The sequence below is a fragment of the Sphingomonas sp. DC5200-1 genome (genome assembly GCF_049897245.1).
GTDB classification, from domain to species: Bacteria; Pseudomonadota; Alphaproteobacteria; order Sphingomonadales; family Sphingomonadaceae; genus Sphingomonas; species Sphingomonas aquatilis.
Map to the genome: position 1 here is coordinate 110,622 of NZ_JAFCVW010000003.1, position 56,824 is coordinate 167,445.

52 protein-coding genes (1 of these 52 running past the window's edge) are annotated in these 56,824 nt (G+C 67.1%); 25 read left to right on the forward strand and 27 right to left on the reverse strand.

The features are described from left to right. A protein-coding gene (locus ACP7A3_RS06760) for a hypothetical protein (protein WP_426256526.1) crosses the window boundary here: on the reverse strand, positions 1-87 show its 5' end (the start). Its footprint begins 180 nt before the window's first position; 87 of the gene's 267 nt are visible here — the first part of the coding sequence; the start codon lies at positions 85-87; its stop codon lies off the left edge, out of view. A 230-nt stretch (positions 88-317) separates the two neighbouring features. Here ACP7A3_RS06760 and ACP7A3_RS06765 point away from each other — a divergent pair, with 230 nt between their 5' ends. Beyond that, on the forward strand, positions 318-983 hold the full coding sequence (locus ACP7A3_RS06765) for a phosphatase PAP2 family protein (protein WP_426256527.1): 666 nt from the start codon (positions 318-320) through the stop codon (positions 981-983). A gap of 266 nt (positions 984-1,249) precedes the next feature. Here the strand turns inward: ACP7A3_RS06765 and galE are convergent, their stop codons facing one another. Further along, complete coding sequence (galE, locus tag ACP7A3_RS06770; protein WP_426256528.1) at positions 1,250-2,248, reverse strand: UDP-glucose 4-epimerase GalE; 999 nt, start codon at positions 2,246-2,248, stop codon at positions 1,250-1,252. Between the two features lie 67 nt (positions 2,249-2,315). Between galE and msrA the strand changes: the two genes are divergently transcribed. Continuing rightward, complete coding sequence (msrA, locus tag ACP7A3_RS06775) at positions 2,316-2,852, forward strand: peptide-methionine (S)-S-oxide reductase MsrA (RefSeq protein WP_426256529.1); 537 nt, start codon at positions 2,316-2,318, stop codon at positions 2,850-2,852. Between the two features lie 155 nt (positions 2,853-3,007). On the opposite strand, the gene ACP7A3_RS06780 is transcribed toward msrA, so the two are convergent. The 8 genes from ACP7A3_RS06780 to ACP7A3_RS06815 form a co-directional block, all read right to left on the reverse strand. Continuing rightward, the gene (locus ACP7A3_RS06780) at positions 3,008-3,787 is read right to left on the reverse strand and encodes a sigma-70 family RNA polymerase sigma factor (RefSeq protein WP_147036398.1); all 780 of its coding nucleotides are present in this window, start codon (positions 3,785-3,787) and stop codon (positions 3,008-3,010) included. Further along, the gene (gene flhA / locus ACP7A3_RS06785; RefSeq protein WP_017977363.1) at positions 3,784-5,856 is read right to left on the reverse strand and encodes a flagellar biosynthesis protein FlhA; all 2,073 of its coding nucleotides are present in this window, start codon (positions 5,854-5,856) and stop codon (positions 3,784-3,786) included. Before flhA ends, ACP7A3_RS06780 begins: the two co-directional genes overlap by 4 nt. A gap of 1 nt (position 5,857) precedes the next feature. Then, the gene (locus tag ACP7A3_RS06790) at positions 5,858-6,721 is read right to left on the reverse strand and encodes a lytic transglycosylase domain-containing protein (RefSeq protein ID WP_426256530.1); all 864 of its coding nucleotides are present in this window, start codon (positions 6,719-6,721) and stop codon (positions 5,858-5,860) included. 229 nt (positions 6,722-6,950) lie between these two features. Further along, a complete protein-coding gene (locus ACP7A3_RS06795) occupies positions 6,951-7,265 on the reverse strand; it encodes a hypothetical protein (protein WP_018250541.1) in 315 nt (104 codons plus the stop codon). Then, complete coding sequence (gene flgM / locus ACP7A3_RS06800) at positions 7,252-7,563, reverse strand: flagellar biosynthesis anti-sigma factor FlgM (RefSeq protein ID WP_017977366.1); 312 nt, start codon at positions 7,561-7,563, stop codon at positions 7,252-7,254. The genes ACP7A3_RS06795 and flgM overlap by 14 nt, the downstream gene beginning before the upstream one ends. Positions 7,564-7,658: 95 nt before the next feature. Then, positions 7,659-8,177: a flagella basal body P-ring formation protein FlgA gene (locus tag ACP7A3_RS06805; protein ID WP_426256531.1), complete on the reverse strand. Its 519-nt coding sequence runs from the start codon at positions 8,175-8,177 to the stop codon at positions 7,659-7,661. Further along, the gene (locus ACP7A3_RS06810) at positions 8,174-8,740 is read right to left on the reverse strand and encodes a hypothetical protein (protein ID WP_426256532.1); all 567 of its coding nucleotides are present in this window, start codon (positions 8,738-8,740) and stop codon (positions 8,174-8,176) included. The genes ACP7A3_RS06805 and ACP7A3_RS06810 overlap by 4 nt, the downstream gene beginning before the upstream one ends. Next, positions 8,737-9,381, reverse strand: a complete 645-nt coding sequence (locus tag ACP7A3_RS06815) for a motility protein A (RefSeq protein WP_426256533.1) — start codon at positions 9,379-9,381, stop codon at positions 8,737-8,739. Before ACP7A3_RS06815 ends, ACP7A3_RS06810 begins: the two co-directional genes overlap by 4 nt. A 449-nt stretch (positions 9,382-9,830) precedes the next feature. Here ACP7A3_RS06815 and flgB point away from each other — a divergent pair, with 449 nt between their 5' ends. From flgB to ACP7A3_RS06880, 13 genes are all read left to right on the forward strand, one after another. Continuing rightward, complete coding sequence (gene flgB / locus ACP7A3_RS06820) at positions 9,831-10,178, forward strand: flagellar basal body rod protein FlgB (protein ID WP_024310425.1); 348 nt, start codon at positions 9,831-9,833, stop codon at positions 10,176-10,178. Between the two features lie 4 nt (positions 10,179-10,182). Further along, entirely contained in the window at positions 10,183-10,590 is a 408-nt protein-coding gene (gene flgC, locus ACP7A3_RS06825; RefSeq protein WP_017977371.1) for a flagellar basal body rod protein FlgC, read from the forward strand. Positions 10,591-10,593: 3 nt separating this feature from the next. Beyond that, positions 10,594-11,322 carry a flagellar hook assembly protein FlgD gene (locus ACP7A3_RS06830; RefSeq protein WP_017977372.1) on the forward strand — a complete coding sequence of 243 codons (729 nt, stop codon included), beginning with the start codon at positions 10,594-10,596 and terminating at the stop codon, positions 11,320-11,322. A gap of 36 nt (positions 11,323-11,358) precedes the next feature. Next, positions 11,359-12,627, forward strand: a complete 1,269-nt coding sequence (locus tag ACP7A3_RS06835) for a flagellar hook protein FlgE (protein ID WP_017977373.1) — start codon at positions 11,359-11,361, stop codon at positions 12,625-12,627. A gap of 29 nt (positions 12,628-12,656) precedes the next feature. Beyond that, entirely contained in the window at positions 12,657-13,409 is a 753-nt protein-coding gene (locus ACP7A3_RS06840) for a flagellar basal body rod protein FlgF (protein ID WP_017977374.1), read from the forward strand. Between the two features lie 12 nt (positions 13,410-13,421). Then, complete coding sequence (flgG, locus tag ACP7A3_RS06845; RefSeq protein ID WP_024310426.1) at positions 13,422-14,210, forward strand: flagellar basal-body rod protein FlgG; 789 nt, start codon at positions 13,422-13,424, stop codon at positions 14,208-14,210. 1 nt (position 14,211) lies between these two features. Further along, positions 14,212-14,949 (forward strand): flagellar basal body L-ring protein FlgH, encoded by a 738-nt coding sequence (locus ACP7A3_RS06850; protein WP_063687287.1) that lies wholly within the window; start codon positions 14,212-14,214, stop codon positions 14,947-14,949. Between the two features lie 48 nt (positions 14,950-14,997). Further along, entirely contained in the window at positions 14,998-16,098 is a 1,101-nt protein-coding gene (locus ACP7A3_RS06855; RefSeq protein ID WP_017977377.1) for a flagellar basal body P-ring protein FlgI, read from the forward strand. Further along, entirely contained in the window at positions 16,095-16,427 is a 333-nt protein-coding gene (locus ACP7A3_RS06860; protein ID WP_147035819.1) for a rod-binding protein, read from the forward strand. Before ACP7A3_RS06855 ends, ACP7A3_RS06860 begins: the two co-directional genes overlap by 4 nt. Next, positions 16,424-17,767, forward strand: a complete 1,344-nt coding sequence (flgK, locus tag ACP7A3_RS06865; RefSeq protein ID WP_017977379.1) for a flagellar hook-associated protein FlgK — start codon at positions 16,424-16,426, stop codon at positions 17,765-17,767. The genes ACP7A3_RS06860 and flgK overlap by 4 nt, the downstream gene beginning before the upstream one ends. An 8-nt stretch (positions 17,768-17,775) precedes the next feature. Next, a complete protein-coding gene (gene flgL, locus ACP7A3_RS06870) occupies positions 17,776-18,678 on the forward strand; it encodes a flagellar hook-associated protein FlgL (protein WP_017977380.1) in 903 nt (300 codons plus the stop codon). 203 nt (positions 18,679-18,881) lie between these two features. Further along, a complete protein-coding gene (gene motA / locus ACP7A3_RS06875) occupies positions 18,882-19,745 on the forward strand; it encodes a flagellar motor stator protein MotA (protein ID WP_020486342.1) in 864 nt (287 codons plus the stop codon). 6 nt (positions 19,746-19,751) lie between these two features. Then, positions 19,752-20,654, forward strand: a complete 903-nt coding sequence (locus tag ACP7A3_RS06880; RefSeq protein ID WP_017977382.1) for a flagellar motor protein MotB — start codon at positions 19,752-19,754, stop codon at positions 20,652-20,654. 128 nt (positions 20,655-20,782) lie between these two features. Here ACP7A3_RS06880 and ACP7A3_RS06885 read toward each other — a convergent pair whose 3' ends face one another. The 3 genes from ACP7A3_RS06885 to ACP7A3_RS06895 all read right to left on the reverse strand — a co-directional run bounded on the left by ACP7A3_RS06885 (position 20,783) and on the right by ACP7A3_RS06895 (position 23,475). Beyond that, on the reverse strand, positions 20,783-21,274 hold the full coding sequence (locus ACP7A3_RS06885) for a MucR family transcriptional regulator (protein WP_017977383.1): 492 nt from the start codon (positions 21,272-21,274) through the stop codon (positions 20,783-20,785). Positions 21,275-21,403: 129 nt separating this feature from the next. Beyond that, the gene (locus ACP7A3_RS06890; protein WP_426256534.1) at positions 21,404-22,567 is read right to left on the reverse strand and encodes an alpha-hydroxy-acid oxidizing protein; all 1,164 of its coding nucleotides are present in this window, start codon (positions 22,565-22,567) and stop codon (positions 21,404-21,406) included. A 119-nt stretch (positions 22,568-22,686) separates the two neighbouring features. Beyond that, on the reverse strand, positions 22,687-23,475 hold the full coding sequence (locus ACP7A3_RS06895; RefSeq protein ID WP_426256535.1) for a class II aldolase/adducin family protein: 789 nt from the start codon (positions 23,473-23,475) through the stop codon (positions 22,687-22,689). Positions 23,476-23,788: 313 nt separating this feature from the next. Between ACP7A3_RS06895 and ACP7A3_RS06900 the strand changes: the two genes are divergently transcribed. Beyond that, on the forward strand, positions 23,789-24,016 hold the full coding sequence (locus ACP7A3_RS06900) for a BrnT family toxin (protein WP_426256568.1): 228 nt from the start codon (positions 23,789-23,791) through the stop codon (positions 24,014-24,016). Continuing rightward, positions 24,000-24,272 carry a BrnA antitoxin family protein gene (locus tag ACP7A3_RS06905; protein ID WP_116462815.1) on the forward strand — a complete coding sequence of 91 codons (273 nt, stop codon included), beginning with the start codon at positions 24,000-24,002 and terminating at the stop codon, positions 24,270-24,272. Before ACP7A3_RS06900 ends, ACP7A3_RS06905 begins: the two co-directional genes overlap by 17 nt. Positions 24,273-24,488: 216 nt before the next feature. Here the strand turns inward: ACP7A3_RS06905 and ACP7A3_RS06910 are convergent, their stop codons facing one another. Further along, complete coding sequence (locus tag ACP7A3_RS06910) at positions 24,489-24,794, reverse strand: hypothetical protein (protein ID WP_426256569.1); 306 nt, start codon at positions 24,792-24,794, stop codon at positions 24,489-24,491. A 614-nt stretch (positions 24,795-25,408) separates the two neighbouring features. On the opposite strand from ACP7A3_RS06910, the gene ACP7A3_RS06915 reads away from it, so the two are divergent. Continuing rightward, the gene (locus ACP7A3_RS06915) at positions 25,409-25,969 is read left to right on the forward strand and encodes a hypothetical protein (protein WP_426256536.1); all 561 of its coding nucleotides are present in this window, start codon (positions 25,409-25,411) and stop codon (positions 25,967-25,969) included. 14 nt (positions 25,970-25,983) lie between these two features. On the opposite strand, the gene uvrA is transcribed toward ACP7A3_RS06915, so the two are convergent. Continuing rightward, positions 25,984-28,860 (reverse strand): excinuclease ABC subunit UvrA, encoded by a 2,877-nt coding sequence (uvrA, locus tag ACP7A3_RS06920; RefSeq protein ID WP_426256537.1) that lies wholly within the window; start codon positions 28,858-28,860, stop codon positions 25,984-25,986. A 130-nt stretch (positions 28,861-28,990) separates the two neighbouring features. Between uvrA and ACP7A3_RS06925 the strand changes: the two genes are divergently transcribed. The 3 genes from ACP7A3_RS06925 to ACP7A3_RS06935 all read left to right on the forward strand — a co-directional run bounded on the left by ACP7A3_RS06925 (position 28,991) and on the right by ACP7A3_RS06935 (position 34,858). Then, positions 28,991-29,377 (forward strand): hypothetical protein, encoded by a 387-nt coding sequence (locus ACP7A3_RS06925; protein WP_426256538.1) that lies wholly within the window; start codon positions 28,991-28,993, stop codon positions 29,375-29,377. Positions 29,378-29,791: 414 nt separating this feature from the next. Continuing rightward, positions 29,792-32,839, forward strand: coding sequence for a TonB-dependent receptor domain-containing protein (locus ACP7A3_RS06930; RefSeq protein ID WP_426256539.1), 3,048 nt, complete (start codon positions 29,792-29,794; stop codon positions 32,837-32,839). Positions 32,840-32,950: 111 nt separating this feature from the next. After that, positions 32,951-34,858, forward strand: coding sequence for a M61 family metallopeptidase (locus tag ACP7A3_RS06935; RefSeq protein ID WP_426256540.1), 1,908 nt, complete (start codon positions 32,951-32,953; stop codon positions 34,856-34,858). A 135-nt stretch (positions 34,859-34,993) separates the two neighbouring features. Here the strand turns inward: ACP7A3_RS06935 and ACP7A3_RS06940 are convergent, their stop codons facing one another. Continuing rightward, positions 34,994-36,700: a cation acetate symporter gene (locus tag ACP7A3_RS06940; protein ID WP_426256541.1), complete on the reverse strand. Its 1,707-nt coding sequence runs from the start codon at positions 36,698-36,700 to the stop codon at positions 34,994-34,996. Beyond that, complete coding sequence (locus ACP7A3_RS06945) at positions 36,697-37,008, reverse strand: DUF485 domain-containing protein (protein ID WP_426256542.1); 312 nt, start codon at positions 37,006-37,008, stop codon at positions 36,697-36,699. Before ACP7A3_RS06945 ends, ACP7A3_RS06940 begins: the two co-directional genes overlap by 4 nt. 657 nt (positions 37,009-37,665) lie before the next feature. On the opposite strand from ACP7A3_RS06945, the gene ACP7A3_RS06950 reads away from it, so the two are divergent. The 3 genes from ACP7A3_RS06950 to ACP7A3_RS06960 all read left to right on the forward strand — a co-directional run bounded on the left by ACP7A3_RS06950 (position 37,666) and on the right by ACP7A3_RS06960 (position 42,050). Beyond that, entirely contained in the window at positions 37,666-38,412 is a 747-nt protein-coding gene (locus ACP7A3_RS06950; protein WP_426256543.1) for an AcvB/VirJ family lysyl-phosphatidylglycerol hydrolase, read from the forward strand. Further along, the gene (gene mprF / locus ACP7A3_RS06955; RefSeq protein ID WP_426256544.1) at positions 38,409-41,015 is read left to right on the forward strand and encodes a bifunctional lysylphosphatidylglycerol flippase/synthetase MprF; all 2,607 of its coding nucleotides are present in this window, start codon (positions 38,409-38,411) and stop codon (positions 41,013-41,015) included. Before ACP7A3_RS06950 ends, mprF begins: the two co-directional genes overlap by 4 nt. Positions 41,016-41,177: 162 nt before the next feature. Beyond that, positions 41,178-42,050 (forward strand): HpcH/HpaI aldolase/citrate lyase family protein, encoded by an 873-nt coding sequence (locus ACP7A3_RS06960; protein ID WP_426256545.1) that lies wholly within the window; start codon positions 41,178-41,180, stop codon positions 42,048-42,050. 109 nt (positions 42,051-42,159) lie between these two features. On the opposite strand, the gene ACP7A3_RS06965 is transcribed toward ACP7A3_RS06960, so the two are convergent. Then, positions 42,160-44,253: an ATP-binding protein gene (locus ACP7A3_RS06965; protein ID WP_426256546.1), complete on the reverse strand. Its 2,094-nt coding sequence runs from the start codon at positions 44,251-44,253 to the stop codon at positions 42,160-42,162. 84 nt (positions 44,254-44,337) lie between these two features. Further along, positions 44,338-45,780, reverse strand: a complete 1,443-nt coding sequence (locus ACP7A3_RS06970) for an efflux transporter outer membrane subunit (RefSeq protein WP_426256547.1) — start codon at positions 45,778-45,780, stop codon at positions 44,338-44,340. Between the two features lie 189 nt (positions 45,781-45,969). Here ACP7A3_RS06970 and ACP7A3_RS06975 point away from each other — a divergent pair, with 189 nt between their 5' ends. Next, the gene (locus ACP7A3_RS06975; RefSeq protein WP_331360928.1) at positions 45,970-46,278 is read left to right on the forward strand and encodes a GIY-YIG nuclease family protein; all 309 of its coding nucleotides are present in this window, start codon (positions 45,970-45,972) and stop codon (positions 46,276-46,278) included. 74 nt (positions 46,279-46,352) lie between these two features. Here the strand turns inward: ACP7A3_RS06975 and ACP7A3_RS06980 are convergent, their stop codons facing one another. From ACP7A3_RS06980 to ACP7A3_RS07015, 8 genes are all read right to left on the reverse strand, one after another. Further along, entirely contained in the window at positions 46,353-47,504 is a 1,152-nt protein-coding gene (locus ACP7A3_RS06980; protein ID WP_017977402.1) for an HlyD family secretion protein, read from the reverse strand. After that, positions 47,504-49,159, reverse strand: coding sequence for an MFS transporter (locus ACP7A3_RS06985; protein WP_063687325.1), 1,656 nt, complete (start codon positions 49,157-49,159; stop codon positions 47,504-47,506). Before ACP7A3_RS06985 ends, ACP7A3_RS06980 begins: the two co-directional genes overlap by 1 nt. Positions 49,160-49,204: 45 nt before the next feature. Continuing rightward, a complete protein-coding gene (locus ACP7A3_RS06990; protein WP_426256548.1) occupies positions 49,205-50,212 on the reverse strand; it encodes a glycosyltransferase family 4 protein in 1,008 nt (335 codons plus the stop codon). A gap of 230 nt (positions 50,213-50,442) precedes the next feature. After that, on the reverse strand, positions 50,443-52,002 hold the full coding sequence (locus ACP7A3_RS06995; protein ID WP_426256549.1) for an alpha-amylase family glycosyl hydrolase: 1,560 nt from the start codon (positions 52,000-52,002) through the stop codon (positions 50,443-50,445). A 199-nt stretch (positions 52,003-52,201) separates the two neighbouring features. Further along, positions 52,202-53,314, reverse strand: coding sequence for a glycosidase (locus tag ACP7A3_RS07000; protein WP_426256570.1), 1,113 nt, complete (start codon positions 53,312-53,314; stop codon positions 52,202-52,204). A gap of 210 nt (positions 53,315-53,524) precedes the next feature. After that, positions 53,525-54,370 (reverse strand): TorF family putative porin, encoded by an 846-nt coding sequence (locus tag ACP7A3_RS07005; RefSeq protein ID WP_017977407.1) that lies wholly within the window; start codon positions 54,368-54,370, stop codon positions 53,525-53,527. 160 nt (positions 54,371-54,530) lie between these two features. Beyond that, a complete protein-coding gene (locus ACP7A3_RS07010) occupies positions 54,531-56,045 on the reverse strand; it encodes a SulP family inorganic anion transporter (protein WP_426256550.1) in 1,515 nt (504 codons plus the stop codon). A gap of 6 nt (positions 56,046-56,051) precedes the next feature. After that, positions 56,052-56,750: a carbonic anhydrase gene (locus ACP7A3_RS07015; protein WP_017977409.1), complete on the reverse strand. Its 699-nt coding sequence runs from the start codon at positions 56,748-56,750 to the stop codon at positions 56,052-56,054. Between the last annotated feature and the right edge of the window lie 74 nt (positions 56,751-56,824).

Genomic DNA, 56,824 nt, shown 5'->3' on the forward strand with positions numbered 1-56,824 from the left:
GCGCGGCGCGGCCTTCGGCTGTTCGACGCCCGCGTCGGGCGTCGCAGCCAGAGCGGCGAGGGCGAGCAAAGACGGTATCATGGACATGATGTGGCTCCCGATCGTCCGCACGGCAGGATGTCGTGCGAGTCGATAGGCCCCATGCGATAAGTGTGCCAGTTGTATAATACACCGGACTTGCGTGGGTTTCCTATAGACCCGGTGTCGTACACCGGGTGTGACGCGCCAGAAGTTGGCGGATCGGGCGGTGCGCCGTCGCGATCCGGGTGCGGCGCGCGTCCTTTTCGTCCCGAAGGCGTTGGCGCGGGATGATATGGATGTCTGATCGAGCCGGCGGGCGCCGGCTGCCGCCCTTATTGGTGGGACTCGCGCTGATCGCGGCGGGGCTGGCGGTGCTGCTGATCGGCGCGGTGGCGACCAGTCGCTATCCGTTCGCCTTCGACAAAGCGATCATTGTCGGTCTGCGCCACTGGAGCGGCCCCGCGTGGCTGCCGAAGGTGGCGGCGGACATCACCGATCTGGGCGGTGGCGTGGTGCTGACGCTGATCGTGACGCTCGTCGTCGGGTTCCTGCTGGTGCAGCGCCTGTGGTTGACCGCGCTCGCCACCGTGCTGGCGACGCTGACCGGTGGATGGGTGATCGAGCTGGTGAAGGGCATGGTGCTGCGCGCGCGGCCGGAGCTGGTCCCGCACCTCGTCTCCGCCAACGGCTACAGCTTTCCGAGTGGGCACGCGACCGCGAGCGCCGTCTGCTATCTGACGCTGGCCGCGCTTGCCGGGCAGGTGACGCCCGACCGCGCGGCCCGATTGTACCTGTTGGTGGCCGCGGTGCTACTGGTCGGCGCGATCGGGTGCAGTCGCGTGTATCTGGGTGTGCATTGGCCGAGCGACGTGCTGGCCGGCTGGAGCTTCGGGACGCTCTGGGCACTGGGCTGGTGGACCGCCACGGCGCGGGCGCGTGTGGCGATCGGCGGGGAACGGTAGGCTTCGTCAAGGTTCGAGTGGTCGTCATTCCTCCCCGCCAATGGGAGGAATGAATCGATTTCGTCGAATGTCGAACGGCCTATGGTTGCGTGGCGAACGTAGACAAGATGAACACCTTGGCGAAACCGATCGAGGTCTACCGTTTCCGTTTCTTCACCACTTCAAGGAGCGCAATCCACTGGCCCGGAGAATGGCAGGCCACGGGCGTGTAAGACCGGGCTCGCGCAATTTCGCCGTGATCACAGCAGCTTGCCGGCAGCCCGATCCTATTGGCGTTCGCTGAGCTTGCGTTCCCAGGCGAGCGCATCCTTGACGATCGTGTCGAGGTCGTCGCGCTGCGGGCGCCAGGGGAGCGCGGCGAGGATCGCGCGATTGTCGGCGACGAGCGCGGCGGGATCGCCCGCGCGGCGCCCTTCGTAGCGGCGCTCGATCGTCATATTGGTGACGCGATCGACTGCGTCGAGCACTTCGTTGACCGAGAAGCCGCGGTTGTAACCGGCGTTGAGCGTGTGGCTCTGCGTCGGCTCGGCGACCAGCAGTTCGAGCGTGGCGACGTGCGCGGCGGCCAAATCACTGACGTGGATATAGTCGCGCACGCCCGTGCCGTCGGGCGTGTCGAAGTCGGTGCCGAAGACCGAGACGGCGGCGCGCTTGCCGGTCGCCGCCTCGACCGCGATCTTGATGAGGTGCGTCGCGCCCACCGTCGACTGGCCCGAGCGGCCCTGCGGATCGGCGCCGGCGACGTTGAAATAGCGCAGCGCGCAATAGTTGATCGGATGCGCCGCTGCGACGTCGCGCAGCATCGCCTCGGTCATCAGCTTCGACATGCCGTACGGGTTGATCGGCACGGTCGGGTCGGTTTCCTCGACCGGCACCTTGACGGGCGTACCATAGGTCGCGGCGGTGGACGAGAAGATGAAGTGCGGCACGCCTTCGGTGACGGCGCTTTCGATCAGCGATCGCGTCGCGGCGGTGTTATTGCGGTAATATTTGAGCGGGTCGCTGACCGATTCCGGCACGACCACCGATCCGGCGAAGTGCATGATCGCGCGCACATTGTGGTCGCGGATCGCGGCGCGCACGGCGATATCGTCGGCGACGTTCGCCTCGACTAGCGTTGCGCGGGGATCGACCGCCCAGGCGAAGCCGGTGACGAGATTGTCGACGACGACGACGTCATAGCCGGCATCGCACAAAGCCAGCACCGCATGGCTGCCGATATAGCCGGCGCCGCCGGTCACCATCACCTTGCCGTTCAATGCCATGCGTCGCGTCCTTCGTCTTTTGCGCGGCCTAGCGCCTTCCTACATGGGCTGCAAAGGAGACTTCAGCATGACGGATTATGTAACGCTGGCGGGCGGCTGCTTCTGGTGTACCGAGGCGGTGTTCAAGGACGTGATCGGCGTGGAAAGCGTCGAGAGCGGCTATATCGGCGGCAACGTGCCCAACCCGACGTACAAGCAGGTGTGCGGCGGCGACACTGGCCACGCCGAGGCGATCCGCATCGGCTACGACCCCGAGCAGCTGCAGCTGGGCGACCTGCTCGACATCTTCTTCGCGACGCATGACCCGACGCAGTTGAACCGGCAGGGCAATGACGTCGGCACGCAATATCGTTCGGCGGTGTTCCCGGCGGACGAGGCCCAGGAAGCGGAGATGCGTGCGGCGATCGAGCGGGCGCAGGCGGGGCTGGACAAGCCGATCGTGACGACGGTGGAGCCGATGGCGGATTGGTATCCGGCGGAGGATTACCATCAGGATTATTGGGAAACCTCGGGCCGGTCTAACCCCTATTGCATGGCGGTGATCCCGCCGAAGCTGCAGAAGCTGCGCAAGAGCTTTGCCGCGCGGTCGAAGGCGGTGGCGTAAGCCTTAGGTCCTCCCCCGCCAGGGGGAGGGGGACCGTTCGGCGTTAGCCGAATGGTGGAGGGGGAGGTAAAGCAAGACCTTTGTAGCAGAAGGCGTCGCTTACCTCCCCCTCCGTCACCGCTTCGCGGCGCCACCTCCCCCTGGCGGGGGAGGATTTATACCTTCCTCGCCAGCGCCTTTTTCAATTTAGCGTGGGCGGCGGCCTTGATCTGGCAGACTCTTGCCGAGCCGACGCCGAGTACCTGGCCGATTTCCTCGAGGTTCAATTCCTCGACATAATAGAGCTGGATCACCAGCGCCTCCCGTTCGGGCAAAGCGCCGATCGCGGCGATCAGCGTGTCGCGCAGGTCGCTTTCGGCGAGTTGTTCGAAGGCGTCGGGCGTGTCGTCGGCGAACCAGGGCAGGTCGTCGGCATAGACTTCGTCCATCGATTCGAACCGCACCGTGTCGGCGGTCTCATAGTCTGCGCGCAGCCGTTCGATCGTGACGCCGAGTTCGGCGGCGAGCGTCGCTTCGTCGGGGGCGCGGCCGGTTCGTGCCGTGACGGCGGCAATGGCGGCCTGATATTGCCGCCGCCGCCGCATCGCGCCGCGTGTCGTCGTCGCCTGTCGCCGGAGTTCGTCGATCATCGCGCCGCGCAGGCGGGTTTGCAGATAGGCCTTGAACTGCGCGCCCTGTTCCGCGGCTTGTCCGACCGCCTCGACCAAAGCGACGAGGCCGATCTGCACGAGGTCCTCGACATCGACGATCGTACTCATCGATCCGTGGACGTGCCAGGCGATGCGGCGGACCATGGGGAGATGCTGGCGGATCAGCGCCTCGCTGTCGCCACCGGGACGCTGGCGCGGCGAATAGGTGAGAGGGCCCTGCGGCACCATGGCTTGCGGCGCGGGTTGGGCGCCGGCGAAGGCGTTGCTCATCGGCTCGGCGCTCATGCCGCCAGCGCCTGCTGCTGCGGTGCGCCGATGACCGCGACGACCTCGACCGCCTTTTCTTCGGGCACTTCGAAGAAGGAGAGGACGGGCGTGTCGGGCAGCACGGTCTTCACCAGCTTGCGGATCGCGATGCGGATCGCGGGCTGGACGACGAGCGCGAAGGGCTTGGCCTCGGCGATCAGCGGCTGGGCGGCCTGTTGCAGCGCCTCGACGATGCGGCGGCCGAGATCGGGCTCGATGACGTGGCGGCGCGAGGCGTCGGCGCGCGCGGCCTGGCCGAGCAGCCCTTCGAGCTGACCCTCGAGCGTCATCACGCGCAGCGGCTCGCGCACGCCGCACAGCTTCTGGATGATCAGCGGGCCAAGCTCCGGACGGATCAGTTCGATGATCTCCTCGGCATCGGCGCTGCGCGTGGCGGCGACCGCAATCGCCTGCGCGATACGACGGAACTCCTTCAAGGGGATGTTCTCCGCGAGCAGGCCCTTCAGGACCTGGGTGAGGGTGGTGAGCGGCAACGGGTTGGGGGTGAGGCTGGCGACGAGCTGCGCGGCGCGTTCCTTCAGCCCGTCGAGCAGCGACTGGACCTCGTCGGGGCCGAGCAGGTCGGTCGCATTGGCGCCGAGCAGGTGGTTGAGGTGCGTCGCCATGACGGTGCCGGCATCGACGACGAGGAAGCCCGCGCCGGTCGCGGCATCGGCATCGCCCGCGGGGATCCAGGTGGCGTCGAGCCCGAAGGTCGGGTCCTTCGCCTTCTTGCCGTGGAGCTCGCCGAACGCCTGGCCGGTGTCGAGCGCGAGCATCTCGTCGGGGCTGACCTGATCTTCGCCGACGCAGACGCCGTTGATCATGATGCGATAGGTGTAGGGCGCGAGGTTGATGTCGTCGCGCACGCGGCATTGCGGCACGACGAAGCCGAGGTCGCGCGAGAGCTGGCGGCGGACGCCGGTGATGCGGCCCATCAGCGGCGCGCCGCGGCGCTGGTCGACCAGCGGCACCAGGCCATAGCCGATGTCGAGGTTGACCTGCATGCCTTCGGTCACTTCGTCCCAACCGATCTTCGACGGATCGACGGGTTCCTCGGCGGCCTTGGGCGCTTCGACGACGGGGCGCTTTTCGATCTGGCGCAGTTTCCAAGCGGTGAAGCCGGCGATGCCGGCGGCCGGCAGCATGATGAGGTGCGGCATGCCCGGGAAGGCGCCGAGCAGGCCGAGGATGACCGCGACCGGGGTCCAGGTGCGCGGGGAGCCGAACTGGCTGCCGATCTGGCCAGCGAGGTCCTTGTCCGAATTGACGCGGGTGACGATCGCGGCGGCGGCGATCGAGAGCATCAGCGCCGGCAGCTGCGCGACGAGCGCGTCGCCGATCGCGAGCAGGATGTAGCTTTTCGCCGCGGCGGCGATCGTCATGCCGTGGCTGACGGGGCCGAGGATCAGGCCGCCGATGACGTTGGCGGCGAGGATCAGCATCGCGGCGACCGCGTCGCCCTTCACGAACTTCGACGAACCGTCCATCGAACCATAAAAATCGGCTTCGGTGGCGACTTCGACGCGGCGCTTCTTGGCGTCGTCGGGCGTGATGAGGCCGGCGTTCAGGTCGGCGTCGATCGCCATCTGCTTGCCGGGCAACGCGTCCAGGGTGAAGCGCGCCGAGACTTCCGACACGCGACCCGCGCCCTTGGTGACGACGATCAGGTTGATGATCATCAGGATCGCGAAGACGAAGATGCCGACGACATAGTCGCCGCCGATCAGGAAGCTGCCGAACGCCTCAATGACATGGCCCGCGGCGCTTTCACCCTCATGCCCATGGACCAGCACGATGCGGGTGGACGCGACGTTGAGGCCCAGGCGGAAGAGGGTCGCGAACAGGAGCACGGTCGGGAAGGCGCTGAAATCCAGCGGCTTCTGCGCGTTCAGCGACACCATCAGCACGGCGAGGCTGATCGCGATATTGGCGACGAAAAAGACGTCGAGCAGGAAGGCCGGGATCGGCACGACCATGACGACGACGAGCAGCAGGATGGCGAGCGGCAGCGCGGCGCCGCGGCCTTGGCTGAGCAGCTTGTTCACGTCAGCGGCCCCCCATGCTGGCGAGCATCATATAGGCGAGCTGCGCATTCTGCGGCGACGGGCGCAGCAGGCTGTTCGCGGCATCGGCGGCGCGGCTGCCGAAGCGGCCGCCGGCCTGGGTCAGCGCCTGCGTCGCCCAGCTCAAGGCATCCTCCGGCGTCTGGTTGTTGCCGGTGACGACGGTGGAATCGCCCATCGCCAGGGCCTGTGCGGCAAAGGCGAGATTGGCGTTGCGGGTTTCGCTGACGCTGTCCGACGCGGCGTTCAGCTTGTCGCTGAAGCGCTGATAGATCGCCGAGAGCGACCGCGGCTGGCCGTTCGAGGCGTAGAAGATCGAGTGGTTGGCGCCGGCCGCCTGCGGGAACAGCGAGGCGGCGGAGGCACCGGGATTGTTCGCCATCGCCGACAGGAATTTCTTGGCGCCGCCGATGCCGAGGAAGTGCGCCATGTAAAGGTCGGTGCCGTTGGCGTCGCGGCCCAGCGAACCCTCGAGCGCGCTCTTATTGTCGGAGGCGTGTTCGGCGGCCATCAGCGAGGCGACGTCGGGGTCGTTGCGCAGCGCGAGGATGGCGGAGCGGGTCGCGCCGTCGCTGACCGAGAAACGGCCGCCGGCGGTCTGGCCGATGCTGTCGGCGGCCCAGCCCAGGCCGTGTTCGGCGCCGTGCTTCTTGACGACCGCGAGCCAGCTCTGCTCGACGAACTGGTACAGGCCCGTCGCCGACGACGTGCCCGACCGCGCGCGTGCGTTCAGCCCGCTTTCGATCTTCGCCTGGCCGAGCAGATAGTCGAAATCCACACCCGTCTTGCTGCTCGCAAGCTGGATGGCGGATTGGACGCGCCCGGCAGAAATCGGATTGACGGTCATTGCGACGAAAACACACCCCTGTTGCCGGGTGGCTTTCAGCAAGAGCCGTGCCAGTTGTGGTTAAGGGAGGGTGTCAGCGGCGATTTCCGTCACCCCTGACGTGTTCCGGGGTCCACTCTGCGGCGAAGGGGATGGCTCCAGCCTCTTGCCGTCCCCGTGCGGCCCGGTGGACCCCGGAACACGTCCGGGGTGACGATCGATCTGGGGAAAGGGCGTCAGCCCCAAAGCCTCAGGCGTAGGCCTGGATCAGCGAGGGGCGGTAGCCGTGGCCGGCATCGCCGGTCAGAATTTGCAGGCGGCGGCGGACATTTGCCGCCATCAGGTTGACGTAGATGCGGCAGGTTTCGTTGAGGCGGTTCGCCTCGTCGGCCAGTTCGCGGATCTCGTCGCCGGCGGGGCCGGTGCCCATCGCGGCAATCTCTTCGATGCCGGCAAGCTTGTCCTGCGTCGCACGTTCCAGCGCGGCGCAGTCGTTGGTCTTCAGCGCTTCAATTTCGGCGTGGAGCGCGTCGATGACGCGGATGAGGGCATCACGCCGATTCATGGCCATCCCAATTCAGCTTGAGGGCGAGCAGTCGGTCGGCGATGGTCGCCGGCAGAATGGGGAAGGTGCCGGTGGCGATCGCCTTCTTGATCTCGCCGACGCGGTCGCTGTCGACCGGGGCCGACGCGGCCATCGATTTGGCAAGGCCGCTCAGCTGCGTCGCTGGCGCTGCCGCGACGGGCTGGCGCGTCGTCGCCTGCTGTACCACTGGCTGCACCGTCGGCGCGGCCGCGGGTGCGGCGACGCGCGATACGCTTCCACTTGCCTGCTGCGGCTTTGCGCCGATTGAGTCCACCATGTCCGCACCTGTGTATGTTGCCTGACAGGCGACTAAACGGCCGTCTGCGAGCGCGCTTTAGCAAAAAAGATTCGCCCGCGAAAAAAGATGCCGCCTCAGTCGGTCCAGCCGGGCAGCGTGGCGCGGCCCGCTTCGACCGCGACTGCCTGTACGGGCGTGTTGCTGCCATCGACCTTGATCATCACGCGGCCGCCCGGCGGTGCGTCACCGACGGCGACGCCTTCGCGGCTGATCGAAAAGCCGGGCGAGCCCGCCTCGATCAGCACGGGATCGCCGCGACGGATCACCGGCTCCGCCTTGGTAGGCGCGAGCATGGCGGGCACCGCGCCCGCGGCGGGCGCGTCGGCGGGGCGGATCACGGGGACGAAGATGCGCCAGTCCGGCCCCGTGCAGGACACGACGACCGCGTCATGCGCGTCGCTGCGCCAGGCGAGCGAGACGGTGGGGCATTGCGCGAGACGCAGCCGCGCATCGATCGCGGTGCGCGCGCCGCCCTCCGCCCCGATCGGGCGGCTGGTGAAGGCGGCGACCGCGCGGTCGAGTCCGCCGGTGTCCTGGAACACAGGCAGCGTGCCCATCGGCGCGGCGGCAAGGAGCAGGGGCAGGAGGATCATGGCTGATGTCCGTGTTGAGGGTCGGTGCGGGGGCCGCTCGTGGTCGGAGCGTCTCCGGCAAAGGCGAGCGTGACGATGGCGGCGCGGCGTCCGGGCCGCGGCGCGGTGGTAACGGTGATGCGGCGGCTGACCGGCGCCAGCAACGCCGCGAGCGCGCGGGCACGATCGGCGGCGAGGATCGCGGGACTGCCGGTCGCGGCATCGACGTCGGCGGGGCTGCCGTCGGTCGACCCGGTGACGGTGAGCGCGACGCGCGGGTCGCGCGCCGCCTCTTCGGCCCAGGCGATGACGGCCGCGGAACCGCCGGGCAGCGCCGCCGATCCGGGAGCGAAATCGAAGAGCCCCGCGACCATGACCGGCATCGGCGGGGGCGGGGGGGCGTGCAGTGCCGCCTCACCCCCGAAACTGCGCCGGAGCGCATCGGTGACGGCGCGTGGGCGTTCGCTCGCCTGCAACAGGACGAAGAAGCCGACGAGCAGCAGCGCGAGATCGGCGAGCGTCACCAGCCACACGGGCCGGGCGGGCGCCGGTTCCGGCCAGCGGGGAAGCGCGGGGGCGGTCATGCGACGCTGTGCAACTGGTGGCGCGGCGTTTCGCGCAGCGCGAGCGCGACGAGCGGGGCTTCGATCCGGGCGCGTTCGAACGCCTCGATCTTGCCCGCAGCGCGCAGGCGATGGCAGACCGGCATGAAGAGGAGGTTGGCGAACAGTGCGCCGTACAGCGTCGCGAGCAGCGCCACCGCCATCGCGCCGCCGATCGCCTGCGGGTCGGTCATCTGCGCGAACATGCCGGCAAGGCCGATCAGCGTACCGACCATGCCCATCGCGGGCGCGGCCTCTGCGGCGCCGGACCAGACGTCGGCGGCGGCGGCTTGGCGGTCGATCCGCTTTTGCCGGTGGAAGCGCAGCAGCGCCTCGACCTCGCGGGCGACCGCTCCGTCGACGATCGCGGCGATCGCGGCGGCGACATCGGGATCGGCGATCACCGATTTGTCGAGCGCGACGACACCGTGGCGCTTGGCGATCCGGTCCTGCGCGGCGATCTGTTCGAGCAGCGGATCGGCGGAGAAGGCGCGGCGCGGCAGGACGTGGAGCGCCACCACCGCGCGGCCGACGTCGCGGAGCGGCGCACGCAGCACCGTGGCGACGAGCGTGCCGCCGCCGACGATGGCGAATGCGATCGGATCGAAGAGCTGGGCGATCATGCGCGGATATAATGCAAGGGGTGGGCCAGTTGGGTTTGGAGGGGCGTCTGTTCGGCTGGACGCCCCCTTCGTCATCCCGGCGAAGGCCGGGATCCATGGATACGATGCGGCGACCGTTGACGTGCGCCATTGGCCTCACCGCCTCCATGGATCCCGGCGTGCGCCGGGATGACGAAAGTAGCGGACAAGCTTTATCTGCGACGAACGCGACAAGCCGTCCCCATGCGGCCCGGTGGACCCCGGACCAAGTCCGGGGTGACGAAGAAGGGCGGCAAGGCTTGCCGTCCGCCCGGCAAATCCCGGCAAGCTGTTGCCGGTCGGGTTGCCGCCCGCCCGGCAACGGGGTGAAATCGCGAAAAAACCGGACCCCCGCCCTCCTGCCGCAAAAAACTGGCACGGCGGTTGCTTAGCGTCTCGGCAGCGCAATGGTGCGCCGGAGATTTGGCCCGATGGCCGCTGACAGTCTGTTCGGAATTCACGGATCCGCCCTGGAAGTGCGTTCGCAGCGCATGGGCGTGCTCGCGTCGAATATCGCCAACGCCTCGACCCCCGGGTTCAAGGCGAAGGATATCGATTTCAAGTCGGCGCTCGCGTCGATGGAGAGCGATATCGGCGAAAAGGGGATCGCCGCCGCGACCAAATATCGCGTGCCGGTGCAGACCTCGATGGATGGCAACACCGTCGAGCTGAACCAGGAACAGACCGCCTTCGCCGAAAATGCCGTCCAGTATCAGACGACGCTGTCGTTCCTGAACGGACGCATCGGCCAGATCACCCGCGCGCTGAAGGGGGAGTAAGGCCATGGCCGATCCGATGAGCGTCTTTCAGGTGGCAGGCCGCGCGATGAGCGCGCAGCTCGTCCGCCTGAACACGACCGCATCCAACCTTGCCAATGCCGGCGGTACGACCGGGTCGGCGGACACCGCCTACAAGACGATGAAGCCGGTGTTCCGCACCAGCTTCGACGCCGCGAGCGGCCTTGCCACCGTCGACGTCGAAAAGATCGTCACCGCGGGCGAAGCGCCGACCAAGATCTACGACCCCAACAACCCGGTCGCGGACAAGGACGGCAATATCTACCAGGCCGCCGTCGATGAAAGCCGCGAGTTCGTCGACATGATGGAGACGGCGCGCTCGTACCAGAACAATGTCGAGGTGCTGAACACTGCCAAGCAGCTCACCATCGATACCCTCAAGCTGGGCCGCTAACCCATGACCACCACGACCTCCACATCGGGTTCGTCGTTCGACACGACGCTCGCCAACCTCGGCATCAAGCGCGCCGCGAGCAACACCGGCACGACGACCGCCAGCGGTGCATCGACCGTTACCGGCGTCACCAAGACGACGCTGGACCAGTCCGACTTCCTGACGCTGCTGACCACGCAGCTGAAGAACCAGGACCCGTTCGCGCCGATGGACAACACGCAGATGGTCGCCCAGATGGCGCAATTCTCGTCCGTCGCCGGCATCAGCGAGATGAACAAATCGCTGACCGGCATCTCGAACAAGCTCGGCTCGACCAGCGCGAGCGATGCGATGAGCTACGTCGGCAAGACCGTGCTGACCGAAGGATCGACCGCCTATCCGCGCTCGTCCGGCGGGATCGACGGCGCGGTCGAGCTGGACGACGACGCGACGCAGGTCACCGTGTCGATCAGCGACGCCAACGGCGGCATGCTGCGCCAGCTCGATCTTGGCGCGCAGAAGAAGGGTTCGATCGCCTTCGACTGGGACGGCAAGGACGGCTCGGGTCAGGACGCGGGCAAGGGTCCCTTCACCATCAGTGCCTTCGCCACCGGTGGCGACAAGACGATCACCAGCCGCACGCTCGTCTGGGCGCCGGTCGAATCCGTGTCCCTGCCATCCAGCGGCAAGCCCGTTCTGAAGGTCGTCGGCGTCGGTGACGTCGATCCGTCCAACGTTCGTTCCGCCGCCTGATCTTCCCCCCGTTTTCCGAATTCCAGGAGAAACCCAATGTCCTTCTTCACCTCGCTGTCCGGTCTTCAGGCTTCGCAGACCGACATGGACACCATCTCGCACAACCTCGCCAACGTCTCGACCACGGGCTTCAAGAAGAGCCGCGTCGAGTTTTCGGACGTCATCGCATCGAGCGTGTCGACCGATCCGCGCAAGATGGTGGGGTCGGGCGTCATCGTGAAGGCGACACAGCAGCAGTTCAAGAACGGCAATTTGCAGGGCACGACCAACGCGCTCGACCTCGCGGTCATGGGCGAAGGCTTCTTCACCGTGAAGACGACCGGCGCCAGCGACGCGATCGCCTATACCCGCAACGGTTCGTTCTCGGTCGACGCCAGCCGCAACGTCGTCGACAGCCAGGGCAGCTTCCTGATGGTCTATCCGGTCGACGGCGACGGCAACGTCACCGCCACCGGTGAAGATGGCCTGACCAACCTGCAGCTGCAGCAGACCAGCGGTACGCCGAAGGCGACGCAGTCCGTATCGACCGCGATCAACCTGTCGGGCACGACGACCGTCAACAAGAAGACGTTCGATCGCACCGACACGACCACCTACAACAACTCGGTCGCGACGCGCGTCTACGACGCGAACGGCAATCCGATGACGATGACCAGCTATTACGTGCGCACCGCGGTGCCCGATGCCACCAAGGGCACGGACAGCACGTGGGCGGTCTATACGTTCGTCGGCGACAAGCAGCTGGAAGTCGGCGGCAAGAAGGATCCCGTCCAAATCACCTTTGCCAACACTGGCGCGATCAAGACGCCGGCGACGCCGATCCAGTACGACACGTTCATCCCGCTGTCGGGCGCTGCCGCGCAGAACCTGACGCTGAACCTCGGCAACTCGACGCAGCTGGCGTCGGCCTTCGCGGTCAACAGCAAGAGCCAGGACGGCGTGCCCGTCGGTCAGCTGGCCGGCGTGACGGTGACGTCGGAAGGCCTGATCCAGGCGAGCTTCTCGAACGGCGACATCGTGCCGCTGGGCAAGGTGGCGCTGGCGAAGTTCTCCACGCCGACCGGCCTGCGCCAGATCGGCAACAGCTATTGGTCGGCGACGGGTCTGTCGGGCACCGCGACGATGGGGTCGGCGGCCGCCGACGGCTTCGGCTCGCTGATGTCGGGTCAGATCGAAGGATCGAACGTCGACATCACCGAAGAACTGGTCAACCTGATCGCCGCGCAGCGCAACTTCCAGGCGAACTCGAAGGCGCTCGATACCGCGAACCAGGTCTCGCAGACCATCATCCAGATCCGCGGCTAAACGAGTCGGTGGGGACGCGGGAGCGCTAGATGGACAAATTGGTCTACACGGCGGCGACGGGTCTGCGCGCGCACATGCAGGCGCAGGCCGCGATCGCCAACAACATGGCGAACGCGTCCACCACGGGCTTTCGCGCCGATCGCGTCATCTTCGACCGGATCGAGCTGAAGGGCGGTGGTGCCCAGCTGGAAGCGCGTGCGCCGACCAGCGAGGAAGTCACCGACGCCGATCGCGCGCCGGGTGCCATCCAGCATACCGGCCGCGCGCTCGACGTCGCCGTCACCGGCGTCAACGACTGGCTGGCGGTGCAGGCGAGCGACGGCAGCGAGGCCTATACCCGTCGCGGCGACCTAGAGGTCGCGCCGTCGGGCGTGTTGCAGACCGGCGACGGCTTCATCGTGCAGGGTCAGAACGGCCCGATCACGCTGCCGCCGTACACCAGCCTGACGATCGCCGGCGACGGGACGATCAGCATCATCCCGCAAGGGGGCGATGCCGCCAATCCCCAGGTGGTCGACCGGCTGAAGATCGTCGACACCAAGGGGTCGCAGACGGTCAAGGGCCTCGACAACCTGCTGCGCGTGAAGGGCGGCGGCACGCTGCCCGCGAACCTCGACGCCAAGGTGCAGGGCGGCGCGCTGGAGGGCTCCAACGTCAATATGACGCAGGTGCTCGTCGATATGCTGGAAAACCAGCGCAGCTACGAAATTCAGGCCAATCTGATGAAATCGGCCAAGGAACTGGACGAAGGCGGCTCATCCGTGATGCGCCTGCCGAGCTAAGGGACGAAGAGCATGTCATCCTCCGCCATGCATATCGCGCGCACCGGGCTCGACGCCCAGGATACGCGCATGCGAGTCATTTCGAACAACCTCGCGAACGTCAACACGACGGCGTTCAAGAAGGATCGCGCCGCGTTCGAGACGCTGGCCTATCAGACGGTCACGGCGCCGGGGTCCCAGTCGACCGCGGAAACCAAATATGCGACCGGCCTCAACCTCGGCACCGGTGTGCGCGTGCAGGGCACGGCGCGGATCGACACGCAGGGGTCGCTGACGCAGACGGGCAACAGCTTCGACCTGGCGCTGGATGGCGACGGCTATTTCCAGATCCAGATGCCGGGTGGCCAGCTGGGCTATACGCGCGCGGGCAACTTCAACCGCAGCCCGGAAGGCCTGCTGGTGACGTCGGAGGGCTATCAGGTCCAGCCGGGCATCACCGTGCCGGCGAACGCGACCTCGGTGTCGATCGGCACCGACGGCACCGTCACCGCGCAGATCCCGGGGCAGACGACGGGCAGCACGCTGGGCCAGATCCAGATCGCGAGCTTCCCCAACCCCACCGGCCTGCAATCGACCGGCGACAATTACCTGCGCGAGACCGCCTCGTCGGGTGCCGCCAACCTCGGCATTGCCGGGCAGGATGGTCGCGGCAATGTGCGCCAGGGCAGCCTGGAAGCGTCGAACGTCAACGTCGTCGAGGAACTCGTCGACATGATCGAGACGCAGCGCGCCTATGAGGTCAATTCGAAGATGATCTCGTCCTCCGACGAAATGCTCAAATACGTGAACCAGAACCTGTAACATGGCCTCCGCACCCAACCCCTTCCGCCCCGGCGCCTTCGTCGTCAGCCATTGGGCCGAGATCGCGCTCGCCGCGGCGTCCAGCCTGCTCGTGCTCGCCGCGCTTACGCCCGGCGAGGCGAACGCCAGCATCTTCGGCAAGAAGAAGCCGGCGGAGGACTTCACCGTCGTGCGCGCGCCGATGACGCCGCCGCCGGCCCCGGCCAATGGCGCGATCTTCCAAGCGAGCGACGGCTATGCGCCGCTGTACGAAGGCTGGCGCGCCCGCCGCGTCGGCGATCCGCTGACGATCGTGCTGGTCGAGAACACCGCCGCCTCCAAATCGTCGAGCTCGAAGCTCGATTCGAGCGGGCAGGGCGGCATCACGCCGCCGACCACCGGACCGCTGAGCCTGTTCGGCGCGACCGATGCGTCGATGAGCGGCACGCGCGGCTTCAACGGACAGGGGCAGGCGAACCAGGCCAATTCGCTATCGGGCGAAGTCTCCGTGACGGTCGCGGCGGTCTATCCGAACGGGACGATGCTGGTGCAGGGGCAGAAGCGCGTGACGCTGAACCGCGGCGACGAATTCGTGCGGATCAAGGGGCTGGTGCGCAGCGCCGATATCAGCGCCGACAATCGCGTGCTGTCGACCCGCGTGGCCGATGCGCAGATCTCCTACACCGGCAAGGGCGACGTCGCGCGCGCCGGGCGGCAGGGCTGGCTCAGCCGCTTCTTCTCCGTCGTGTCGCCGTTCTGACGGCCGTCTTGACGCGTTGTTAACCATAGGAAGTGCAGGCTGCTGCCCATGTTCCGCCGTCTGATCCTCTCGCTCGCCGCCGCTCTGGCCTTCGTCGCTGCGCCTGCGCAGGCCGACCGGATCAAGGACCTCGGCGGTTTCCAGGGCATCCGCTCGAACCAGCTGACCGGCTATGGTGTGGTCGTCGGCCTGCCCGGCACGGGTGACGACAATCTCGAATATACCGTCCAGTCGCTCAAAGCCGTCGCGTCGCGCTTCGGCCTGCAGCTACCGCCGGGGGCCAATCCGGGGATGAAGAACGCGGCGGTCGTGATGATCACCGCCGATCTGCCGCCCTTCGCTAAGCCGGGACAGAAGCTGGACATCACCGTCGCTTCGATGGGCAAGGCCAAGTCCCTGCGCGGCGGCAGCCTGGTGCTGACGCCGCTGCTGGGTGCGGATAACCAGATTTATGCGATGGCGCAGGGCAACCTTGCCGTTGGCGGCTTGGGGGCCGAGGGCGCGGACGGATCGAAGATCGTCGTCAACGTGCCGTCCGCCGGGCGCATTCCCGATGGCGCCACCGTCGAACGTGCGGTCGCGACCGGCTTCGATTCGACGCCCAACCTCACCTTCAACCTCGCGCGGGCCGATTTCACCACGGCGCAGAATGTCGCGCAGGCGATCAATGCGAAGCTCGGCTTCGGCACCGCCGAGGCGATCGACGGCGTGTCGATCGCGGTGCGCGCGCCGCCGGGGGCCGACGTGCGCGCGACGCTGATGTCGACGATCGAGAACCTCGACGTCGTGTCGGCCGAGCCGCCGGCAAAAGTAATTGTAAATGCACGCACCGGAACGGTCGTTATCAATTCTGCGGTCAGGGTGGGTCCGGCCGCGGTGACGCACGGCAAGCTGACCGTGCGCATCGACGAGAACCAGCGGATCAGCCAGCCTGCTCCGTTCAGCCAGGGGCAGACCGCGCTGGAGCGCAAGTCCAACGTGTCGGTCGAGGAGGAGAAGAAGCCGATGTTCCTGCTCACGCCCGGGCCGAAGCTCGCCGATGTGGTGAAGGCGGTGAACGCGATCGGTGCGTCGCCCGCCGATCTCGTCGCGATCCTGGAGGCGCTGAAGGAAGCCGGCAGCCTCAAGGCGGAGTTGATCGTCCTGTGACCGGGCCGTCGATCTCGACTGGCGTCGCCGGTGCCGGAGGAATCTCGACCGATACGTCGCGCCTCAAGACTGCGGACAATCTGAAGAAGGCGGGTCAGCAGTTCGAAGCGGTGTTCACCGGCATGATGCTGAAGAGCATGCGGCAGGCGAAGCTGGCCGATCCGTTGTTCGATTCGAAGGCGATCGATACCTTCACCGAGATGCAGGATGCCCGCGTCGCGCAGACGATGTCGGAGACGACGCCGCTGGGCATCGGCAAGGCGATGACCGCCTTCCTCGCCAAGAAGCAATCGGATCTTAACGACTCCACGGCAGATCCGCCCAAATGAGCGATATGCTGTCGATCGGCGCGTCCGGCGTCCGCGCGTATCAAACCGCGCTTGCGACCGTTGGCGAGAACATCGCCAACGTGAATTCGGCCGGCTACACGCGTCGACAGGTCGCGCTGAACGAAGTGGCCGGCGTCGGCACGACCTTCGCTTATGCCGCGGGCAACGGCGTCACGCTGACCGGCGTAACCCGATCGACCGACATCTATTCCAGCCGCGCGCTGCGCGCCGCGAACAGCGACCTGTCGCGCACCACCAGCGGTGCGGCATGGCTAGACCGTATCCAGGGCGCGCTGACCGGCAATGCGCTGACGTCGCGCGTCACCAATTTCTTCGGCGCAGCGCAGGCGCTCGCCGCCGAACCCGATTCGACCGCGTTGCGCACCGGCATGGTCAGCGCCGCGACCTCCGCCGCGATCGCCTTCACTGCGACGGGAAAGGCGTTCGACCAGATCGATGCCGATATCGATACCGCCGGCAACCAGGCCGCGCAGGATTTGACGTCGCTCGGCGTGTCGCTGTCCAAGATCAACGAAGGCATCAGTCGCTCGCAGCCGGGCAGCACCGCGGCGGCGCAGCTGATGGACCAGCGCGACGACGTCCTGTCGCAGATGAGCAACCTCAGCGACATCACCACCACGTTCGATTCGATCGGGCGGGCGACGGTCAACCTGGGCGGATCGAGCGGCGCGCCGTTCGTGCGCGGCACCGGTGCCGGCACCGTCACCTATGCGCGCGACGACACCGGCAAGATCGCCTTCAGCATTACGGTGGGGATCGAGAAGACGCAGATCACCCCCGGCGGCGGCACGCTGGGCGGTCTGGTGGATGGCGCGCAGCGCGCCTCGTCGATCCGCGACGTGCTCAATTCGGTCGCGGGGCAGTTCGTCAAGACGGTCAACGACAACCAGGCGGCGGGCAAGGACCAGAACAACCAGACCGGCGCCGCGATGTTCGTCATCGACCAGACGCGGCCGGCGACCGAAATGAGCGTCGCTACCGGTTTCGTCGGCAGCCAGATCGCGGCCGGCACCGGTGGCGGATCGCGCGATGCGTCGAACCTCGCCGCGCTGGAAGCGACGCGTAACAGCAAGGGCTATGAGGCGCAGCTGACGACGCTCGTCACCGACAATGCCACCGCCTACAAGCAGAAGAACACGATCGCGGACGCGCAGACGTCGATCCGCGATGGCGCGGCGACGGCACTGTCGTCCTCGACCGGCGTCAATCTCGATTCGGAGGCGGTCGATCTCATTCGCTTCCAACAGGCCTATGCCGCCTCGAGCCGCGTGATCCAGGTCGCGCGCGAGACGATGCAGACGCTTCTGGATATGCGGTAGGATTGCCCATGCAGATTTCGACCAGCCTGTTCTACAGCAACGCCTCCAGCCGCTTAACCAAGATGAGCGACAAGGCGCAGGAACTGCAGACGCAGATCGCGACCGGCAAGAAGCTGATCAAACCGTCCGACGACCCCGCCGGCGCGCAGCAGCTTGCCGAACTCGATCGTCGCGACGCCGATGCGGCGGTGTATGGCACCAACCTGACGCTGGCGAGCTCGCTGCTCGATCAGGCGGATGGTGTGCTCAAGCAGATCACCGCACAGCTGACCCGCGCGACCGAACTCGCGACGCAGGCGGCGACCGGCACGCAGACCGACGCCGCGCGCAAGAGCATCGCGACCGAAATCACCTCGGTCGTCCAGTCGCTGGTCACGCTTGCCAATTCGCGCAACGTGCGCGGCCAGCCGCTGTTTGGCACCGTCGACGGCACCAAGGCGGTGACCGACAATGGCAACGGCACCTTTACCTTCCCGGCGAACAACACGCTCGTGTCCGAAGTGCCGATCGCCGATGGCCAGACGATCCAGGCGACCGAGAGCGCCAAGACGATCTTCGACCTGGGCAATGGCGACAATACGCTGGCGATGCTGAGCCGCATGGCGGCGACGCTGAACGGCGGCGGCGACGTGTCATCGTCGATGAGCACGGCGCTCGATTCGCTGAGCCAGGCCGTCGACCAGGTCGCCAACGTGCAGGCTTCGGTCGGGTCGCGGTCGGCGCGCGTCGATCTGCAACAGCAATTGCTGACCACGGCGAATACCGATCGCGCCGATCTGCGCGGCAAGCTGGAGCAGGTCGACGTCACCGACGCGATCGTCCAGTTGCAGCAGATGATGACCGCGCTGTCGGCGTCGCAGGCGAGCTTCACCAAGCTCTCGCAGCTCTCGCTGTTCGATTACCTGAAATAACCTAGGCCAAGGCCGACACGCGTAACGTCCCGTCGCCGCGCGAGCGGCGGTCGTGGTTGCGTGCCGTTCGTGCGGCGAGGCGTTGCCACAGGTTTTTGTCCGGAACGGCCAAATCCGGGGCATGGTAACCACTTGTCTAGGAAATGCGGTTAACCCGGTAAGCCACAAGAGTCGGCATCGCCGGCTAAACGGGGGTTCCCACAGTGTTTCCTGCGATCGGTCTCGTCGTTCTACTTGGCATGGTGTTCGGCGGTTTCGCCATCACCGGCGGTGCCCTTGGCCCCGTGTTCGAGGCGATCCCGCACGAGATGCTCATCATCGGCGGCGCCGCAGCGGGCGCGCTGATCATCGGTAACTCCGGCGCCGAGTTGAAGGCGATGGGCGGCGGCCTCGCCAAGGTGTTCAAGGGGCCCAAATACAAGAAGCAGGACTATCTCGACGTCATCTTCCTCGTCAGCAAACTGATGAAGATGCTGCGCATGGACGGTCCGATCGCGCTCGAACCGCATGTCGAGGACCCCAAGTCGTCGTCGGTGTTCAGCGAATATCCGCGCCTGCTCGCCGATCATACGCTGGTCAATCTGATCGCCGATACGCTGCGTCTGGTCGTCGTGTCGTCGGGCACGCTCGACGTGCATGCGGTGGAAGAGGTGATGGACCATGCGATCAAGTCGCACCATCACGAGGTCGAGGGTCCGGAGCATACGCTGACCAGCCTCGCCGATTCGCTACCAGCGCTCGGCATCGTCGCCGCGGTGCTCGGCATCGTGAAGACGATGGGGTCGATCGACAAGCCACCTTCGGTGCTCGGCGGCATGATCGGCTCGGCGCTGGTGGGCACATTCATGGGCGTGCTTCTGGCCTATGGCATCGTCAATCCGCTCGCCGGGCGCCTCAAGCAGATCATCCATGCCGACGCCGCCATCTATCACGTCGTCAAGCAGATCATCATCGCCTCGCTGCACGGCCACCCGCAGCCGCTGGTGATCGAGGCCGCCCGCTCCGGCATCGCGCACAAGAACCAGCCCGGCTTTGCCGAAGTGTTCGACGGCTTGCGCGGCAAGTAAGATCCGATGGCGCGCGCAGCACCGCACGGCAACAACCAGCCGCCCAAGATCGTCATCGTCAAGAAGATCACCATCGCCGGTGGTGGTCACCATGGCGGTGCGTGGAAGGTGGCCTATGCCGACTTCGTGACCGCGATGATGGCGTTCTTCCTGCTCCTGTGGCTGCTCGGCGCGACCACGGAGAAGCAGCGCAAGGGCATCGCCGACTATTTCGCGCCGACGCTGATCGACAAGAAGTCGCTGGGCCTGGGCGGCAATGGCGTGCTGGGCGGCGAATCGATCCTCAGCAACAACAAGCTGGGTCCGAAGGCGGCGGCGGCACCGATCGCGTCGATCGGTGTGCCGATCATGCAGACCGGCGGCGACCGCAGCGGCACGGGCGACAAGGGATCGCTGCGCAATCCGACCGCGACCGCGCTCGACCAGAAGGCGTTCGAGGCGATCAAGCAGGAGATCGAGAAGCAGATCATGAGTTCGAAGAGCCTGTCGAAGCTCGCGAGCCATATCCGCTTCGTGCCGACGCAGGACGGGCTGCGCATCGATCTGGTCGACGATGCCGACTATTCGATGTTCGCGCTGGGTACGACGGCGCTGGATTCGCGGGCGTCGGACCTGATCGGGATGATCGCCGGCACGATCGCGGGGACGCCCAACACGATCATGATCCGCGGCCACACCGACAGCGTGCCCTATGGCGACCCCAGGGCGATGAACAACTGGATGCTGTCGTCCGGCCGCGCGGAATCGACGCGGCGGCGGCTGGCGCTGGGCGGCATCCCGGAATCGCGCTTCGAACGGATCGAGGGCGTGGCGGATCGCGAGCCGATCGTCGTCAACGACCCCGGCGATCCGCGCAATCGCCGCGTGGCGATCACCCTGCTGTATCGCAAGGGCGCGTTCGGCCAATAGCGGCCCCCAATAGCGGCCCCTCGTCATCGCCGGATACGAAAGACCCGCGCGGAGGGCATCCCTTCCGCGCGGGTCTTGCGTTCGTTCCCTCCAACGCCGTGGGGGCGGCGGCGGAGGGGCGTGGCCGATCAGGCCTCGACGGCGTCCGCCGGCTTGCGACCGCGCTTGGCAGCGGCGGCGCCATCGCCCTTGCGCGCGCCCGGCTTGCGGCCGAGACCGATCTTCTTGGCCATCGCGCGGCGGCTTTCCGAATAGGTTTCGGCGACCATCGGGTAATCCGGCTTCAGGCCATAACGTTCGCGATATTCGGCCGGCGTCATGCCATGGGTGGCGAGGTGACGACGCAAGGTCTTGTACGGCTTGCCGTCGATCATCGAGATGATGTGATCCTTCGACGCCAGCGACTTACGCACCGAAACCGCGGGCGTATATTCAGTCGCCGGTGCGCTTTCCGTTTCCGTGGTGCCGGTGCCAAGCAGCGCCGAGACGGTGTCGTGCATCTTGCCGAGGAAGGCCGGAACCTCATCAGCGGAAATACGGGTGTTGGGGTTGCCGAGCCAAGCAATCGTCAGTTCGGTTGCCAGTTCGACGGCATTCAGGTCGGACGTTTCATCAGTCATAGTTTGCTCCTTTGACTGACAATAGCCCTAGACATGAGACAAGGCGCGTCAACCCTGCGGCGACCCGAATTGATAGGTAGATCAAGTCAAATGTAGAAAAGGGAATGAAAATACTGTCATCAAGACAGATCAGGCCGTTCGTGACGCGCCTGCGGCCCGCACGGCGGCGAGATCGGGATAGCCGTTGACCGCCATCAGCAGATCCGCCTCCGCCAGGATACAGCGCAGGACATGCGCCGCGCCGGCAGCACCGTCGAGCGCCAGTCCGTAGCTATAGGGGCGGCCGACACCGACCGCGGCGGCGCCCAGCGCCAGCGCCTTCACCACGTCGCTGCCAGAGCGGACGCCGGAATCGAACAGGACGGGCGTGCGGCCCGCCGCGGCGACGACGTCCGGCAGCATGTCGATCGCGGCGATGCCGCCGTTCGCCTGCCGGCCGCCGTGGTTCGAGCAATAGATGGCGTCGGCCCCGGTATCGATCGCGCGTTTCGCGTCGTCGGGATGGCAGATGCCCTTCAGGATCAGCGGCAGTTTCGTGAGCGAGCGCAGCCAGGGCATGTCGTCCCAGGTCAGTACTTTGCCGAACGTCGCCGCCCAGCTGCGCACCGCGGCGGCGGGGTCCTGCTCGGGCGGGACCGGCAGCAGGCGGCGGAAGACGGGGTCGCTGAAGTAATTGGCCAGGACATGGCCGCGGAGCTGCGGGAAGTTGCCGGTGTTGAGGTCGCGGGGGCGCCAACCGGTGACCCAGGTGTCGAGCGTCACCACGATGCCCTTGTAGCCCGCCGCCTCCGCGCGGGAGACGAGGCTGGCGGCGAGGTCGCGATCCTTGGGCGTATAGAGCTGGAAGAAGCCGGGGGTGTCGCCCATCGCCTGCGCCACGTCCTCCAGCGGGTCGTTGGACAAAGTGGAGGCGACCAGCGGCACGCGCGTCTCGGCGGCGGCGCGGGCGGCGGCGAGGTCGCCGTGGCCGTCGGGGGTCATCAGCCCGGTGACACCGATCGGCGCCATGAAGATCGGGCTGGGCAGGCGCAGGCCGAACAGGTCGATCGACAGGTCGCGGGTCGCGCAATCGACCATCATCCGCGGCACCATGCCCCAGTGGCGGAAGGCGGCGGCGTTATGGTCCTGCGTATATTCGTCGCCGCAGCCGCCCTGAACGTAATCGCGCACCGATGCCGGCATCGCCGCGGTGGCGCGGGCGGCGAGCGTGGCGTAGTCGACGGGCACCTTGGGCACTACGCCCGACAGGCCGGCGAAGTAGATGGCGTTCTGATAGTCGCCGTAATGGGGCATGGCTGGCGGCTTTCCTGTGGGGAGCCGTCACCCCGGACTTGATCCGGGGTCCCGCTTTGCCGGGCGGTCCGAAGAAGCGGGACCCCGGGTCGAGCCCGGGGTGACGACAAAGGGGGCGTTCAGTCGCGATAGCTGGGGTCGATCCGGTCGAGCTTGCGCAGCAGCGCGGGCCAAGCGAGGCCTTGCGCGAGCATCGCCATGCCGGCGCCGCTCGACTGTTCCTCGACCTTTTCGGCGACGCCTTGGTTGGGGGTGTTGAGGTTCTCCCGCCCCGCGCTGAGCATCAGGATCTGCGCTTCGCAGGCGCGTTCGAGGAAGTACATGCGCACGAACGCCTGGGCGACGCTGGCGCCGACCGCGAGCGTGCCGTGGTTGCGCAGGATCATGCTGCTCTTGGTGCCCAGGTCCGCGACCAGCCGCTCGCGCTCGTCCAGCTCGGTCGCGATGCCTTCGAAGTCGTGATAGGCGACGTCGTGGCCGGCGATCATCGCGGTCTGCGTATGGGGCAGCAGTCCTTCGCGCATCGCCGACACCGCCTGCCCGTGCGGCGTGTGGAGGTGGAGCACCGCGGCGGCATCCTCCCGCGCGGCATGGATCGCCGAATGGATGACGAAGCCGGCGCGGTTCACCGGCGCGGGCGTATCGTCGATCTTGTTGCCGTCGAGGTCGATCTTGACCAGCGACGAGGCGGTGATCTCTTCGAACATCAGATTGTAGGGGTTGATGAGGAAGTGATGCTCCGGCCCCGGCACGCGCGCGGACAGATGCGTGAAGATCAGATCGTCCCAGCCATAATGCGCGACCAGGCGATAGGCGGCGGCAAGATCGACGCGCAGCGCCCATTCCTCGGGGCTGATCGAGTCGCGCCGCGACGCCGTAACGGAATCGGGACGTAGAGCGGTGGCCATGGATGATCCTCTCTCTTTTCTATGGGCTTAGGATGCCATGGATCGGGGCGAGGGGACAGGGCGTGCGGCCGCGGAAAGTCACAAAAGTCACGCCCACGCACGTGTTTCGCGGAAGCCAGCATTGCGGGCGGCAGGGCGGCGGGATCGGGCATCAGCGGCGCGCGGCTCCGGCGGACAGCGAGTCGCGCGGTGTAGGCGAGGCGGGGCGTGTAGGACAGTTTGTCTCGTGGAATGTCCAACATGGATGTATGTGTAGCTACATAAAGGGGGCGGATGTGGAGACAGCTTCGATCCCAAGAAACGCGATAAGGTCCTGCGTGAGCGTGGCCTCGACCTTGCCGCCGCAGCTCGGGTGTTCGAGGGGCGAAGCCGGACCGTCATCGACGACCGTGTCGATTACGGTGAGGTGCGGCAGATCACGTATGGCTGGATGGAGCAGGTCGCGGTGGCGGTGGTCTGGACGGAGCGCGACGGCGCATGCCGCGTGATCTCGATGCGACGGATGCACCAATGGGAGATCAGATATGTCGGATTGGATTGATCCCGATGACGCCCCCGAATTGACGGAGGACATGGCGGCGATCGCTGAGGTTCGCGTCGGCGGCAGGGTCGTTCGCCCGGCGAGCGGCTATCTCGGACCCGATGGTGTCGTACGTGGCCGTCCACCGTTGCGCGAGCAGGCCAAGCGCCAGGTGACACTGCGGCTCGACCCCGATGTGATTGAGCGATTCCGCGCGGACGGACCGGGCTGGCAGGGGCGGATGAACGCGGCGCTGCGCAAGGCGGCGGGGCTTTAGGGTTCCTCGCGATCGGCGCGTCTGCCGGGAGGTAGGATTGTGTTCGCGCGGAGGCGCGGAGGGCGCAGAGAGGGGGCGTGCGCGGCAGCGTCTTTTGCTTGTCTCGCCGTGCAGGGAGGGCGGGAGCGTCCGGCAGGCGCGACGCCTCCGCGTCCTCCGCGCCTCCGCGTGCGAACACTGTCCAGACCTCGGCAGCGTGCGCGCGGGTGGCGAGCGTCAGGTTGTCCGGTGCCGATCGATGATCCGCCGTGCCTCTGCCATCACCTGATCGTGCGGGATTTTGGGGGCGGTGGAAGCCATCGCCCGCTCCACCTTGGCGCGGAACCACGCGCCATGCGCGGCGGCATCCTCGCTGGTCGCGAACTCCGACCCGATGGGGTTAGGTCGGTCATGAGTGAAATCTAGCGGGTCGTATCGGCAGGCAGAACAGAGGTGTGACGCTGCGGCTTGATCCGACGTGATCGAGCGGTTCCGTGCGGACCGGCCGGGCTGGTAGGGGCGGATGAGCGCGACACTGCGCAGGGCGGCGGGGCTTTAGGATTCCTTGCGATCGGCGGACCTGCCGGGAGGAAGAACAAGGTTTGTTCACGCGGAGGCGCGGAGGACGCAGAGAGGGTTCGCGCGCCGCAGCGTCGTTCGCTTATTGCGCCGTGCGGGGAGGGCCTACGCGTGTGGCAGGCGCGACACCTCCGCGTTCTCCGCGCCTCCGCGTGAATCTTATTTCGAACGTCGGCGACGAGTGCATCGGTGGCGAGCGTCAGGTCTTCCGGTGCCGATCGATGATCGCCCGCTCTACCTTGGCGCGTAACCACGCGACATGCGCGACGGCATCCTCGCCGGCCGCAACATCCAACTTGAGTAAGCCGAAACGGCCATATCAGGACTGAATTTAGTTTGGATAAGTTGGGCATTCGAGAGTTACAGCCGCGTAGTTTTAACCGATCCGAATAAAGGGAGGTTTTCTAGACGGCAGCCTTGCGGGAAATAAAACTTAGGTTACGATAAAGCGGGTTATCCGTGTTAAGTGGATCTGATTCTTGGGCTTGGATAGGATACATCTCCGCAAGCTTTTGAAGCTCATGATGTTGAGCGATAAGCTTCGTTCTACCGCGATACGGCGTGATGCTCGAGAGGTCATGAAGCGCCGGGACGAAGGGCCGTCGCCAGGCGGTGACTTTCATTTGCCCTTTTGGAGTGCCGCTAAGGCGCACGCGGCCGGCAAGGTCGACCTTGGAGAGGCCATTGCTGACCAAATCGACAGAAACTGGAGACGAAAAAAGCTGTATCCTCGTCTCCGTGATGGATTTCTTCGATGGTGGCAGGAAAAACGCCGCTGGATAAATGAGGAAATTCGTGAAATTCCAAAGACAATTAACTCTAGTTTTGGCTTTGTAGACATAGAGGGAACGGTAAAGGTAGAGAACCTGCTAAGTCTTCAAATAGGTGAAGATAGGCATCGTTACATATATGCGTATTTTGCTGAGAAGCCTCCCTTAACACCCCAGGCTGCGAGACTAGGGCTGTGGCTTATGAGTAAGGCGCTCCCAGAATTAGATATAGAGGATATGCGGATACTGGATGTCCTTCGAGGTGAAACATTTTCGACTGACAGATATCCATTGGAAGGAAACGAAGAAGAATTGTTTACTCTAAGCTATAGGCGCATTCTTCGGGAGTGGAGAGGTTGTTTTAAGTAAGATAACGGGTAAAGTCATTTCAACAACGGCGCCAGATACTTCCCCGTAAAGCTCCGCGGTTCCTTCACCACATCCTCCGGCGTGCCCGTGGCGACGATTTCGCCGCCCTTCACGCCGCCTTCCGGGCCAAGGTCGACGATCCAGTCCGCCGTCTTGATGACGTCGAGATTGTGTTCGATGACGACGACGGTGTTGCCCTGCTCGACCAGCGCGTGGAGGACTTCGAGCAACTTGCGCACGTCTTCGAAGTGCAGGCCCGTCGTCGGTTCGTCGAGGATGTAGAGCGTGTTGCCGGTGGCGCGGCGTGAGAGTTCCTTGGCGAGTTTGACGCGTTGCGCTTCGCCGCCCGACAGGGTGGTCGCCTGCTGGCCGACCTTGACGTAGCCCAGGCCCACCTCGACCAGCATCTCCATCTTGTCGCGGATCGGGGGCACCGCCTTGAAGAACTCCGCGGCATCCTCGACGGTCATGTCGAGCACGTCGGCGATGCTCTTGCCCTTGAACTTCACCTCCAGCGTCTCGCGGTTGTAGCGGGCGCCGTGGCAGACGTCGCAGGTGACGTAGACGTCGGGGAGGAAGTGCATCTCGATCTTGAGCACGCCGTCGCCCTGGCACGCCTCGCAGCGGCCGCCCTTGACGTTGAAGCTGAAGCGGCCGGGCTTGTAGCCGCGCGCCTGCGCCTCCGGCAGGCCGGCGAACCAGTCGCGGATCTGCGTGAAGCTGCCGGTGTAGGTCGCCGGGTTCGACCGCGGCGTGCGGCCGATCGGCGACTGGTCGATGTCGATCACCTTGTCGAGGTGCTGGAGGCCGGTGACCTTGTCGTGCTTGCCCGCCAGGATGCGCGCGCCGTTGAGCGTGCGTGCGGCGGCGGCGTAGAGCGTGTCGATCGTGAAGCTCGACTTGCCCGATCCCGACACGCCGGTGATGCAGGTGAACGTGCCGAGCGGGATCGACGCCGTCACGCCGGTGAGGTTGTTGGCGCGCGCGTTGTGGACGGTGAGCTTCTTGCCGTTGCCCTTGCGGCGCTGCGCGGGAACGGGAACTTCGCGGGTGCCGTTGAGGTAATCGGCGGTGATGCTGGTCTTGCTCTTGAGCAATTGCTTGAGCGTGCCCTGCGCGACGATCTGGCCGCCGTGGACGCCGGCGCCCGGCCCCATGTCGATGACGTAATCGGCGGTGCGGATCGCATCCTCGTCATGCTCGACCACCAGCACGGTGTTGCCGAGGTCGCGCAGGCGGCGGAGCGTCGCGAGCAGCATGTCGTTGTCGCGCTGATGGAGCCCGATGCTGGGTTCGTCGAGCACGTAGAGCACGCCCGACAGGCCGCTGCCGATCTGCGACGCCAGGCGGATGCGTTGGCTCTCGCCGCCGGACAGCGTGCCCGACGTGCGATCGAGATTGAGGTAATCGAGGCCGACGTTGTTGAGGAAGCCCAGGCGCTCGACGATCTCCTTCAGGATGCGTTCGGCGATCGCGCGCTGCTGGTCGCCCAGATGATTGGGCAGATCGGTGAAGAAGGCGAGCGCGTCGACCACGCTGAGGTGCGTGGCGTGGGCGATGTCGGTCTTCGCGATCTTGACCGCGAGCGCTTCGGGCTTGAGGCGCGCGCCGTGGCAGACCTCGCAGGGGCGCGACGACTGGTATTTGCCCAGCTCCTCGCGCATCCACGCGCTCTCGGTCTGGAGCAGGCGGCGGTTGAGGTTGCCGATCACGCCCTCGAACGGTTTCTTGACGTCGTAGCTCTTCTTGCCGTCGACGAAGGTGAGCGTGACCGCCTTGCCCTTGGTGCCGAACAGGATGACGTCCTGCGTTTCGGGGTGGAGGTCCTTCCACGGCGTATCGAGGTCGAACTTGTATTCGCGCGCGAGGGAGCCGAGCACCTGCATGTAATAGGGGCTGGGCGGGTTGGACTTCGCCCAGGGGACGACGGCGCCCTTCTTGATGCTGAGGTCGTGATTGGGGACGACGAGGTCTTCGTCGAACAGCAGCTTTTCGCCCAGGCCGTCGCACGCCGGGCAGGCGCCCTGGGGGGCGTTGAAGCTGAAGAGGCGCGGCTCGATTTCGGCGATGGTGAAGCCGCTGATCGGGCAGGCGAACTTTTCGCTGAACACGATGCGGCCGGCGGGGGCGTTGTCGCCGAGGACTTCGGACTTGGGGGTGTGCGGTTCGACGGGATCGGCCGGGTCGATATAAGCGAGGCCGTCGGCGAGCTTCAGCGCGGTTTCGAAGCTTTCGGCCAGCCGCGTCGCGGCGTCGGCGCGGACGACGAGGCGGTCGACGACGATCTCGATATCGTGCTTGTACTTCTTGTCGAGCGCAGGGGCTTCGTCGATCTCATGGATCGTGCCGTCGATGCGCACGCGGGTGAAGCCCGCCTTCTGCCATTCGGCGAGTTCCTTGCGATATTCGCCCTTCCGCCCGCGCACGACGGGGGCGAGCAGGTACAGGCGCGTGCCCTCGGGCAGCGCCATGACGCGGTCGACCATCTGGCTGACGGTCTGCGCGGCGATCGGCTCGCCGGTGGCGGGCGAATAGGGGATGCCGACGCGCGCCCAGAGCAGGCGCATGTAATCGTAGATCTCGGTGACGGTCGCGACGGTCGAGCGCGGGTTGCGCGATGTCGTCTTCTGCTCGATCGAGATGGCGGGGGACAGGCCCTCGATATGGTCGACGTCGGGCTTCTGCATCAGCTCGAGGAACTGGCGCGCATAGGCCGACAGCGATTCGACGTAGCGGCGCTGCCCCTCGGCATAGATGGTGTCAAAGGCGAGGCTCGATTTGCCAGACCCCGACAGGCCGGTGATGACCGTCAGCGTGTCGCGGGGGATGTCGACGTCGACGTCCTTGAGATTGTGCTCGCGCGCGCCGCGGACGGAGATTTTGGTCAGCATGAAGCGGGTTCTACTTCTGTTCTGTTTCTGATGCTAGTCTGGCAGGTAGGAACGCTTGCGCGCGATTTCGAGCCACATTGAAAGCAAGGCGGCGGTGTCTTACGTCTGTGCCACACGAGGAGATTGCGCGATGGGCAAGAAGCACAAGAAGGCGAAGCTTCCGAAGGAAGTGCTGGGCGTGAAGCTGCCCAAGGAGGTGCGCGAGGTGGGCGGGGCGCTGCTGGAGAAGGCGAACAGCCCGCAGGGGCGCGAGATGCTGGCGGCGGGGCTGACGATGGCGGCGGCCGCGGCGACCGCGGCGCTGGCCAAGGGGCGCGCCGAGCGCGCCACGAAGCCGGACGCGCCGCGCCCGCCCGAGGCGCCGGTGCCGCCCGTGCCGCCGGTGCCTCCTGTCCCGCCGGTGCCGCCCGTCCCGCCGCAGGGGACGCAGACGCAGCCCGACCCGCAGGCGATCGCCGATGCGGTGGGCAAGGCGGCAGAGGCGATGCTGGGGCGGCTGTTTAGTCGGAAAGACTGACGCGGCGGGGTTTTGCGCGGCGCGCGCTATCCGTCCGACATAGGGACCGGTTGTATGGCGCCGGGACCATCCACGCTGCAACCGCGATGATGTCTATGTAGCTCCGCGAGCGATAGCGATCAGTCTGCGCGTCCGTGTGCGCCATCGCCTCGCGCGACGGAGACGCGAGCGCGGCATTTCCGCATTCCGCCAGTCGCGGCAACTTGGGGTCGGTGACCGGGCCTTCTGCGCAACATAGCGCCACTCGCTGTGGCTGTTTTGCAACGCAACGTTGCTGAAAGCGGAAATAGGTCAGCAGTACGTGCTTTACGTGAGCAAGACAGTCACACAAGCGTCACGCAGTCCAGAAGACTGACATTCCAAATTGATGCGCATGGGGCGACCGAAAACGGCGCCGTTGCAAAGGGGATATACGTGACGAAAATCGCTCGATTCGATGTGACGCGCAAGGCGGCTCTGCTCGCCGCGGCGACGCCGCTGGCGCTGGTACTGGGGGCCGCTCCGGCGTTCGCGCAGACCGCGACGCAGACGCCCGCGCAGCTCGAGATCAAGGATCAGCAGACCGATCCGACCACGACGCAGGGCGCAAGCGATCAGGACAAGGCGAGCGACATCGTCGTCACTGGTTCGCTGTTCCGTCGCACCGACACCGAAACCCCGTCGCCGGTCACCGTGCTGACCAGCGACACGCTGGCCAAGGCGGGCATCACCACCGCGTCGGACGCGATCCGTTCGATCTCGGCGGACAGCGCGGGCTCGATCGGCACCGGTTTCCAGTCGGGCTTCTCGGCCGGCGGTTCGGCGGTTTCGCTGCGCGGCCTCGGCGTCTCGTCGACGCTGGTGCTGATCGACGGGCTGCGCTCGGCCAATTTCCCGCTGAACGACGATGGCCATAACGCCTATGTCGACCTCAACTCGATCCCGTTCAGCCTGGTCGACCGGATCGAAGTGCTGAAGGATGGCGCATCGTCGACCTACGGCGCGGATGCGATCGGCGGCGTCGTCAACGTGATCCTGAAGAAGCACTTCACCGGCATCGATGGCCTGGTCGAGGGCGGCGTCGCCGAGCGCGGCGATGCGAGCCACCAGCGCGCGCAGCTAACGCTGGGCTATGGCGATTATGACCGCCAGGGCTTCAACGTCTACCTGAACGGCGAATATCAGCGCGACGGCCGCGTGTCGAACCACAGCCGCGGCTTCCCATACAACACGCAGGACCTGACCTCGATCGGCGGCCTGGACAATAACGCGTCCGACCAGTCGCTGACCGTCAACGTCCCGACCGCCTATGTCACGCGCGTCCGCCAGACCGACCTCAACAACCCGCTCGCCGGCCAGGTCGGCGCGCCGCTGACCACGCGCTACGACGCGCTGGGCCTGGCCAACTGCGCGCGCGACACGTTCGCCGTCACCACCAGTTCGGCGCAGGGCACCGGCTGCAAGTACGACCTGGTCGACCTGTATCGCCAGATTCAGCCGCTGCAGGAGCGCTACTCGCTGCAGGGCCGCGTCAGCGTCCGCATCGCCGACAACGTCGAAGGCTATATCACTGGCAGCTACAGCCGCAGTGATGTCAGCATTAACGGCACGCCCTCGGCGATCCGCAACACGCAGCCGTTCGGCGGCGCACCGTCGGTCGCGTCGAACAACCCCGGCATCGTCCTGCCGGTGTACATCTGCGCGGCGGGCACCAATTGCGCGACCGCGGCGAACCGCCAGCTCAATCCGAACAACCCCTATGCGGCAGCGTTCGCCAACGATCCGACCAACGGCGCGGCGCGCATCTATTATCTGTTCGGCGACATCCCCGGCGGCAGCGATCGCAAGAACGAGGTGTACCGCGCCACCGCAGGCCTGAACGGCAATTTCGGCGACGGCCGTTACAACTGGCGTGTCGAGGGCGTGTACGCACGCGACGAGATTCAGCTGACGCAACGCGGCCTGATCAACATCGCGGGCCTCGCCCAGGCGATCAACACGGGGTCGTACAATTTCGTCAACCCGTCGCAGAACAGCGCGGCGGTGCGCAACGCGATCTCGCCCAACAAGGTGACGCCGTCGTTCTCGACCCAGGCGGCGCTGGATGCGTCGCTGTCCGCACGCCTCGCCGACCTGCCGGGCGGTCCACTCCAGCTCGCCATCGGCGGGCAGGTGCGTCGCGAGACGCTGGAGAACAATAACCAGAATGCCGCGCTGGACACCTACGGCCTGTCGACCGCCTCGGCGTTCGGGTCGCACACCGTGTCGGCCGCCTATTTTGAAGCCGATGCGCCGATCCTCGACCAGGTCGAGCTGAACGTGTCGGGTCGCTACGACCATTATTCGGAAGGTTTCAGCCACTTCTCGCCGAAGGTCGGTGTCAAGTTCACGCCGATCAAGGAACTGGCGATCCGTGGCACCTATGCCGAGGGCTTCCGCGCGCCGACCTTCGCCGAATCGGGTCCGCGCAGCCAGTATGCGGGCTTCGTGTCGACGACCCCGCCGTGTAACTTCATCCTGCAGCACGGCGGCACCGGCACGGCGGCGTCGTGCTCGGCGAACGGCAACCCCTATAACCTCAACTACAATCTGGGCCGCGGCCTTGCAGGCAACCCCAACCTCCAGCCGGAAATCTCGCGCAGCTTCACCGGCGGCGTGATCTTCCAGCCGGTACGCTGGCTGAGCCTGACGGTCGATTATTACAACGTCCGCAAGAAGAACCTGATCGTCACCGGTCCGGACTTTGGCAAGGCGGTCGCGGCCTATTACAATTCAGCGAACCTCGCCGCGGCGCAGACCGCGGTGGCCGGGGTCGGCCAGGGCTATTCGGTGAACACGACCGACGCGGTCGATCCGCTGTTCCCGAACGCGCTGCCGCGTGTCCTCATCATCAACGTGCCGTATGTGAACGCGAACTATGCGCTGACCTCGGGCATCGATTTCTCGGCTACGGCGACCGTGCCGTTGGGCGATGGGATCAAGTTCACCAGCCGCATCGAAGCGACGCACGTCATCAAGTACAACCTCGTCACCTCGGCGGGTGTGCAGCATTATGCCGGCACGATGGGCCCGTACGACCTGTCGTCGGGCAACGGCACGCCGTCGTGGCGCGGCAACTGGCAGAACACGCTGGACTTCGGCGATTACTCGCTGTCGGCGACGGCGTTCTACGTCAGCCGCATCAAGGCGGTGTCGGAAGACCAGGGCCTGCCGCTCGATTGCGCCAACGGCAATTTGTACACGCGTTCGTCGCCACAGAATCAGGCGTTCTGCTACGTCAGCCCGTTCATCAACGTCGATCTGAACGGCACGGTGAAGGTCAACGACAAGTTCACCTTCTTCCTGAACGTGAAGAACGTGTTCGACGCCAAGGCGCCGGTCGCACCGGCCGCCTATTCGAGCGCGCCGAACTTCCTGACCACCTGGCATTACGCCGGCCTGATCGGGCGCCAGTATCGCGCGGGCGCGTCGTTCCGCTTCTAAGCGGGTCATTGACGGCATATCTGGGGGGCTCCGCTGCGGCGGGGCCCCTTTTTTGTTGCGCGGGCAAAGCGCGGGCGGGCATCGTCGCCGCCGAATAGGGAAGGGTTGGGTATGCGGGCGATGGTGGCGGCAGCGGTGTTGGGGGCAGGCGCGCTGGCGATGGCAGGGCCGGCCATGGCCGCGGCCGGGGCGCAGACCGCCGACCAGCTCGCGGCGCAGGCGCTGGCGATGCAGCAGGCGGGTGATCCGGGCGAGGCTGCGCCAGTGGCGTATGACGTGTCCTTTCCCAATGCGGTGCATCACGAAGCGCAGGTGACCGCGACGTTCCGCGGCGTGCCGGCGGGGCCGCTGCGCGTGCAGATGGCGCGCTCGTCGCCGGGGCGATATGCGATCCATGAATTCGCGAAGAACGTCTATGCGGTGTCGGCGAAGGACGGGCGCGGGCGGCCGCTCGCGCTGACGCGGACCGATCCGTATGGCTGGTCGGTGGCGGGCCATGACGGCACCGTGGTGGTCACCTATACGCTGTTTGGCGACTGGGGCGACGGAACCTACGCGCAGATCGATGCTGACCACGCGCATCTTAACATCCCGGCGACCTTCCTGTGGGCGACCGGCTATGACGCCAAGCCGATCCGGGTGCGCTTCCACACCTTCGACCCCAAATGGCGCGTCGCCACGCAGCTGCCCGCCGGCAAGGCGGAGGGGACGTATTGGGCGCCGAACTTCCAGTATTTCATGGACAGCCCGACCGAGCTCAGCCCCTTTTCGCTGCGCCAGTGGCCGATGACCGACGCGATCGGCAAGACGTATCTGATCCGGCTGGCGGTGCATCACATGGGGACGGAGGCGGAGGTCGATACCTACGCCGCCAAGACGAAGCGGGTGATCGCGCAGCATTATGCGCTGTTCGGCCGCGCGCCGCGCTACGATTACGGCACCTATACCTTCATCGCCGATTATATGCCGCAGATCGCGGGCGATGGGATGGAGCATCGCAACTCGACGATCATCACCCAGCCGCGGGGGCTGGCCGAGGCGAATTACGCGCAGCTCAATACGCTAAGCCACGAGTTCGTCCACAGCTGGAACGTCGAGCGGCTGCGCCCGGCCGAGCTGGAGCCGTTCGACTTCACGCGCGCCAATCCGACGCCGAGCCTGTGGTTCGCGGAGGGCTTCACGCAATATTATGGGCCGCTGCTGATCCGTCGCGCGGGCGAGAGCAGCGTGGACGATTTCCTCAAAGGGCTGGGCGGCACGCTGAACGGCGTCGTCAACGGCAGCGGGCGGCGGTACGGCGGGCCGGAGGAAATGAGCCTGCGTGCACCCTTCGTCGATGCGGCGAAATCGATCGACCGGACCAACCCCAACATCTTCATTTCCTATTACCCGTACGGCGCCGTCGTGGCACTGGCGCTCGACCTTCAGCTGCGGCAGCGGTTTCCGGGCGTGACGCTCGACAGCTATATGCGGCATCTGTGGGAGACGCGGGGCGATGCCGAAAAGCCCTATACGCCCGCCGATCTGGAGCGTGGCCTCGCCGAGGTGACGCGCGATCCGGCGTTCGCGAAGGGCTTCTTCGACGACTATGTCCATGCGAGCGGGCTGCCCGATTTCGCGCCGCTGCTCGCACAGGCGGGGCTGGCGATGCAGCCGCGCACGCCCGGCGCGGCCTGGGCGGGGTTTGCGCTGAAGGCGGATGAGGGTGGAAGCGGGGTGGTGATCGCCGCTCCGCCCGCGCCGTCTTCGCCGGCCTATGTGGCGGGTTTGGAAGAGGGCGATGTATTGCTGAGCGTCGGCGGTATGCCGGCCAATTCGGCCGAGGATGTGACGGCGCTGCTCGCCTCGCACAAGCCGGGGGATGCGGTGGCGGTCCGCTATCGCCAGCGTGGGGTCGAGCGGACGGCGACGCTGCGTCTGGCCGTCGATCCGGCGTTCACGGTCGTGCGCGGCGAGACGGTGGGGGCGGCGGTGACGCCGGCGCAGCTGGCGTTCCGCAAGGCGTGGCTGGGGAATTGAGGGTTCACGCGAAGCCGCGAAGACGCAAAGAGGTCTCGTGCGCGGCAGCGCACTGTCTCATCCTTCGACACGAGTGGAGAGCCGCTATCGCGGCAAACACATCATCGTTGCGTCTTCGCGTCTTAGCGTGAACCCTCAGTGCGCCGACGCCCCGCTCGCGCCGATGCCGGTTTCGGCACGGACGCGCTGGGCGGCATAGCCCGCGCGGTCGATCGCGGCGCGGGGCGAGGTGTCGAGGATCGAGACCAGCCAGATCGTCAGGAAAGCGATCGGCATCGAGATGATCGCGGGCGAGGAATAGGGGAAGATCGCACTCTCGTGGCCGAGGATCGTGACCCATACCGCCGGCGACAGGATGGTGAGCCCCACCGCGAGGACGAGGCCCAGCGTGCCGCCCGCGACGACGCCGCGCGTGGTGGCGCCCGGCCAGAGCAGTGACAGGATCAGCACCGGGAAATTGCCCGACGCCGCGACCGCGAAGGCGAGGGAGACCATGAAGGCGACGTTCTGCTTCTGGAACACGATGCCGAGCAGGATTGCGACCGCGGCGAGGACCAGCACGGTGCGGCGCGAGACGGCGAGTTCGGCGGCGCTGTCCGCCTGTCCCTTGCGGAAGACGGTCGCGTAGAGATCGTGGCTGACCGCCGAGGCGCCCGACAGGGTAAGGCCGGCGACGACCGCAAGGATGGTGGCGAAGGCGACGGCGGAGATGAACCCCAGGAACAGATTGCCGCCGACCGCCTGCGCCAGATGGATCGCGGCCATGTTGGTGCCGCCGATCAGCACGCCGTCGGCGTCGAGATAGCCGGGGTTGGTCGCGACCAGCACGATCGCGCCGAAGCCGATGATGAAGGTGAGCAGGTAGAAATAGCCGATCCAGCCCGTCGCCCACAGCACCGACGTGCGCGCCGCCTTGGCATCGGGCACGGTGAAGAAGCGCATCAGGATGTGCGGCAGGCCGGCGGTGCCGAACATCAGGGCCATGCCGAACGAGATCGCCGACACGGGATCCTTGATGAAATTGCCGGGTCCCATGATCGATCCGCCCTTGGCGGCGGCCTCCGCGGGCGACAGGCCGGTGGCGGCGGCAAGGCCCGTCTTCACCTCGACCGCGCGGGCGAAGAGCGCCTCGGGCGAGAAGCCGAATTGCGCGAGGACCATCAGCGCCATGAAGGTGGCCGACCCCAGCAGCAGCACCGCCTTGATGATCTGGACCCAGGTGGTTGCGGTCATGCCGCCGAACAGGACGTACAATGTCATCAGCACGCCGACGATACCGACCGCATATTCGTAGCGCAGGCCAAAGAGGAGTTTGATGAGCTGGCCCGCGCCGACCATCTGCGCGATCAGGTAGAAGAGCACGACGACGAGCGTGCTGGTCGCCGCGAAGCTGCGAACCGGGGCTTGCGCGAAACGGAAGCTGGCGACGTCGGCGAAGGTGTATTTGCCGAGGTTGCGCAGGCGTTCGGCCATCAGGAACAGGATGATCGGCCAGCCGACGAGGAAGCCGATCGAATAGATGAGGCCGTCATAGCCGTCGGTGAAGATCTGCGCCGAAATGCCGAGGAAACTGGCGGCGGACATATAGTCGCCGGCGATGGCGAGGCCGTTCTGGAAGCCGGTGATTCCGCCGCCCGCGGTGTAGAAATCGGCCGCGGTACGCGTGCGCCGCGCCGCCCACCGGGTGATGCCGAGCGTGAAGAGCGCGAAGGCCGCGAACATCGCAATCGCGGTCCAGTTGGTTGGCTGCTGCCGGGTCTGGCCCGCGATGGCGTCGGCATAGGCCGGGCCGGCGGCGAGCAGGAGCGCGCCGACGGCGAGCGCTGCGATCCGGCGGGTCACGCGCCATACTCCGCGCGCAGGGCGGCGAGCGCGGCGTCGTAATCGCGATTGGCGCGCGCGACGTAGAGGCCGGTGAGCAGGATCGCGAGCAGGATCAGCGCAAAGCCGATCAGGATGCCGAGCGAGGTGACACCGCCTGCCCTGATCGGCTGGGCGAGGAAGGGTTTGTCGAAGGCAATGAGCGCGACGAAGCCGAAATAGGCGACGAACATGATGGTGGCGAGCATCCAGCCGAAGCGCCCGCGCGCCTGGACGAGCTGTCGGTAGCGGGGATCGCTCGCGATGCGCTGCGCCTGATCGTCGGTCATCCTGTCCCCCGTTCCCGCCCGGCGCGTCGCGGCCGGCTCGGTTGCGCTATCATGACGCGGTGACGGCGCGGCGCAAGGGTGGTTGTGGGGTGATTGGTGTGTGGTGGGTCGGACGGGGGTGCTGCCTTTCTTTCGTCATCCCGGCGCACGCCGGGATCCACGGATGGGGTGTCGCTAACGGCTTTCGCGCCACCCTCAATACCGTGACCATGGATCCCGGCGTGCGCCGGGATGACGAATTGGGGGCTTGCCGGGAGTGCATCGGTTTTGATGCTTACTGCCTTCCTCCAATCGTCATTCCCGCGGAGGCGGGAATCCAGACTGGCTGGCCTTTCGGGTCTATCGCTGCGGTTCGGGGGTTATGGATTCCCGCCTTCGCGGGAATGACGGGGGTTGTGGGGCCAGGGGTGCTTTTGACACTACCGCCCGCTGCCCGCTGCCCGCTGCCCGCTGCCCGCTGCCCGCTGCCCGCTGCCCGCTGCCCGCTGCCCGCTGCCCGCTGCCCGCTGCCTGTTGCCCGCCGCTTGCTGCCTGCCGCCTTCCGCCCGCCTACCGACGAAACCCGCGCGTCGGGCCGCCCACCCGCACCCTCCAAAATGACGAAAACTTCATCTGGCTGCCATGGGGGGGACAGGCCGGTGCGGGCATGTCGATAGGATGGGTTGGTTTGCGTCGCGATCGATACGGCATCATCTTGCCTGGGTGGGCGGGATCGCGCTCGGCGTGGTGGCGGTGATGGCGGGCGTGGCGGCGCTGGCGGGGTTCTTTGATCGCGATCCCGTCGTGCTGCTGCCCGCGGAAGGCACGGCGCGGCCCGTCGCTGCGCTGTATCTGTCGGGCGATATGGGGCTGCGCTTCGGCCCCAATCCCACCACGACGCGTACGCTGGCGGCGAACGGCGTGACCGTCGTCGCGCTGAAATCGCCGACGCTGTTCCGCTTTCACCGCACGCGCGGCGAGGTGGACCGGATCGTGGCCGATGCGGTACGGACCGCGCTCGCGCGCAGCGGGGCGTCGCAGATCGTGGTGATCGGGCAATCCTATGGCGCGGACATATTGGAAACCGGGCTGGCGGCGCTGCCGCCGACGCTGCGCCCCCGCATCGCGGGCGCGGTACTGGTCGTGCCGGGCGAGAGCGTGTTCTTCCGTGCCGACCCCTCGGGCCTCGGCTATCGCGGCATGCCCGACCATATCGGCGCGGCGTCGCTCGACCGGCTGGACTGGCTGCCGGTGACCTGCATCTACGGCCGCGACGAGCAGGACAGCGCCTGTCCCGACGTCCACCTGCCGCATGCGACGATCATCGCGATGCCCGGCGGGCATTTCCTCGACAATGATCGCAAGGGCCTGTTCGCGCATGTGCTGACCGCGATCCGGCAGGACGTGCCCGGGGCGTTTCGGTGAGAACACCCGCGCACGCGCCGGGCGGCGCGTCTGGCGGCGCGTCCCGGCTCGACCGGTGGCTGGATGCGGGCGGCGCCTTCATCGCGCGGCATCGGCGCGAGCTGTTGATCGCCGCGGTGCTGCTGGTCGCCGCGATCGGGTTCGAGGCGCTGCACCTAGTGCTGCGCGAGGTGCATCTGCGCGACGTGCGCGCGTCGCTGGCGGCGGTGCCCGATACGCGGATCGCCGCGAGCCTGGCGCTGACGGTGACGAGCTACCTGATGCTGACCGGGCTCGACTGGGTCGCGCTGCGCGCGGTGGGCAAGCCGCTGCCGTGGCGGATCGCGGCGGCGGGGTCGTTCACCAGTTACACGCTGAGCCACAATCTGGGGCTGTCGCTGCTGACCGGCGGGTCGGCGCGGTTGCGGCTGTACAGTGCCGCCGGCCTGACCTTCGGCGAGGTGGCGCAGGTGGCGGCGATCTGCGCGATCGCCTTCTGGGCGGGGGTCGCGGGGGCGGCGGGGTTCGGGCTGGTCGTGGGACAGGGCGTGACGCTGGGGCCGGTGACGCTCGATCCCGCCTGGGCGCGCGCGCTGGGCGGCGGCCTGCTGGCGCTGCTCGCGATCCTGCCGGTGCTGCGCGCGCGCGGTGTCGCGATGCTGGGGCCGGAGCGACTGGGCGTGGCGCTGCCGAGCCTCAGGCAGATGGGCGCGCTGGCGCTGCTGTCGCTCGCAGACCTGAGCGCGGCATCGGCGGCGCTGTTCGTGCTGGTGCCGGGGGCGGCGGCGCAGGCCTATCCCGCCTTCGTCGTCGCGTATGCGGTGGCGGTGGTGGTGGCGCTGGTGCTGCATGTGCCGGGGGGACTCGGCGTGTTCGAGACGGTAGTTCTGGCGACGGTGCCGGGCGACCGGCCGGCGCTGTTCGCCGCGCTGCTGCTGTATCGGCTGATCTATTATCTGTTGCCGCTGATGGTCGCGGCGATCGGCATTGCGGCGGCGGAGGGGTGGCGGCTGCGCCATCCGATCCGGCGCGGCCTGTCGTATGTCGATCGCGCCGGGCAGTTGCTGGCGCCGACCGCCGTCACCGCCTTGGTGTTCGTCGCGGGCTTCATCCTGCTGGTGTCGGGGGCGCTGCCGGGGGTGAAGGACCGATTGTCCGACCTCGACGACATGCTGCCGCTGCCGTTCATCGAGGGCTCGCACATGGCGGGCAGCCTGATCGGTACGGCGATGCTGCTGGTCGCGCCGGCGCTCAATGCGCGGCTGCGGTCGGGCTTTGCGGCGGCGCGGTTGCTGCTGATCGGCGGCGCGCTGTTTTCGCTGATGAAGGGCCTCGATTACGAGGAAGCGGCGTTGCAGCTGATCGTCGCGGGCGTGCTGCAATATTGCCGGCAAAGCTTCTATCGCGAAGGCGGCATCCTGACCGACCGACCGCACTGGCCATGGCTGGTCGCCGCCGCCGCGGCGCTGGCGCTGAGTGTCTGGGCGGGGTTCTTCGCGTACAAGCGCACGCCGTATAGCGACGATCTGTGGTGGCATTTCGCGCTCAACGGCAATGCGCCGCGGTTCCTGCGCGCGAGCTTTGCGGCAGGCGTGTTGCTGACCGCGGCATCGGTGTACCAGTTGCTGACCGGCAGCCGGACGAAGAGCCTGCCCGAAAGCGTCATCCCCGAAGATGCGATCGCGGCGGCGCGCGCGGACAGTCCGCGCACCGATGCGGCGCTGGCCTATACGGGGGACAAGAGCTTCATCGTATCGGCGGCGGGCGACGCGTTCCTGATGTACCGCGTGCGCGGGCGCAGCTGGGTGGTGATGGGCGATCCCGTCGGGCCGGTCGCGGCGTGGAGCGAGCTTGTCTGGAGCATCCGGCGGGCGTGCGATGCGCGCGCGGGGCGGCTGTGCTTCTACCAGGCGAGCGAGCGGATGCTGCCGTTGTTCGTTGAGCTGGGGCTGCATGCGATCAAATATGGCGAGGAGGCGCATGTGGCGCTGGATCGCTTCACGATCGCAGGGCCGCGCGCGAAATCGTTGCGTCATGCGGTGCGGCGCACCGAGGCGGCGGGGGCGGTCTTCTCGGTCGAACCGGCGCGTGCGGTGCCGGCGTTGATCGAGAACATGCGCGCCGTGTCCGACGCCTGGCTCGCGGCGAAGGCGGGGCGCGAGAAACGGTTCAGCCTGGGGGCGTTCGACCCGGCGTACCTCGCGCGGTTTCCGGTGGCGCTGGTGCGGGTGGAGGGGCGGATCGTCGCCTTCGCGAATATCTGGGTGTCGGGTGACGGCGAGGAGGCATCGTGCGACCTGATGCGCCACCATCCCGATGCGCCATACGGCACGATGGAGATGATGATGGTGCGCCTGATCGAATGGGCGCGCGGGCAGGGGTATGAACGGTTCAACCTGGGCATGGCGCCGCTGTCCGGCATGCCGAGCGGGCGGCTGGCGCCGGTATGGGCGCAGCTGGGCCATGCCCTGTTCGCCAATGGCGAGCGCTTGTACGGCTTTGCGGGGTTGCGTGCGTTCAAGGCGAAATACGGGCCGGATTGGGTGTCGCGCTATATCGCGACGCCGCCGGGCGCGGCGATGCCGCGGGTGCTGATCGATCTCGCACGACTGGTAAGCGCGTAAGGGAAGGTGTGCTTGCCATTACCCCCCGTTCGCCCTGAGCCTGTCGAAGGGTGGGCGCCTCATGGCGGGCTGCCCCTCGTGGAACCCCGTGCTTCGACAGGCTCAGCACGAACGGCTTTGGCAACGGTTCTACAGACGGCGTGCGTGCGGTAGGGTCTCCGCATGACCGATGATCCCACAGGCCGCGCGCTGCGGCGGCGTAGCGTATTGTTCATGCCGGCTTCCAATCCGCGCGCGATGGCGAAGGCGCGCGATCTGGCGTGCGATGCGGTGATCCTCGATCTGGAGGATGCGGTGGCGCCGGAGGCGAAGGATTCCGCGCGCGCGGCGGCGCTGGCCGCGGCGGCGGAAGGGTTCGGCGGACGTGCCTGCGCGGTGCGGCTGAACGCGCTCGATACGCCATGGGGCGCGGACGATGCGGCGGCGCTGGCGGCGGCGCCGGGCGTGGCCGCGGTGGTGGTGCCCAAGGTCGGGTCGGCGGCGGACCTTGCGGCGGTGCGCGCGGCGCTGGGCGCGGACGGCCCGCCGATCTGGGCGATGATCGAGACGTGCGGGGCGGTGCTGCGCTTGCCTGAGATCGTCGGCGCGGCGGCGGCGACGCGGACCGAGCTGCTGATCGCAGGCACCAACGATCTGGCCAAGGAGATGCGCTGCCGCGTCGATGGCGGGCGCACGGCGCTGGTGCCGGCGCTGGTGCAGCTGGTGATCGCAGGCCGCGCGGCGGGGTTGGTGGTGCTGGATGGCGTCTACAATGCCTTCCGTGACACGGCAGGTTTTGCAGCAGAGTGCGAACAGGGCGCGATGCTGGGGTTCGACGGCAAGACGCTGATCCATCCGGTCCAGGTCGACACCGCCAATGCGGCGTTCGCGCCGTCGGCGGAGGCGGTGGCCTGGGCGGAGCGCGTGGTCGCGGCGTTCGCCGCACCCGAGGCGGCGGGGAAGGGGGCGATCCCGCTGGACGGCGCGATGGTGGAGCGGCTGCACCTCGCCGAGGCGGAGCGGGTGTTGGCGTTGGTAGACGCGGCAGCGGGGTGATCCCCCGCCGTTCGCCCTGAGCCTGTCGAAGGGCTGCTATCCACCAGCGTGACGTTTGCGGCCACCCGCCCTTCGACAGGCTCAGGGCGAACGGTTGGAGGTGTATGGCCTACCCCGCCAGGATCGTCCGTATCCGATCCGCGATGATGTCCATTGCGAAGGGCTTGGTCATCAGCGCCATATTGGGGCCGAGCGGGCCGTTGCCGATGACGGCATTTTCCGCATAGCCGGTGATGAACAGCACTTTGAGATGCGGCAGAATCTCGATCGCGGCGTCGGCGACCTGGCGGCCGTTCATCTGGCCGGGCAGGCCGACGTCGGTGATGAACAGGTCGACATGCGCACCGGTGCCGAGCAGGCGCAGCGCGGAGGGTCCATCGCCCGCCTCCAGCACGACATGGCCCATCTCTTCGAGGATCTCGACCACCAGCATGCGGATCGTCGGTTCGTCGTCGACGACCATGACGCTGTGCCGCCCCTCGACCGGCGCGGCGGCGGTATCGAGCGCGACCGCGCCGTCGTCGTCGCTCGCATCGCCATAATGGCGGGGCAGATAGATGCACATCGTCGTGCCCTGCCCGACCTCCGAATAGATGCGCACCTGCCCGCCCGACTGGCGCGCGAAGCCGTAGATCATCGACAGGCCAAGGCCCGTGCCCTCGCCCATCGGCTTGGTGGTGTAGAAGGGGTCGAAGGCGCGCGCCTGCACCTCGGGCGTCATGCCGGTGCCGGTGTCGGTGACGCACACGGACAGATATTGCCCGGGTTCGAGGTCGCGTTCGCGCGCGGCGCGCTGGTCGAGCCAGCGGTTGGCGGTTTCGATCGTGATGCGGCCGCCCTCCGGCATCGCGTCGCGCGCGTTGATGCAGAGGTTCAGGATCGCGTTTTCGAGCTGGTTGGGATCGACCATCGCGGGCCATATGCCCGCCGCGCCGACCACCTCCAGCGTGACGCCGGGGCCGACGGTGCGCTGGATGAGATCGCTGAGATCGGCGATCAGCCGGTTGACGTCGGTCGGCTTGGGATCGAGCGTCTGGCGGCGCGAAAAGGCGAGCAGCCGGTGGGTCAGCGCCGCGGCACGCCGCGTCGCCCCCAACGCTGCGGTGGCGTAGCGATCGAGGTCGCCGATACGCCCCTGCGCGACGCGCACCTGCATCATCTCGATCGCGCCCGAGATGCCGGTGAGCATGTTGTTGAAATCGTGCGCCAGGCCGCCGGTGAGCTGGCCGACCGCCTCCATCTTCTGCGCCTGCCGCAGATGCGCCTCGGCGACCATCAGCGCGTGCGTGCGCTCCTCGACCTGCTGTTCGAGGGAGGCGGTGAGCGCGCCCAATTCCTGTTCGACGCGGCGGCGTTCGGTCGCGTCGCGGGTGCGTTCGGCGACATCGCGGATGAAGGCGATCTCGTCGGGCAGCCAGGGCCGGGGCACGGCGTTGTTGAGGTAGAGCAGCGCGACGAAATCGCCCCGTTCGGTGATCGGCATGTTGACGAAGGACACAGCGGCCAGGCTCTTCAGCCCCTCGGCGGTGTCACGGGTGCGCGGGTCGTCGTAGACGTCGCCGATCGCGACCGTCTCGCCGCGTTTGAGATCCTCGATATACGACCCATAATCGCGAAAGTGCAGCAGACCGGGCAACGGCTGGATGCCGGGCGCGCACCAGGGGCGCGTCGCGACGATCGTTTCGGCCTCCGCGTCGATCGTGCCGTAGCCGCAGCGGCTGACGTCGAACAGGCGACCGAGGATCTCGACCGCGGCAAAGGCGAGGTCGTCGGGATCGCCCGCCGTGCGCAGCCGGTCGTTGAGTTCGACCAGCGCCTGCAGGCGGAGTTCGGCGCTCTTGCGCGCGTCGATGTCGAAGCTGATGCCGGGAAAGCGGATCGCGCGGCCCACATCGTCGAGCTGCGCCTGTCCGCGTGCGGCGACCCAGCGGGCGCGGCCATCGGGCTGGGTGAGGCGATAGTCGCTTTCGAAGGGCGCACCGCTCGCCAGCGCCGCGGCGATCTCGGCCTGGACGCGGGGCAGATCGTCCGGGTGGATGCCGCCGAAGAAGCGTTCGATCGCCGTGCCGCGGGCCGCGTCGTCGGGATCGACGCCGTACAGGCGGGCGAAGGCAGGGTCGGCGGTGATCCGGTCGGCCACCACGTCCCAGTCCCAGCTGCCGACGCTGGTCGCTCCGGCGATCTGCGGGTCGTTGTGGGGCATAAGCGGCCTGTAACTCATCGAAACGGAAGGATTGTTGGTTAGGAACGCTGCCCCAACGCGTGATGGCGGCAGGCGATCCGACCGTCAGCGCTGCGTCGCCTCGATCGCCTCGCGCGACCAGCCGCCCCCCATCGCCTGGTACAGCTGCGCATAGGCGGTCAGGCGATCGGCGCGCGCCTGCACCAGCGCCAGTTCGGCGGTGAGCAGGCCGCGCTGCGCATCCAGCTGTTCGATGTACGACGTATAGCCGGCACGATAGCGGTTGGTGGCGTTGCGCAGCGCGGCGGCGAGCGCATCCACCTGCAAGCCGAGTGCGGTCGCCTGTTCGCCCGAGCGCTGGACGCCGGCGAGGGCGTTGTCGACCTCTTGGAACGCGACGAGCGCGGTGCGGCGATAGGCGAAGGCGGCCTGGTCGCGGCGCGCGGTCGCGGCATCGCTCTGCGCGCGCAGGCGGCCGCCGTCGAAGATCGGCGACAGGATGCTCGCGCCGATCGAGAAGACGCCGATCGGATCGGCAAGCTTGGTCGACAGGACGACGCCCGCGCTGCCGGTGAGCGCGATATTGGGCAGCATCGCCGCGCGGGCGCTGTCGAGGCTGCGGTCGGCGGCGACCAGTGTCTGTTCGGCCTGGAACAGGTCCGGGCGGCGGCGCAGCAGGTCGGCGGGTAGGCCGTCGGGGATCGGCGGCGGCGTCAGCCGGTCGAGCGGAGCGCCGCGCGGAATCGCGCCGGGGTTCTCGCCGAGTAGCAGCGACAGCGCATTTTCCTGCCGGCTGATTGCGAGCTGCGCGGCGGGGACGAGTTGCTGCGTGGCGCGATATTCCGCCTCCGCCTGATGCAGTTCGAGGTTGGAGGTATAGCCGGTTTCGGCGCGGCGGCGCGCGATGCGCAACGCTTCGGTGCGTGCGGCGAGCGTCTGTTGCGCCACCGCGAGCCGCTGGTCGAGCGCGCGCAGGGCGATGTAATTGCTGGCAACGCCGCTGGCGATGGCGAGGCGGACGGTGTCGCGCGCACCTTCGCTGGCGAGCAATTGCGCCTGGGCGGCGCGGTTGGCTTGGCGAAGGCGGCCGAACAGGTCGAGATCGTAGCTGGCGGTGATCAGCGGCTGTGCGCCGAGCGCGTCGCTGGGCGTGCCGAACGGGCTGACCGTCTGGCCGGTGGTCGACGGCAGGCTGCCGCCGAGCGTCGGCGTGCGCTGCGCGGCGGCGAGGCGCGCGGCGGCGCGCGCTTCGTCGATGCGCGACGCGGCGAGCGCGAGGTCGACGTTATTGGAAAGTGCGCGCGCGACGAGATCGGTGAGGACGGGGTCGCCGAACGCGTTCCACCAGTCGGCCTGAATGGGTTGCCCCTGGCCGAGCGTGGTGCGCCATGCCGGGGGCGGGGCAACGGTGGCCGCGACTGGGGCGGGCGGGCGCGGACCGATGCACGCGGCGAGTGTGGTGGTGGCGGCGAGGGTGGTGAGGGTGCGCGCGAAAACGCGAAGACGCGAAGGCGGGGGTGCGAGACACGGGTCCTTTGCCCCACCCACCCCGTCACCCCGGACTCGTTCCGGGGTCCACTCTGCGGCGAGGGGGGTGGTTCGAGCCTCTTGCCGTCCCCGCGCGGCTCGGTGGACCCCGGAACATGTCCGGGATGACGGGGTGGGTGGGGCGGCGGGAGTGGGCGTTTCGGATATATTTTCTTGCCGCGTGTGTTGGGCTGCGCCAAGCTCACCCCCATGCGGGAACGGCAGCCGTGCGTCTACATCCTCGCGAGCGGCTACAACGGCACGCTGTACGTCGGCGTCACGTCCAACCTCATCGGCCGGCTGATCCAGCACCGAGACGAGACGTTCGAAGGCTTCACCGCGCGCTACGGTGTCCTGCACCTCGTCTGGTTCGAAACCACCGACACGATGGCCGACGCCATCGCCAGCGAGAAGCGGATCAAGGCGTGGCGGCGGGACTGGAAGAAAAACCTGATTGAGAAGGCCAATCCCGGCTGGTTGGACCTGGCCGTCAATCTGGGGTTGCCGCCGCTCGGCTGACCGCAGGCCATCCCCCTGCGGCGCAGTGGACCCCGGAACCAGTCCGGGGTGACGGGGTGCTTTTGGCCAACGCATCACTTCACCGTCGGGCCGGTGGTGGTGTCGACGCTGGCCTGCACCGACATGCCGGGGCGCAGGCGCTGGATCAGTTGCTGGCCGGGGTCGATACGGATGCGGACGGCGATGCGCTGCGGCACCTTGGTGAAATTGCCCGTCGCATTGTCGGCCTTCAGTACCGCGAATTCGGAACCGGCGGCGGGCGAGATTCGCTCGACGCGGCCGGTAAGCTTCGCCCCGCCGAGGCCGTCGACGGTGAAGGTCGCGGGCTGGCCCACCGCCATGCGCGCGGTCTGCGCTTCCTTGAAATTGGCGATGACCCAGGTTTCGGGCGGCACCAGGAACATCAGCTGCGACCCGGCGGTCACATACTGGCCGACGCGGACGCCGACTTCGGACAGGCGGCCGGCCTCCGGCGCGCGGATGACGGTGTTGGCGAGGTCGATCTGGGCAAGACGACGCGCGGCTTCAGCCCCCGACACGCCGGCACGCTGACCGCCGCGGCCGACCTGCACCGTGCGGATATCCTGCTGCGCGATCTCGCGCGCGGCGCGCGCCTGTTGCACCGCGGCCTGCGCCTGGCGCAGCGCGGCGAGCGTCTGGTCGCGTTCGCGCTGCGAGACGGAGCCGTCCGTCACGAGGTCGTTGACGCGGTTCATGTCCGCCTGCGCGCGCATCAGCTGCGCCTCGGCATTGGCGACGGCAGCGGTCTGCGCGGCGAGGCTGGCGGTGCGGCTGCGTTCGGTCTGCTGCGCGTTGGCGAGCGTGGCGTTCTGCGCATCGACCTGCGCGGTCGCCTGATCGACGCGCTGGCGGTAGATGCGGTCGTCGATCTGGACGAGCGGCTGGCCCGCGGTGACGTCGGCGAAGTCGCGGACATAGACCTTGGTGACATAGCCCGACACCTGCGGTGCGATCACCGTCGTGCGCCCGCGGACATAGGCATTGTCGGTCGACTGGTTGCTGGTGGCGAAGGGCGGCAGGCGCCACGCCGCGAGCACCGCGAGGACGCCGCCGATCGCCAGGATCGCGATGACGATCATCGCGGTGCGGCTAGGCGGCTGGGGGCGCCAGCCGGAGCCGGAGGGCGCGCTGGGCGGCGTAACCGCCTCGGCCTGCGCCTCTTCGGTCGCGGGGGTGGAATCCACAGGGTTGCGGATGTCGGTCATCAGGCGGCCTCGACAAGTGCGGCGCGGCGGGCTCGGTACGCGCGGCGGATCAACAGGAAAGCAAGGTAACAGAAGGTGAGCGCGGCGAGCACCGCGATCAGGCGGAAGACGTCGTCATAGGCGAGCACGTTGGCTTCGCGGGTGGTGGTCTGCGACAGGATCGCGCCGCCTTCCGCACTGCGCAGCGCGGGGTCGCCGACCACGCGCGACACCGCCGCGCCGCCGGCCTGAAGGCGCTGCGCGACGATCGGGTCGGTCGGGTCGATGCCCTGGACCAGCGCGGCGCTGTTCGCCTTTTCACGGATCACCTGATAGCTGCCGAGCAGCGCGGTGCCGGCGAGGCCGCCGATCGAATTGATCATGCCGAACAGCGCGACGAAGCTGATGATATGGCCCGATCCGGCCTGCAGCGCGCGCGTCATGCCGAACAAGAGCGCCGGCCCCAGGAAATAGGTCGCGCCGAACGCGATCATCGCCTGCGTGACGTACAGCTGCGGGGCGCGGGTGAGGCTGGTCGCATGGCTGTCGACGAACGCGGCGATGGCGACCAGTCCGATCGCGAGCATGATCGGATGCGTCAGGCGTGTCACGTCGAGCGTCACCGCGCTCAGCACCACGCCGGCCGCCGAGGCGAGGAAGATGATCGTGAAGAAGGGGATCAGCTGATCATTGTTCTGGCCGAGCAACGTCAGCAGGCCGACCGCGGCATAGGTCTGTTCGGATAGCACGATGCGCGCCATGATCGTGACGATCGTGAAGCGGACGATGTCGGCGCTGCCCAGCCACCGCGTGTTGAGCAGCGGATTGACGCGGTGATGTTCGATGACCAGCGCCGCGCCCAGCATCGGAATGGCGGCGATCAGCGCCCAGCCGATCCACGCGGCATTGGTCCACCAGACGATGCGGCCTTCGCCCAACACCGCCGCGAACAGCGCCATCGCGCCCGCGAACAGGACGAAGGTGAGGAAATCGAGCGGCTCGAACGCCTTGGATCGCGTCGTGGGCGGCAGGCGGAGGAAGGCGACCGCGGCGAGGCTCAGCAGCGCGAGGCCGAGTTCGAACAGATAGAGCGTGCGCCATTGCGACATGGCGAGCAGATCGGGCGAGAACAGCCGCGCGAGCGGCGTCGCGCATTGCGGAATGCCGATGCCGACGACGACCGCCTTCAGTCGCCAGCGCAGCGGCAGCGCCTGCATCATGTAATAGAGGCACAGGCTGGAGACGGCGGCGCCCGCCATGCCGCTCGCCGCGCGCACCAGGATCGCGGTGTCGAATTCGCGTACGAACAGATGGCCGAGCGTGAAGACGACATAGAGGCTGAGGAAGATCATCGCGAAGGGCCTGAGGCCGAACTGCGCGCGGAACTTGATCAGCAGCAGGTTGATGCTGACGTTGGTCATCACATAGACCGTCGGCAGCCACGCGATCTCGGCGGGATCGAGGCCGAGCGCGCCTTGCAGGGTGTAGGTGTTCGCGGAAATCAGCGCATTGCCGAACCCGCCGGTCAGGCCGAGCAGCACCGCGATGACGCCATAGGCGATGCGATGGCGCAGCTGATGTTCGACCGACCCCGGCGAACCGGGAATCGCCGGAATCTCATGGGGCAGGAAGTCCCAATGTTCCTCTGACAGGAAGCGGCGGAGACGGGCGAACATGGCCTGCCTATAAACCCGGAAACCGCGGCAGGTCAGCCACTTCGCTCACTGGTCGAGGATGCGGCGGTAGAGCTGGATATAGCGGTCTGCCATGCGTTCGACCGAGAAGCGCTCCGCCACCGCGCGGCGGCAGGCGGCGCGGTCGATCTGGGGCAGGCGCGCGACGGCGGCGATCGCCTCGTCGACGCTGTTTACCAGGAAGCCGGTGACGCCGTCCTCGATCAGCTCGGGCATCGACCCGCGGTTGATCGCGATGACGGGCGTGCCGCACGCCATCGCCTCGACCACCGACAGGCCGAAGGGTTCGTCGAAGTTGATGAGGTGGAGCAGCGCTGCGGCATGGCCCAGCGCGCGGGTGCGCTCCGTGCCGCCGACCGCGCCGGGATGGGTGATGGTGCCCCCGAGGTGCGGCACGACGGCGCGCTCGTAATAGCCCTGATCCTGCACGATGCCGTACATGGCGAGTGCGCGACCCGTTGCCTGTGCCACCGCGATGGCTTCGGCCGCGCCCTTGTCTGGATGCATGCGGCCGAAGAACAACAGGGCGTCGCTGCCGTCCGGATCGAAGGGGAAGTCGTCGAGGACGATCCCGTGGTGGATCGTCTCGGCGTATGTGAGCTGCGGCGATCGGTCGGCATCGCTGATCGCGACATAATGCACCCGATCCTCATACGGCTTGTACATCGGCAGGATGCGATCGGACGAAAAACCATGGATCGTCGTGACCATCGGCGTCGTCACGAGGTTGGCGAAAGCATGGGCGGGAAAATCGGCCTGATTGTGGATCAGGTCGAATTCGCCGGCGCGCTCGAAGACGTGGGCGAGGTGACGGTATTCCCACACCTTTGCGTCGATGCTCGGGTCTTCGGAATAGGGCGCGGGGACGACGCCGGAGAGGGTGCCGGCGGTCAGGCTGTCCTGCGTCGCGAAGAGCGTGACGTCGATGCCGCGCGCGACCAGCGCCTCGGTGAGCAGGCTGGTGACCAATTCCCACGGGCCATAATGGCGGGGAGGCGTGCGCCAGGAGATCGGGGCGAGCATCGCGATTTTCATGGGTGGCGGTCGCCTGAAACGGAGGAATGCATGGGGGTACGGGGGCGTAACGATAAGGCCCGGTGGTGATACTCCGGCGTGGCGGAGTTGTTCCGGGGACTTGCTTCTCCCGTCACCCCGGACTTGGTCCGGGGTCCACCGGCCCGCAGGGGGACGGCAGGAGGCTCGCACCATCCCCCTCGCCGCAGAGTGGACCCCGGAACGAGTCCGGGGTGACGAAGGGGGTGAGATTAGCGGACGAGTATCACAACGCCTTCATTGCCCCGGAGCGTATCGGTTCGCACGCCCCCCGGCAGCGTGCGTAGCACCACCTCGCCCGCCGGCAGCACGAACGGCTGGTCTTCTCCACTCAGGTTCAGCGCCACGACGATCCGCTCGTCCCCCCGCCAGCGTTCGTAGGCGAGGACCGAACCGGTCGTCTCAAGCAACCGGAAGTCGCCTTCCGCCAGCGCGTCATGCTTGCGGCGGAGCGAGAGGAGGTCGCGGTACAGCGCGAGCATCGACCCGGCGTCCTGCGCCTGCGCCGCGACGTTGCGCGTCGGCCAGTCGGGGCCGAGCAGCAGCCACGGTTCCGCACTCGAAAACCCCGCGTGGTCACTGGCGTTCCACGGCATCGGCGTGCGCACCGGGTCGCGGCCCAGCCCCCAACCCGGTTCGCGCAATTCGCGCGGGTCCTGCACCCGATCGGGCGGAATGGCGACGTCGGTCAGGCCGAGTTCGTCGCCATAATAGATCGTCGGCGTACCGCGCAGCGTCAGCAACAGCATCGCGGCGACGCGCGCCTGGGGCCCGCCGACGCGTGTCGCGATCCGGGGCCGGTCGTGGTTGCCGAGCACCCAGTTCGGCCAGCCGCCGGGTGGCAGCGCCGCTTCATAGTCGGCGATCATGGTGGCGAGGCTGCGCGCGTCCCAAGCCGCCTCGATCAGCTGGAAGTTGAAGGGCAGATGCACTTCGGGCGTGTCGATGCCGTAATAGTGCATCAGCTTTTCGATCGGCAGGTAGATTTCGCCGATCAGCACGCGATCGCCGGAATAGCTATCCGCGATGCGGCGCATCTCGGCGGCGATGTCATGGACTTCGGGCTGATCGGTGGAGTTCGACTGGAGCACGGCGTGCATCTCGCCCATTTCGGTACGATAGGCGGGGTTGGCCGGATTGTCGGGGAAGTCGGCGTGCTTCACCATGTGCCACAGCACATCGATGCGGAAGCCGTCGACGCCGCGATCGAACCAGAAACGCAGCACGTCCATCATCGCCGCCCGCACGTCGGGGTTGCGCCAGTTGAGGTCGGCCTGTTCCTTCAGGAAGGCGTGGTAATAATATTGGCCGGTGGCGGCGTCATATTCCCACGCGGAGCCGCCGAAGTCGCTGATCCAGTTGTTGGGCGGGCCGCCATCCGGGGCGGGATCGCGCCAGATGTACCAGTCGCGCTTCGGATTGTCGCGCGACGACCGGCTTTCGCGGAACCAGGGGTGGTCGGTCGAGCTGTGGTTGGGGACGAAATCGAGCAGCAGTTTGAGGCCGCGGGCGTGCGCGGCGGCGAGCAGTGCGTCGAAATCGGCGAGCGTGCCGAAGCGCGGATCGATGTCGCAATAATCGGCGACGTCATAGCCGAAGTCGTGCATCGGCGAGACGAAGATCGGCGATATCCAGATCGCATCGACACCGAGCGCGACCAGATGGTCTAGCCGCGCTTCTATCCCTTTGAGGTCACCGACGCCGTCGCCGTCGCTGTCCTGAAACGAGCGCGGGTAGATTTGGTAGATGCTGCCCGTCTTCCACCACGTCATCGCGCGTCCCCCTGTGTGCCCGTCGAACGGGGAAGAGGCTAGGGGGTTCCTTTTACGCTTCTTGGTTCACGCGAAGACGCGAAGACGCGAAGAGGACTCGCGCGCGGCAATGCATGGCTCTTGCCATGGAATTAGATAGGGCGCTGGCGCGCGGCCTACATTGACGTCTTGGCGCCTTCGCGTCTGCGCGTGAACCAAATCACATGAAACGGCTCTTCGGCAGGCGGGTCATGCGGCAGGCGAGGTCGGCTTCGCCGCTGGCGATGAGGTAATCGTCGCCGTCCGTCACGAGGCCGGTCGAGAAGACGACGGGCGTCGGCAGATACATCTGGTGCGCGATATGTGCGGTGAGGGCGGGATTCGCCTCCAGCAGCGGCACCTCGTCCTCGACGCGCAGGATGTGCGAGGGATCGTCGCGGTCGAGCAGCGCCCAGAAGCTGCGGTAGATGCCGACGCTCTCGCGCGCCTCGACGCCGTGGTAGATCATCATCCAGCCGTCGGGCGTCAGGATCGGCTGCGTGCCGCCGCCGATCTTCATTGCCGAGGTGGAGCCCTTGCGCGCGCGCAGGCCAGGTGCGTCGAGCGGCTTCCAGTGAAGCGCGTCGGGCGATGCCGCGAAATTGATCGACGGGCCGCCGACCCAGGGGCTGTCGGGCGGATAGGCGAAATAGACCTCGCCCAGTGGCCGCGTGAGCGCCATGAATCTGTCGGCGACCAGACCTTCGAACAGGATCATGTCCTTGTTCTGGTGGTCGAGCACGATCCCCTCGAGCCGGTAGTGCAGGCCGTCGCGCGAGGTGTGGAGCGTGGTGCAATGCCGCTCGGCACCAACCGAACAGGTCGTCATGTACCATGTGTCGCCGACGCGCGTGATCCGCGCATCCTCCACGCCATAGTCCTGATAGGTTGCGGCGGGTTCGATCGCGGCGTCGTAGTGGACCGCAACGATGCGTTCGCCGCTGGGGTCCAGCTCAACCGGGAGCAGCCAGGACAGCGACGTCAGCGCGAGGATGCGGTGGCGGCGGCCCTTCAGCTCGAACTGGCGGGGATCGGTCATGTCGACGTCGGTCAACGGCCAGGCGTCGAGCACATAGCCTGCCGGCGTCCAGCGGATCGCATGGACATGGCCGTCCCGCACGGGTTCGGCCAGCGCTTCGGCGATGCGCACCATCAGCAGCAGATTGCCGTTGGGCAGCCGCGTGAAGCCGGGGTTGAAGGCGCCGAGGACATAGGTCGGCTCGGTAATCCCGCGACGGAGCGGCGAGCGGGAGAGGTCGACGTCGTCGGGGGTGAAGATCAGCGCGTCGTGCATGGTGGCGTTAGCGCCGGGGCGGGCGGGTGGTTCCATAGGAAACCGAGGCCGCCAATTCCATGTCCGTCACCCCGGACTTGTTCCGGGGTCCACCGGGCCGCGAGGGGGTGGCCGGAGGCTCGAACCGGCCCCCTCGCCGCGGAGTGGACCCCGGAACAAGTCCGGGGTGACGAAGAGTGTGGGGCGCATGCGCCGCGCCCCACCCATCGATCAGAACGCCGCGCTGATCGAGAACACTACCTGGCTGCCCGCGATCGTGCTGCCGTCCTTGGTCGAGGCGAAGTTCGGCTGCAGATAGGCGGCCTTCGCCTTGCTGATGTCGGTGTCGACATAATAAGCGCTGAGCGTCAGCGGCGTGCCCTTGATCGCGTAATCCGCGCCGAGCAGCCAGTCCCAGTAATGCCCCGTCGGCGCGGCCGACGTGCCGTTGGGGCCGAGGCCCGAATTGCCGTCCGAATGGCCGATATGCGCCTTGGCGGTCAGCGGCGTCTGCGGGATGGCGGCGCTGAAATCGCCCCACAGGTACAGATTGTCGTTGCCCTTGCCGGGGTTGTTCGGAACGCCGGTCGCATAGGCCGCGGCGTTGTTATACCATTTGCCCAGCGCCTGCTGCTTGGGCGCATAGGCGACGCCCGCCAGCATCGAGACGGGGCCGGCGGTGCCCGACAGCTTCACATAGGGTTCGGCGAAGTCGGTTTTCGACGCGCCACCCGGATACATGTACCACGTCAGGCCGACATCGAGCGCGCCGCCGCTGATCGGCACCTTGTAGCCGCCGATCAGGTCGAGCTCCATGTTCGAGCCGCCGAACGTGCCCCAGCCGGACAGGTTGGATGCCCAGGTGCCGACGTACAGGCCGCTTTTATGCGTGATGGTGAGGCCGCCCTGGACCGCCATTTCCTTGTCGGTCTGCGACACGCCGCGCAGGCGATAGTCGGAGACGAGCGCGACCGAGCCGGTGACGGTGACGTCCTTGGGGGGTGCGGTCTCCTGCGCGGCGGCAGGGAGGGCGACGAACGCCGCGAGCGATGCTGCGGCCAGGCTGAGATACTTCATGGAACCCCTTTCCGTGTCGTTGGGGTCCCTCCTGCGTCCAGGCCGCCGGCGCGCTCACTCGAAAGAGGGGCGCCGATCTTTCCCGGACGGTTCCTTCGCTATCGCAGCATTTTCCGTTCGACAATGGGGAATCGCGGGATTGCCGCGATCCCCCGGTCGATCAGTGCGCGAGTGCGGCAGTCTTGCCACGCCCGCCGAGCAGTTCGACGCTGTCGCCCGCGGCCCGGCGACGCTGGAACCAGTCCTTGATCAGTTCCGAACAGGTGTGGTCGACGGTGCGAAGGCCGCTGACGTCGAGGCGGACGGGCGTGCCCGCCGGCGCACGCTCCAGCGTGTCGGACAGCTTGGGCAGCGATACGAAGGTCGCGGCACCCGACAGGTTGATGGCATGCTGGGCGCCTTCCGCGCCTTCCGACACCTTCAGCTTCAGGCCGCGCGCGTGCGGCACCAGCTCCAGCATCGACAGGCCGATGCCGACCAGCACGCCGGTCAACAGGTCCGCCGCCACCACGGTGACGAGCGTCGCCGCCCAGATGAACGCCGGCAGCACGCCGTAATGCGAGAACAGGTGGCGGGCATGGTGGAGCGACACGAGCCGCCAGCCGGTGACGACTAGAATCGCACCCAGCGCCGCCATCGGGATCTCGCGCAGCACGAACGGCAGCAGCGCGACGAAGCCCAGGATCCACATGCCGTGGAACATGGTCGACAGGCGCGTGGTGGCACCGGCCTGTACGTTGGCGGACGAGCGGACGATGACGCCGGTCATCGGCAGCGCACCGGCAATGCCGCACAGCAGATTGCCGACGCCCTGCGCGCGCAGTTCCTTGTTGTAGTTTGTGCGTACGCCGTCGTGCATGCGGTCGACCGCAGCGGCCGACAGCAGGGTTTCGGCGCTGGCGATGAAGGCGATGGCGAGCGCGGCGGCGATGATCGACGGATCCGCAAAGCGGGCGAGGATGCCGGTATCGGGCAGAGCGACCGCACCCGCGATCGATTCGGGCACGTTGACGCGCGCAACGTCGAGGCCGAACGCCATGGCGACGAAGGTGCCGGTCAGCACGCCGACCAGCGCGCCGGGCACCAGCTTCAGCGAGGCGGGGCGGAACTTCTCCCAGCCGATCATCGCGGTGATGGTCAGCACGCCGATGCCGAAGGCGAGCTCTGCCGCGGCGATGTTGTCGGGCGACAGGCCGAGCAGGCGGCCGGGCATCGCCGACAGGTTCTGCAGGCCGCTGGGCAGCGGCTTCGCGTCGAACAGCACGTGGAACTGGCCGACGACGATCAGCACGCCGATCCCGGCGAGCATGCCATGGACGACCGCGGGGCTGATCGCGCGGAACCAGCCGCCGAGCTTCGCGACGCCGGCGACGAACTGGATGATGCCGGCAAGGATCAGGATCGGCCCGAGCGCGGACATGCCGTGATCGCGCACCAGTTCGAACACGACGACGGCGAGGCCCGCGGCGGGGCCGCTGACCTGCAACGGCGAACCTGCCAGCGCGCCGACGACGATACCGCCGATGATGCCGGTGATCAGGCCTTTTTCCGGAGGAACGCCGGACGCCACGGCGATGCCCATGCAGAGCGGCATCGCGACGAGGAAGACGACGATCGAGGCGGTGAGGTCACGGCCGACGATCGACATCTTGGGAAGGTTCAGGGCGCCCAGCATGGGGACTTACTCCGCGGCTTGGAGGAAGGGGACGTCGGAGGCCTGCCGCGGTGCGGCGGCCTGCGCGACGGGGAAGGGCTCGCCTTCGCGGATCGGCACGAAACGACCCGATTCGCCGTCGAGGCCGAGGACGACGCCCTCGTGAATGTCGACGAACCAGCCGTGCAGCGTGATATTGCCCTGCGCCACCGCGGCGGCGACCGACGGATGCGTGCGCAGGTGCTGCAACTGCGAGACGATGTTTTCGAGGCTGAGCGCACGGACGCGTTCGCCATCGGTCAGTTCGGGATAGCTCTGGTCGACGACCTGGCGCGCGGCGGCGCCGTGCTTCAGCCAGTTGGCGACCGTCGGCACCGCGGCGAGCGCGGCGGGATCACCCGACAGGCCCTTCATCGCGCCGCAGTCCGAATGGCCGCACACGATGACGTCGCGCACGCCGAGGACCGACACGGCATATTCCACCGTCGCCGACACGCCGCCGGTATGCGCCGAGAAGGGGGGGACGATGTTGCCGGCGTTGCGGCAGACGAACAGATCGCCCGGCTGCGCCTGCATGATATGTTCCGGCACGATGCGCGAATCGGCGCAGGAAATCATCAGCGCCTTGGGAAATTGGCCATGATGCGCGAGCGTCGAATACAGCGCCTGCTGGTCCTGAAAGACCTTTTTCTCGAAGCTTACGACGCGACCGATCAGTTCGTTCACGAGTGGATACTCCTGTCACGGGCGGCATGAGCCGCATTGAACAGGGTATCTACCGGGTACGTTTTGCTGCGATG

What these genes read in the sequence shown, in the direction of transcription:
- ACP7A3_RS06765 (WP_426256527.1), top strand. Translation starts at nt 318, where the DNA reads ATGTCTGATCGAGCCGGCGGGCGCCGGCTGCCGCCCTTATTGGTGGGA.
- galE (WP_426256528.1), bottom strand. Translation starts at nt 2,248, where the DNA reads ATGGCATTGAACGGCAAGGTGATGGTGACCGGCGGCGCCGGCTATATC.
- msrA (WP_426256529.1), top strand. Translation starts at nt 2,316, where the DNA reads ATGACGGATTATGTAACGCTGGCGGGCGGCTGCTTCTGGTGTACCGAG.
- ACP7A3_RS06780 (WP_147036398.1), bottom strand. Translation starts at nt 3,787, where the DNA reads ATGAGCGCCGAGCCGATGAGCAACGCCTTCGCCGGCGCCCAACCCGCG.
- ACP7A3_RS06790 (WP_426256530.1), bottom strand. Translation starts at nt 6,721, where the DNA reads ATGACCGTCAATCCGATTTCTGCCGGGCGCGTCCAATCCGCCATCCAG.
- ACP7A3_RS06795 (WP_018250541.1), bottom strand. Translation starts at nt 7,265, where the DNA reads ATGAATCGGCGTGATGCCCTCATCCGCGTCATCGACGCGCTCCACGCC.
- flgM (WP_017977366.1), bottom strand. Translation starts at nt 7,563, where the DNA reads ATGGTGGACTCAATCGGCGCAAAGCCGCAGCAGGCAAGTGGAAGCGTA.
- ACP7A3_RS06805 (WP_426256531.1), bottom strand. Translation starts at nt 8,177, where the DNA reads ATGATCCTCCTGCCCCTGCTCCTTGCCGCCGCGCCGATGGGCACGCTG.
- ACP7A3_RS06810 (WP_426256532.1), bottom strand. Translation starts at nt 8,740, where the DNA reads ATGACCGCCCCCGCGCTTCCCCGCTGGCCGGAACCGGCGCCCGCCCGG.
- ACP7A3_RS06815 (WP_426256533.1), bottom strand. Translation starts at nt 9,381, where the DNA reads ATGATCGCCCAGCTCTTCGATCCGATCGCATTCGCCATCGTCGGCGGC.
- flgB (WP_024310425.1), top strand. Translation starts at nt 9,831, where the DNA reads ATGGCCGCTGACAGTCTGTTCGGAATTCACGGATCCGCCCTGGAAGTG.
- flgC (WP_017977371.1), top strand. Translation starts at nt 10,183, where the DNA reads ATGGCCGATCCGATGAGCGTCTTTCAGGTGGCAGGCCGCGCGATGAGC.
- ACP7A3_RS06830 (WP_017977372.1), top strand. Translation starts at nt 10,594, where the DNA reads ATGACCACCACGACCTCCACATCGGGTTCGTCGTTCGACACGACGCTC.
- ACP7A3_RS06835 (WP_017977373.1), top strand. Translation starts at nt 11,359, where the DNA reads ATGTCCTTCTTCACCTCGCTGTCCGGTCTTCAGGCTTCGCAGACCGAC.
- ACP7A3_RS06840 (WP_017977374.1), top strand. Translation starts at nt 12,657, where the DNA reads ATGGACAAATTGGTCTACACGGCGGCGACGGGTCTGCGCGCGCACATG.
- flgG (WP_024310426.1), top strand. Translation starts at nt 13,422, where the DNA reads ATGTCATCCTCCGCCATGCATATCGCGCGCACCGGGCTCGACGCCCAG.
- ACP7A3_RS06850 (WP_063687287.1), top strand. Translation starts at nt 14,212, where the DNA reads ATGGCCTCCGCACCCAACCCCTTCCGCCCCGGCGCCTTCGTCGTCAGC.
- ACP7A3_RS06855 (WP_017977377.1), top strand. Translation starts at nt 14,998, where the DNA reads ATGTTCCGCCGTCTGATCCTCTCGCTCGCCGCCGCTCTGGCCTTCGTC.
- flgK (WP_017977379.1), top strand. Translation starts at nt 16,424, where the DNA reads ATGAGCGATATGCTGTCGATCGGCGCGTCCGGCGTCCGCGCGTATCAA.
- flgL (WP_017977380.1), top strand. Translation starts at nt 17,776, where the DNA reads ATGCAGATTTCGACCAGCCTGTTCTACAGCAACGCCTCCAGCCGCTTA.
- ACP7A3_RS06880 (WP_017977382.1), top strand. Translation starts at nt 19,752, where the DNA reads ATGGCGCGCGCAGCACCGCACGGCAACAACCAGCCGCCCAAGATCGTC.
- ACP7A3_RS06885 (WP_017977383.1), bottom strand. Translation starts at nt 21,274, where the DNA reads ATGACTGATGAAACGTCCGACCTGAATGCCGTCGAACTGGCAACCGAA.
- ACP7A3_RS06890 (WP_426256534.1), bottom strand. Translation starts at nt 22,567, where the DNA reads ATGCCCCATTACGGCGACTATCAGAACGCCATCTACTTCGCCGGCCTG.
- ACP7A3_RS06895 (WP_426256535.1), bottom strand. Translation starts at nt 23,475, where the DNA reads ATGGCCACCGCTCTACGTCCCGATTCCGTTACGGCGTCGCGGCGCGAC.
- ACP7A3_RS06905 (WP_116462815.1), top strand. Translation starts at nt 24,000, where the DNA reads ATGTCGGATTGGATTGATCCCGATGACGCCCCCGAATTGACGGAGGAC.
- ACP7A3_RS06915 (WP_426256536.1), top strand. Translation starts at nt 25,409, where the DNA reads ATGAAGCGCCGGGACGAAGGGCCGTCGCCAGGCGGTGACTTTCATTTG.
- uvrA (WP_426256537.1), bottom strand. Translation starts at nt 28,860, where the DNA reads ATGCTGACCAAAATCTCCGTCCGCGGCGCGCGCGAGCACAATCTCAAG.
- ACP7A3_RS06925 (WP_426256538.1), top strand. Translation starts at nt 28,991, where the DNA reads ATGGGCAAGAAGCACAAGAAGGCGAAGCTTCCGAAGGAAGTGCTGGGC.
- ACP7A3_RS06935 (WP_426256540.1), top strand. Translation starts at nt 32,951, where the DNA reads ATGCGGGCGATGGTGGCGGCAGCGGTGTTGGGGGCAGGCGCGCTGGCG.
- ACP7A3_RS06945 (WP_426256542.1), bottom strand. Translation starts at nt 37,008, where the DNA reads ATGACCGACGATCAGGCGCAGCGCATCGCGAGCGATCCCCGCTACCGA.
- ACP7A3_RS06950 (WP_426256543.1), top strand. Translation starts at nt 37,666, where the DNA reads ATGGGTTGGTTTGCGTCGCGATCGATACGGCATCATCTTGCCTGGGTG.
- ACP7A3_RS06960 (WP_426256545.1), top strand. Translation starts at nt 41,178, where the DNA reads ATGACCGATGATCCCACAGGCCGCGCGCTGCGGCGGCGTAGCGTATTG.
- ACP7A3_RS06965 (WP_426256546.1), bottom strand. Translation starts at nt 44,253, where the DNA reads ATGCCCCACAACGACCCGCAGATCGCCGGAGCGACCAGCGTCGGCAGC.
- ACP7A3_RS06975 (WP_331360928.1), top strand. Translation starts at nt 45,970, where the DNA reads ATGCGGGAACGGCAGCCGTGCGTCTACATCCTCGCGAGCGGCTACAAC.
- ACP7A3_RS06980 (WP_017977402.1), bottom strand. Translation starts at nt 47,504, where the DNA reads ATGACCGACATCCGCAACCCTGTGGATTCCACCCCCGCGACCGAAGAG.
- ACP7A3_RS06985 (WP_063687325.1), bottom strand. Translation starts at nt 49,159, where the DNA reads ATGTTCGCCCGTCTCCGCCGCTTCCTGTCAGAGGAACATTGGGACTTC.
- ACP7A3_RS06990 (WP_426256548.1), bottom strand. Translation starts at nt 50,212, where the DNA reads ATGAAAATCGCGATGCTCGCCCCGATCTCCTGGCGCACGCCTCCCCGC.
- ACP7A3_RS06995 (WP_426256549.1), bottom strand. Translation starts at nt 52,002, where the DNA reads ATGACGTGGTGGAAGACGGGCAGCATCTACCAAATCTACCCGCGCTCG.
- ACP7A3_RS07000 (WP_426256570.1), bottom strand. Translation starts at nt 53,314, where the DNA reads ATGCACGACGCGCTGATCTTCACCCCCGACGACGTCGACCTCTCCCGC.
- ACP7A3_RS07005 (WP_017977407.1), bottom strand. Translation starts at nt 54,370, where the DNA reads ATGAAGTATCTCAGCCTGGCCGCAGCATCGCTCGCGGCGTTCGTCGCC.
- ACP7A3_RS07010 (WP_426256550.1), bottom strand. Translation starts at nt 56,045, where the DNA reads ATGCTGGGCGCCCTGAACCTTCCCAAGATGTCGATCGTCGGCCGTGAC.